Annotated in this window: 46 protein-coding genes, 3 pseudogenes and 1 other annotated feature; of the genes and pseudogenes, 26 read left to right on the top strand and 23 right to left on the bottom strand. The window is 40.2% G+C overall.

Features of this window, described 5'->3' with window-relative positions; genetic code table 11:
• From J2S07_RS13030 to rsiV, 3 genes and pseudogenes are all read left to right on the top strand, one after another.
• Window positions 1-139, top strand: a pseudogene (locus J2S07_RS13030) (IS200/IS605 family transposase); the annotation flags it as partial.
• A gap of 231 nt (window positions 140-370) precedes the next feature.
• Window positions 371-886 carry an RNA polymerase sigma factor SigV gene (sigV, locus tag J2S07_RS13025; RefSeq protein ID WP_307150845.1) on the top strand — a complete coding sequence of 172 codons (516 nt, stop codon included), beginning with the start codon at window positions 371-373 and terminating at the stop codon, window positions 884-886.
• A 1-nt stretch (window position 887) separates the two neighbouring features.
• Window positions 888-1,775: an anti-sigma-V factor RsiV gene (gene rsiV / locus J2S07_RS13020; protein ID WP_307150844.1), complete on the top strand. Its 888-nt coding sequence runs from the start codon at window positions 888-890 to the stop codon at window positions 1,773-1,775.
• A 254-nt stretch (window positions 1,776-2,029) separates the two neighbouring features.
• Here the strand turns inward: rsiV and J2S07_RS13015 are convergent, their stop codons facing one another.
• Window positions 2,030-2,737, bottom strand: a complete 708-nt coding sequence (locus J2S07_RS13015) for a DNA alkylation repair protein (RefSeq protein WP_307150843.1) — start codon at window positions 2,735-2,737, stop codon at window positions 2,030-2,032.
• 181 nt (window positions 2,738-2,918) lie between these two features.
• Between J2S07_RS13015 and J2S07_RS13010 the strand changes: the two genes are divergently transcribed.
• Window positions 2,919-3,905 carry a diaminopimelate dehydrogenase gene (locus J2S07_RS13010; RefSeq protein ID WP_307150842.1) on the top strand — a complete coding sequence of 329 codons (987 nt, stop codon included), beginning with the start codon at window positions 2,919-2,921 and terminating at the stop codon, window positions 3,903-3,905.
• A 280-nt stretch (window positions 3,906-4,185) separates the two neighbouring features.
• Here J2S07_RS13010 and J2S07_RS13005 read toward each other — a convergent pair whose 3' ends face one another.
• Both J2S07_RS13005 and queF read right to left on the bottom strand, forming a co-directional pair.
• Window positions 4,186-4,719, bottom strand: a complete 534-nt coding sequence (locus J2S07_RS13005; RefSeq protein WP_307150841.1) for a VUT family protein — start codon at window positions 4,717-4,719, stop codon at window positions 4,186-4,188.
• 13 nt (window positions 4,720-4,732) lie between these two features.
• Entirely contained in the window at window positions 4,733-5,230 is a 498-nt protein-coding gene (queF, locus tag J2S07_RS13000; RefSeq protein ID WP_307150840.1) for a preQ(1) synthase, read from the bottom strand.
• A 337-nt stretch (window positions 5,231-5,567) separates the two neighbouring features.
• On the opposite strand from queF, the pseudogene J2S07_RS12990 reads away from it, so the two are divergent.
• The 6 genes and pseudogenes from J2S07_RS12990 (at window position 5,568) to J2S07_RS12965 (ending at window position 10,408) form a co-directional block, all read left to right on the top strand.
• Window positions 5,568-6,415 (top strand): annotated as a pseudogene (locus J2S07_RS12990) (SDR family NAD(P)-dependent oxidoreductase).
• A 1-nt stretch (window position 6,416) separates the two neighbouring features.
• Window positions 6,417-7,529, top strand: coding sequence for an AMP-binding protein (locus J2S07_RS12985; RefSeq protein WP_307150837.1), 1,113 nt, complete (start codon window positions 6,417-6,419; stop codon window positions 7,527-7,529).
• 84 nt (window positions 7,530-7,613) lie between these two features.
• Window positions 7,614-8,468, top strand: a complete 855-nt coding sequence (locus J2S07_RS12980) for an MBL fold metallo-hydrolase (protein ID WP_307150836.1) — start codon at window positions 7,614-7,616, stop codon at window positions 8,466-8,468.
• Between the two features lie 8 nt (window positions 8,469-8,476).
• Window positions 8,477-8,779, top strand: a complete 303-nt coding sequence (locus J2S07_RS12975) for an HD domain-containing protein (RefSeq protein ID WP_307150835.1) — start codon at window positions 8,477-8,479, stop codon at window positions 8,777-8,779.
• Between the two features lie 155 nt (window positions 8,780-8,934).
• Entirely contained in the window at window positions 8,935-9,273 is a 339-nt protein-coding gene (locus J2S07_RS12970; RefSeq protein WP_307150834.1) for a YmaF family protein, read from the top strand.
• A gap of 286 nt (window positions 9,274-9,559) precedes the next feature.
• Window positions 9,560-10,408, top strand: coding sequence for a flagellin N-terminal helical domain-containing protein (locus J2S07_RS12965; protein WP_307150833.1), 849 nt, complete (start codon window positions 9,560-9,562; stop codon window positions 10,406-10,408).
• Between the two features lie 122 nt (window positions 10,409-10,530).
• On the opposite strand, the gene J2S07_RS12960 is transcribed toward J2S07_RS12965, so the two are convergent.
• From J2S07_RS12960 to J2S07_RS12930, 7 genes and pseudogenes are all read right to left on the bottom strand, one after another.
• Entirely contained in the window at window positions 10,531-10,737 is a 207-nt protein-coding gene (locus J2S07_RS12960; RefSeq protein WP_307150832.1) for a capping complex subunit for YIEGIA, read from the bottom strand.
• A 1-nt stretch (window position 10,738) separates the two neighbouring features.
• Entirely contained in the window at window positions 10,739-11,647 is a 909-nt protein-coding gene (locus J2S07_RS12955) for a YIEGIA family protein (RefSeq protein WP_307150831.1), read from the bottom strand.
• A 70-nt stretch (window positions 11,648-11,717) separates the two neighbouring features.
• Window positions 11,718-12,287: a Uma2 family endonuclease gene (locus J2S07_RS12950; protein WP_307150830.1), complete on the bottom strand. Its 570-nt coding sequence runs from the start codon at window positions 12,285-12,287 to the stop codon at window positions 11,718-11,720.
• Between the two features lie 103 nt (window positions 12,288-12,390).
• Entirely contained in the window at window positions 12,391-14,928 is a 2,538-nt protein-coding gene (gene mprF / locus J2S07_RS12945) for a bifunctional lysylphosphatidylglycerol flippase/synthetase MprF (RefSeq protein WP_370872821.1), read from the bottom strand.
• Window positions 14,929-15,381: 453 nt separating this feature from the next.
• On the bottom strand, window positions 15,382-17,214 hold the full coding sequence (locus J2S07_RS12940) for an ABC transporter ATP-binding protein (RefSeq protein ID WP_307150828.1): 1,833 nt from the start codon (window positions 17,212-17,214) through the stop codon (window positions 15,382-15,384).
• Window positions 17,207-18,717: pseudogene (locus tag J2S07_RS12935) on the bottom strand (ABC transporter ATP-binding protein). The gene J2S07_RS12940 and the pseudogene J2S07_RS12935 overlap by 8 nt, the downstream one beginning before the upstream one ends.
• A gap of 69 nt (window positions 18,718-18,786) precedes the next feature.
• Window positions 18,787-19,197, bottom strand: a complete 411-nt coding sequence (locus J2S07_RS12930; RefSeq protein ID WP_307150827.1) for a MarR family winged helix-turn-helix transcriptional regulator — start codon at window positions 19,195-19,197, stop codon at window positions 18,787-18,789.
• Window positions 19,198-19,359: 162 nt separating this feature from the next.
• On the opposite strand from J2S07_RS12930, the gene J2S07_RS12925 reads away from it, so the two are divergent.
• From J2S07_RS12925 to J2S07_RS12905, 5 genes are all read left to right on the top strand, one after another.
• Window positions 19,360-20,304, top strand: coding sequence for a Gfo/Idh/MocA family protein (locus J2S07_RS12925; protein WP_307150826.1), 945 nt, complete (start codon window positions 19,360-19,362; stop codon window positions 20,302-20,304).
• Window positions 20,305-20,357: 53 nt separating this feature from the next.
• Entirely contained in the window at window positions 20,358-20,612 is a 255-nt protein-coding gene (locus tag J2S07_RS12920; protein WP_307150825.1) for an alpha/beta-type small acid-soluble spore protein, read from the top strand.
• 314 nt (window positions 20,613-20,926) lie between these two features.
• Window positions 20,927-21,799: a DNA adenine methylase gene (locus J2S07_RS12915; RefSeq protein ID WP_307150824.1), complete on the top strand. Its 873-nt coding sequence runs from the start codon at window positions 20,927-20,929 to the stop codon at window positions 21,797-21,799.
• Window positions 21,777-23,063, top strand: coding sequence for a type II restriction enzyme (locus J2S07_RS12910; protein WP_307150823.1), 1,287 nt, complete (start codon window positions 21,777-21,779; stop codon window positions 23,061-23,063). The genes J2S07_RS12915 and J2S07_RS12910 overlap by 23 nt, the downstream gene beginning before the upstream one ends.
• A gap of 235 nt (window positions 23,064-23,298) precedes the next feature.
• On the top strand, window positions 23,299-25,002 hold the full coding sequence (locus J2S07_RS12905; RefSeq protein WP_307150822.1) for a methyl-accepting chemotaxis protein: 1,704 nt from the start codon (window positions 23,299-23,301) through the stop codon (window positions 25,000-25,002).
• A 475-nt stretch (window positions 25,003-25,477) separates the two neighbouring features.
• Here the strand turns inward: J2S07_RS12905 and J2S07_RS12900 are convergent, their stop codons facing one another.
• Both J2S07_RS12900 and J2S07_RS12895 read right to left on the bottom strand, forming a co-directional pair.
• On the bottom strand, window positions 25,478-25,666 hold the full coding sequence (locus tag J2S07_RS12900; RefSeq protein ID WP_307150821.1) for a DUF4177 domain-containing protein: 189 nt from the start codon (window positions 25,664-25,666) through the stop codon (window positions 25,478-25,480).
• Between the two features lie 114 nt (window positions 25,667-25,780).
• Complete coding sequence (locus J2S07_RS12895) at window positions 25,781-27,085, bottom strand: ATP-binding protein (RefSeq protein WP_307150820.1); 1,305 nt, start codon at window positions 27,083-27,085, stop codon at window positions 25,781-25,783.
• Window positions 27,086-27,283: 198 nt separating this feature from the next.
• On the opposite strand from J2S07_RS12895, the gene J2S07_RS12890 reads away from it, so the two are divergent.
• A complete protein-coding gene (locus J2S07_RS12890; RefSeq protein ID WP_307150819.1) occupies window positions 27,284-27,790 on the top strand; it encodes a YcxB family protein in 507 nt (168 codons plus the stop codon).
• 234 nt (window positions 27,791-28,024) lie between these two features.
• Here J2S07_RS12890 and J2S07_RS12885 read toward each other — a convergent pair whose 3' ends face one another.
• Window positions 28,025-29,245: an MFS transporter gene (locus J2S07_RS12885; protein ID WP_307150818.1), complete on the bottom strand. Its 1,221-nt coding sequence runs from the start codon at window positions 29,243-29,245 to the stop codon at window positions 28,025-28,027.
• A gap of 13 nt (window positions 29,246-29,258) precedes the next feature.
• Complete coding sequence (locus J2S07_RS12880) at window positions 29,259-30,140, bottom strand: LysR family transcriptional regulator (RefSeq protein ID WP_307150817.1); 882 nt, start codon at window positions 30,138-30,140, stop codon at window positions 29,259-29,261.
• A gap of 231 nt (window positions 30,141-30,371) precedes the next feature.
• Between J2S07_RS12880 and J2S07_RS12875 the strand changes: the two genes are divergently transcribed.
• The 3 genes from J2S07_RS12875 (at window position 30,372) to J2S07_RS12865 (ending at window position 32,820) form a co-directional block, all read left to right on the top strand.
• The gene (locus tag J2S07_RS12875) at window positions 30,372-30,830 is read left to right on the top strand and encodes a nucleoside deaminase (RefSeq protein WP_307150816.1); all 459 of its coding nucleotides are present in this window, start codon (window positions 30,372-30,374) and stop codon (window positions 30,828-30,830) included.
• Window positions 30,831-31,003: 173 nt separating this feature from the next.
• Complete coding sequence (locus J2S07_RS12870) at window positions 31,004-31,927, top strand: polysaccharide deacetylase family protein (RefSeq protein ID WP_307150815.1); 924 nt, start codon at window positions 31,004-31,006, stop codon at window positions 31,925-31,927.
• 14 nt (window positions 31,928-31,941) lie between these two features.
• A complete protein-coding gene (locus J2S07_RS12865; RefSeq protein WP_307150814.1) occupies window positions 31,942-32,820 on the top strand; it encodes an LCP family glycopolymer transferase in 879 nt (292 codons plus the stop codon).
• 75 nt (window positions 32,821-32,895) lie between these two features.
• Here J2S07_RS12865 and J2S07_RS12860 read toward each other — a convergent pair whose 3' ends face one another.
• The 4 genes from J2S07_RS12860 to J2S07_RS12845 are packed head-to-tail and all read right to left on the bottom strand — an operon-like array spanning window position 32,896 to window position 33,905.
• Window positions 32,896-33,132, bottom strand: coding sequence for a hypothetical protein (locus J2S07_RS12860; RefSeq protein WP_307150813.1), 237 nt, complete (start codon window positions 33,130-33,132; stop codon window positions 32,896-32,898).
• A gap of 27 nt (window positions 33,133-33,159) precedes the next feature.
• Window positions 33,160-33,390, bottom strand: coding sequence for a hypothetical protein (locus J2S07_RS12855; RefSeq protein WP_370872820.1), 231 nt, complete (start codon window positions 33,388-33,390; stop codon window positions 33,160-33,162).
• A complete protein-coding gene (locus J2S07_RS12850) occupies window positions 33,390-33,656 on the bottom strand; it encodes a hypothetical protein (protein ID WP_307150812.1) in 267 nt (88 codons plus the stop codon). Before J2S07_RS12850 ends, J2S07_RS12855 begins: the two co-directional genes overlap by 1 nt.
• An 18-nt stretch (window positions 33,657-33,674) precedes the next feature.
• Complete coding sequence (locus J2S07_RS12845; RefSeq protein WP_307150811.1) at window positions 33,675-33,905, bottom strand: hypothetical protein; 231 nt, start codon at window positions 33,903-33,905, stop codon at window positions 33,675-33,677.
• Window positions 33,906-34,061: 156 nt separating this feature from the next.
• On the opposite strand from J2S07_RS12845, the gene J2S07_RS12840 reads away from it, so the two are divergent.
• Window positions 34,062-34,535 carry an Hsp20/alpha crystallin family protein gene (locus tag J2S07_RS12840; RefSeq protein WP_307150810.1) on the top strand — a complete coding sequence of 158 codons (474 nt, stop codon included), beginning with the start codon at window positions 34,062-34,064 and terminating at the stop codon, window positions 34,533-34,535.
• Window positions 34,536-34,566: 31 nt separating this feature from the next.
• A complete protein-coding gene (locus J2S07_RS12835; RefSeq protein WP_307150809.1) occupies window positions 34,567-35,325 on the top strand; it encodes a hypothetical protein in 759 nt (252 codons plus the stop codon).
• Between the two features lie 181 nt (window positions 35,326-35,506).
• On the opposite strand, the gene J2S07_RS12830 is transcribed toward J2S07_RS12835, so the two are convergent.
• From J2S07_RS12830 to J2S07_RS12815, 4 genes are read right to left on the bottom strand one after another with little or no spacing between them, the layout of a single operon-like run.
• The gene (locus J2S07_RS12830) at window positions 35,507-36,370 is read right to left on the bottom strand and encodes a MurR/RpiR family transcriptional regulator (protein ID WP_307150808.1); all 864 of its coding nucleotides are present in this window, start codon (window positions 36,368-36,370) and stop codon (window positions 35,507-35,509) included.
• 15 nt (window positions 36,371-36,385) lie between these two features.
• Complete coding sequence (locus J2S07_RS12825; protein WP_307150807.1) at window positions 36,386-37,831, bottom strand: PTS transporter subunit EIIC; 1,446 nt, start codon at window positions 37,829-37,831, stop codon at window positions 36,386-36,388.
• 26 nt (window positions 37,832-37,857) lie between these two features.
• Entirely contained in the window at window positions 37,858-38,748 is an 891-nt protein-coding gene (gene murQ / locus J2S07_RS12820; RefSeq protein WP_307150806.1) for an N-acetylmuramic acid 6-phosphate etherase, read from the bottom strand.
• The gene (locus tag J2S07_RS12815) at window positions 38,735-39,817 is read right to left on the bottom strand and encodes a DUF871 domain-containing protein (RefSeq protein WP_307150805.1); all 1,083 of its coding nucleotides are present in this window, start codon (window positions 39,815-39,817) and stop codon (window positions 38,735-38,737) included. Before J2S07_RS12815 ends, murQ begins: the two co-directional genes overlap by 14 nt.
• A 243-nt stretch (window positions 39,818-40,060) precedes the next feature.
• Window positions 40,061-40,331, top strand: a binding site (T-box leader).
• Between the two features lie 113 nt (window positions 40,332-40,444).
• Between J2S07_RS12815 and J2S07_RS12810 the strand changes: the two genes are divergently transcribed.
• The 4 genes from J2S07_RS12810 to J2S07_RS12795 are packed head-to-tail and all read left to right on the top strand — an operon-like array spanning window position 40,445 to window position 44,443.
• Window positions 40,445-41,302 (top strand): SAM hydrolase/SAM-dependent halogenase family protein, encoded by an 858-nt coding sequence (locus J2S07_RS12810; RefSeq protein ID WP_307150804.1) that lies wholly within the window; start codon window positions 40,445-40,447, stop codon window positions 41,300-41,302.
• Window positions 41,303-41,337: 35 nt separating this feature from the next.
• Window positions 41,338-41,895 (top strand): ECF-type riboflavin transporter substrate-binding protein, encoded by a 558-nt coding sequence (locus tag J2S07_RS12805; RefSeq protein WP_307150803.1) that lies wholly within the window; start codon window positions 41,338-41,340, stop codon window positions 41,893-41,895.
• Window positions 41,896-41,909: 14 nt separating this feature from the next.
• Window positions 41,910-43,622 carry an ABC transporter ATP-binding protein gene (locus J2S07_RS12800; protein WP_307150802.1) on the top strand — a complete coding sequence of 571 codons (1,713 nt, stop codon included), beginning with the start codon at window positions 41,910-41,912 and terminating at the stop codon, window positions 43,620-43,622.
• Window positions 43,613-44,443 (top strand): energy-coupling factor transporter transmembrane component T family protein, encoded by an 831-nt coding sequence (locus J2S07_RS12795; RefSeq protein ID WP_307150801.1) that lies wholly within the window; start codon window positions 43,613-43,615, stop codon window positions 44,441-44,443. Before J2S07_RS12800 ends, J2S07_RS12795 begins: the two co-directional genes overlap by 10 nt.
• 58 nt (window positions 44,444-44,501) lie before the next feature.
• Here J2S07_RS12795 and J2S07_RS12790 read toward each other — a convergent pair whose 3' ends face one another.
• A complete protein-coding gene (locus tag J2S07_RS12790; RefSeq protein ID WP_307150800.1) occupies window positions 44,502-46,634 on the bottom strand; it encodes an MMPL family transporter in 2,133 nt (710 codons plus the stop codon).
• A gap of 175 nt (window positions 46,635-46,809) precedes the next feature.
• On the opposite strand from J2S07_RS12790, the gene J2S07_RS12785 reads away from it, so the two are divergent.
• Complete coding sequence (locus J2S07_RS12785) at window positions 46,810-48,282, top strand: protein adenylyltransferase SelO (RefSeq protein WP_370872824.1); 1,473 nt, start codon at window positions 46,810-46,812, stop codon at window positions 48,280-48,282.
• The last annotated feature ends 42 nt before the right edge of the window (window positions 48,283-48,324 follow it).

The following is a 48,324-nucleotide window of genomic DNA, read 5'->3' as shown; positions in this document are numbered from 1 at the left end:
AGGAAGAAATAAGAAAGTAATTGAAGAATACATTCGAAATCAAATACAAGATGATATTGTCGCAGATCAACTTAGTATGGAAGAATTTATTGATCCGTTCACTGGTCAAGAAGTAAAGAGAAAAAATAAAAAGAAATAGGAGAAACCCTTTAGGGTTAGCCGGAAAAGTAGTGCGGTTGGCGAACTTTCAGAGCCCTTTGAAGGGCTGGCCAGTAACGAAGGCTTTCAGCCGTAGAACAAACCACCCGTTTTCACGGGTGGTTATGATTATGAGCAAAAGAGAATAATAAAAAGCAAAAACTTTTTACTGCTGTTTATGCGTCTCTTATGTGTATATAAATTAATAGCATTAAAGGAGCCTTTTTGCGACATGGGAAAGAATGATAGATTTAATCATGATGAATTATTTACAAGCTTTATTAGGGAGAACAAAGAGAACTTTTATCGGCTAGCCTACAGCTATGTAAAAAATTCTGAAGATGCTTTAGATATCTTACAAGACGCGATCCATAAAGCGATCGTCTCAATTGATTCTCTTCAGGATATAAAGATGCTTAAAAGCTGGTTTTATAGAATAGTGGTCAATACTTCCTTAGATTTTCTTAGGAAACATAAACGAGTCAGTATTGTGGATGCGGAAACAATGGAATATATCAGTTCAGGCAGTGAAGACCATTATGAAAATATTGATTTAGAGAGGGCTTTGGATCAATTAACGCCTGAATACAAGAGCATTATTGTTTTACGCTTTTTTGAGGATTTGAAAATAGAAGAAGTAGCAGATGTTCTCAATGAAAATGTGAATACGATAAAAACACGATTGTATAAAGCCTTAAAGCTATTACGAGTTGAATTGAACGATGAAATTATTAAGGGGGCAAACTAGAATGGACAAAAAATTAGACCAGCTTAAAACGGAGTATAAAAATATTCAAATTCCAGATGAATTGGATCTCATTGTCGAGAGGGCATTATTAAAGGGAAAGAAGAAGAAAAAGAAAAACGGTTATAAGTGGGTGGCTGGAACGGCTGCAGCTGCTGTTCTTTTTATCGGAGGTTTGAATATTAGCCCAGCAATGGCCAGCACTTTAGCAGATATGCCTGTTGTTGGGAGTATAGTAAAAGTATTAACCTTTACAGAATATAAAGTGGATAAAGACAAATATCAAGCAGATATAAAAGTACCGGCAGTATCAGATTTAGAGAATGGAGATTTGGCTCAAAGTTTGAATGAAAAGTATTTAAAAGAAGGAAAAGAACTATATGACGAATTCATGGTTGATATGAAGGAGTTAGAGAATGATGGCGGCGGTCATCTTGGGGTTGACAGCGGCTATGAGGTGATAACAGATAATGATCAGCTCTTATCAATTGGTAGATATGTTGTAAATACAGTTGGTTCATCTTCAACAACCATGACATACGATACAATCGATAAGAAAAATCAAATCCTATTAAGCTTACCAATGTTATTTAAAGATGATAGCTATGTGAAAACAATTAGTGAGAATATTAAAGAACAAATGCGTGAACAAATGAAGGCGGATGAGAATAAAATCTATTGGGTATCTAATGCTGGTCTAGAAGACGAAGAGCTTACTGAGCTTTTCGAAACTATTAACAAAGAGCAAAACTTCTATATTAATAATGAAGGAAAATTAGTCCTATCCTTCGATAAATACGAGGTGGCTCCTGGATATATGGGAGTTGTTGAGTTTATCATTCCGACGGAAATAATTTCGGACATTTTAGTAAGCGATGAGTATATTCATTAATGGGAAAACCGAACGGTGTCATTCCGTTCGGTTTTTTACGCACTAATTCTTTTAACTGTCCATCCCAGAAAGACAAAACCTCCATTCTGTCCACGGGCGGTACCAGGTACCAAATTAGTCACAGAAGATGAATGGCTTTTTATATAAGTTAGGCTGGGGACAAGCCCCGGCCTGTTTCATTGATTTTGATATTGGAAATGAACAATAAATATACTGATAAGAATATAATGAGACCAAAATTCTCGATGGCAATATTAGCACCTTACATATTTGCGTTTGAAACCAAGTCTTCCCTTATCAATCTCTTTTTGAATACTCTCGTAGGCGTTGAGCATACTGCTTTTTTTCTTGTCCCGTTTGACTTCTACGATACCTACTTCTTTTGCGGTCTCGACTGCCTTTTCATGCCCTGGCAAATATGAAATCCCCACAGTGTAGAGGAAATTATTCATAGCGGATTTTGTTCGTTCTGGTGAATTATGAATCGTATTTTTGACCAAATCAAGCATATCAGAAATCTTGCTTTCGGAAAATTCGTGGTCTTTGCGATTTCCTAGAAGCCAGCAGTAGCAGCTCCAGCCTGCTGACATTCTCAGCTCGTCACCACTTGCAATCCATTTATCTGCAATGTCTTGAGCAATATCGGATTCTGACAGAGTGACCGCTACTACATAATCGGACAGCATATAAAAATACGCTCCATCTATCCAACGGTCAAAGTCCGATTCAGTCATCGCCTTTGGATCAGCAATAATTCCTGCAAAGTACATAGCATCGTAGTTCCCTGTGGCATAAAGCTCTTCAGCTAAAGGTTGATTTATTTTTATTTGCTTGGCAATGGGTTTCATCGCTCCTGTAGCCACTCCAAAAAGTGGCTCGTGGGCACCATTCGATATGTACATTTTTTTCGTTCGTTCCTTGCCTAATGCCTCAAGCTCCTGCATAACGGTTTCGAAATCCATAGTTTTGTCCATCCTTCCTTTTCAAGCTTTCTATACTTATCATTTTACCATTATTCTTAATCAAGTATTTATGAAGAAACTCAAGTACCGGACCCATCCTTGGAAAGACTAAAGAGTAGTATAATTGTTGAAGTGAATTTATAATAAAAAATATCTAATAGAAAGAGGTAGGGAAGAGTGTATGAGTGATCAAATTAAAGTAGGAATTGTAGGCTATGGCAACCTTGGTAGAGGGACGATTGAAGCGATTAAGAAATGTTCGGATATGAAGCTTGTGGCTATTTTTACAAGAAGGGCACCTGAGAGCCTTTCCATAAATGAACCAAATGTCGAGGTTTTACATATTTCAAGTGCAGAGGAATATAAGGACAAAATTGATGTAATGATTTTATGTGGAGGTTCAGCAACGGATTTACCAGAGCAGGGACCTTATTTTGCTAGAATGTTTAACACAATCGATAGCTATGATACCCATGCGAAAATCCCTGACTATTTTGGTATGGTTGATGAAGCGGCCAAAGCGGGAGGAAAGACAAGTATTATTTCTGTTGGCTGGGACCCAGGCTTATTCTCTGTGAACCGTCTAATGGCTGAAGCGATTTTACCGAGTGGTGAAACTTATACTTTCTGGGGCAAAGGACTGAGCCAAGGACACTCTGATGCGATTCGTAGAGTAGAGGGTGTAGCAGGTGGTGTACAGTATACAGTACCGATTGAGGAAGCAGTGGAAAGGGTCAAGAGTGGAGAAAATCCAGAATTAACTACCGGCGAAAAACACCGCCGAGTTTGTTATGTTGTTGCAAAAGAAGGTGCTGATCGAGCAAAGATTGAACAGGATATCAAAACCATGCCTAATTACTTTGCTGATTATGAAACGGAAGTCAACTTTATCACTACTGAAGAATTAAAAGAAAATCACTCAAAATTACCACATGGAGGCTTTGTCATTCGGAGCGGAAAATCAGGTGAGGAAAATAAACAAATAATTGAATACTCACTTAACCTAGACAGCAATCCGGAATTTACGGCTAGTGTGCTAGTAGCCTATGCAAGAGCAGCTTATCGTTTGAATAAAGAAGGACAAGCTGGTGCAAAAACTGTTTTTGATGTTGCTCCTGGTTATTTGTCTCCAAGATCGGCGGAAGATTTGAGAAGAGACCTATTATAAAGGCTCTTTTCTCAAACATTGTTGCTTATGAGCAATCAATAATTAGACAAAATGATGTTTGCTGCAGTCTATCTGCAGAAACAACGGAGAAAAGTGCTGCTCAATCTATGCGTATCGCATGCCTAGTAGAAAAAAGAATGGCCGGTTTTAAGGTCATTCCAGAACCACAATCCGTGCGAAGACAACCATTATAAAAGAGGTTCCTACTCCCTGTGCGTTTATGATTTACTGCACTGGGGGTAGGAACCTTTTGCTTCGGGTTAGCCATGATGACATTGACTCAAATATTAGATAATTCTTTTCTATTAAGTATCAGTTGCAGCACTAATACTCCAAGAATCTGCATGATCACTTTTACAAGTACTTGACCCAAAATCGCCATCCAAATTACGTTCCATGGCAATATATTGGCACCGATTGGAGACAACCCAACCACGACAAAAATCGCTGAATCTAAAAATCCACCAATAATTCCGCTGTACAATACGCGTAAGTTCATCGGTAAATTTAACCTTGTGTAAATCTCTGTATCGGTCGTTTCTGAAACAGCGAAGCTTAACGCACTCGCAAACACAATCCACAATGTATCCCCAAGAAGATAGCTAGAGATGGCGGAAAGAATTAAGGCGAGAAGAATAAAAAGATACGTCTTCGTTCTTCCATATTTATTTTGAACAAGATCTCGAAGAATAAATGTTGCTCCGATCAGAAAGGAACCCATCGGAATGATAAAAATACCAACTTCGAGTGGTGCGAATTTGGCAGTAACCACATTTGCCAATACAATAGCAAGTAAATAAATTACTATTCTCATAAACATTCACCTCTCATCGATTATCAATTTTTTCAGGATATAAATCATGATTCATCAATCGATATTCAGCCATTTTTTCATACTTTGTACCAGGTCGTCCGTAGTTTGTATAAGGGTCAATAGAAATTCCACCTCTAGGTGTGAACTTGCCCCACACCTCAATATATTTCGGATCCATAAGCTCGATTAAATCATTCATAATAATATTCATGCAATCCTCATGAAAATCGCCATGATTGCGGAAACTAAATAAATATAGCTTTAAAGATTTACTTTCAACCATCTTTTGATCAGGAATATAGCTAATATATATCGTTGCAAAATCCGGTTGACCCGTTTTTGGACAAAGACTAGTAAACTCTGGACAATTAAATTTCACGAAATAATCTCGATTTGGATGCTTGTTATCAAATGCCTCCAAAATTTCAGGGGAATACTCAAACAAATATTTTGTTCCTTGATTTCCTAGTAATGTAATATCCTCTAACTCATGGTCTTTTCGTCCTTGCATAAAAAAATCCTCCCTATTTGTCCCGATTGGAATAGAGAGGTTAGCAGAATGAAATCAATAAAAAAAGCCATATCGATTTGCGGATATGGTTTGCACCATAGTTTTTTATAGAGGGTTTCTGCTATGAACCTCTCCCGTTCAAACGGGTTTCTTATTTAATTGATAAAGATACTATATAGGAAAGACAAAGGGAGTGTCAATAGAAATTTCCTTCTTTCAATAAAAAGGAAAAATAGAAAACCTTAGATTATATGCATTTTTTTGCTTTCTAATACGTTATAGTTAGACATAGGAATTCGTCAATAATGATGGAATATGCATGAAAAGGGGCACTTGAATGAAACATACCTATAGCCTTTTAGAGAAGATTCTATTTTTGTCTACCGGGGTGAATAAGGAGAGGCTGAGAAATGAATTACGGGGAAAGACGATAATTATAACTGGTGCAAGCTCAGGAATTGGGGAAGAAATAGCTTATTTTCTGGCTGATTTTCCTGTACATTTGATTCTTGTCGCTAGAAGAGAGGCAAAGCTTTTATTCTTGAAGGAGGAAATCGAAAAAAAGCAGCCAAAGTCAGCATCTATCGTGCTGACCTTCGTAACGAGGCGGAAATGGAAGCCCTTCTCACCTTTATTCATCAGCTCCCTAAGGGGCTGGATGTAGTCGTTAGTAACGCAGGAAAATCCATTAGAAGACCAATAAAGGATTCATTAGACCGCTATCACGATTTCTCGCGAACGATGGCGATTAATTATTTTGCGCCTGTTCAATTGTTATTGTCTGTTATTCCGCTCCTACAAAAAAATCAAGGGCAGATTATCAATGTTTCTACTATCAATGCTATGCTTCATCCATTTCCCTATTGGGCTGCCTATCAGTCATCTAAATCTGCTTTTGATATTTGGTTTCGCTCTGCGGCTCCCGAATTAAATGCACTGGGTATAGCAACAACTTCTATCTATCTACCATTAGTGAAAACTCCAATGGTCCTTCCAACAGAAGCATATCGAAAAATGCCTGCCATGAGCCCGAGCCACGTTGCGAAAATTATCTGCAAATCCATGTATACAAAAAGGAAAAAATACAGGCCATGGTGGTTGCCACTGGGACAGTTCGGCTCCTTGGTTTTTGGAGGATTACTCGAACAGTTCATCCTATCTAATGTAAGAAAAAAGGGGAATTAAGATGAAGATATTAAAATTCATTTATGTCTTAGATAAGCTTCGATTATTCTCTCCTGTAGGATTATATCGATTAATAGCTGCCATTCATAATTATGGAATGAATACGATGGCTCTTCTCAAACTAGCAGAAAGGTTTGGAAATAAAGAGGCATTAGTGGATGATCATGAAACAATAAGCTTTCAAGAGCTATTTATTCAATCAGAAAGGCTCTCTCAGATTTTAGCGGAGAAATACGAGCTTGGAAGCGGACAGAAGGTAGGATTTTTGTGTAGAAACCATGCTTCCATGATCAAGTCCATTTTTGCCGTTTCACGGGTTGGAGCAGATATCTATTTTCTTAATACGGAGATGAGCGAAAGTCAGCTTCAATTATTAATAGAGGAACATAATTTTGACCTTCTTATCTATGATGAAGAATTTCATACATTTATTGAAAAAAGCATTGCTTCTGGAGGAGCGGAACTAAATCCAAAATTGACTAATGATGTTTTTGGAAAATCGGGGGATGTCCTCTACAATTTATATGGGACTTCAGAAACGGGTCTCAATATGATCGCAACACCAAAGGATTTAAAGCATTCACCTAAAACAGTGGGCAAAAAAATACACGGTATCCCACTTAAAATATTGGATTCTAATAAGAAAGAAGTAGAGGCTGGGACAGTCGGGCAATTTTGTGTTAAAAACCCTTGGTCTATGAGAAACAAAGAAGCTTCCTGGGTTGAAACAGGTGATTTAGGATACCAGGATCAACGAGGCTACTATTTTTTATGCGGGCGCTCGGACGATATGATTGTCTCTGCTGGTGAGAATGTGTTTCCACTGGAACTAGAGCACATCCTCATCAATCACCTTAGTGTCGAAGATGTTGCGGTCATTGGAATTAATGATGAGCAGTTTGGACAAAGATTGCGGGCCTTTGTTCAGCCTTATGCGACTGCGAAAGTTTCAGAGGATGAGCTTTTTGATTGGCTGCGTCCAAGGGCTGCTAGGTTTCAAGTGCCCAAAAACATCATTATTGTAGACAAAATCCCCTATACCCCTTTAGGCAAGCTTGATCGGAAACAGCTGGCAGCAGAAGGCTCTTGGAATAAAATACATAATATAAAATAACAAATAAGAAGATTATGAATAGTCATTCACTTTATGCTAAAATTTAGATATATAGGATTATTTGAAGAGTCGGGGGATATATGTATGCTTTTTAAGAAAAATTTCGAGCAAGGTAAGGTGAATGGGGTCGACTTTGGGAATGGCACGGTATCGTTTCGAGCGGTAAAATTAAATGTTTATTGCTTTTTTTTAGATGGGGTATTAATTGATACGGCGGCACAATCATTGGAAAAGGAGTTTAAGCCCTTTTTTGAGGGGTTAGATATAGAACAAGTTGTCATCACTCATTTTCATGAAGATCATACAGGATGTGCGGAATTTTTACAGAGCCAGCGGCAATTACCCATTTTCATGAATGATTTAATGATTGATTATTGCAGTAGAAAGGCGGATTATCCGTTATATCGTAAATTATTTTGGGGAAAGCGGAGACCCTTTCAGGCAACGCCCATCGAGACGACCTTTCAATCCAGAAATGCAACTTGGGATGTAATTAACACACCTGGACATGCTAAGGATCATTTGGCATTTCTGAATCGGGAAACCGGGCAGTTATTTTCCGGGGATTTGTATTGCCAAGAGAAGACAAAGGTTGTTTTGCGTGAGGAGAGTGTGCCAACGATCATCGAGTCATTGAAGAGGGTTTTGACCTATGAATTTGACGATGTCTTTTGCTGTCATGCTGGCTATTTGAAGGAAGGCAGATTAGCTCTACAGAGAAAATTAGATTATTTGTTGGAGCTGCAAGGCCGTATAATAGAACTTCATGAAAAAGGGATGGCGGAGAACGAGATTAAAGCCACCTTGTTTTCTAAAAAGTATCCCATTGTCTTTTTTTCATCAGGGGAGTGGGATTCCATACATATCATAAATTCTGTTCTTGAAGGGAAGCGTACGAGGGGGATGTTTCAGCAAAGGAACAGACCGATCCCGAAGTGAAGCTTAGAATGGAGAAAGAAGCTATCAAGAAATTAATCAAACCACTCTCACCAAAATTACAGCAGCAGTTGGAATCACTATGGTCAGAGTATAATAAAGGGGAAACACGGGAAGCTAAATTAGTAAAAGCTTTGGATAAAATAGAAACGATTATTCAACATAATCAAGGTGCAAATCCTCCTAATTTTGATTATCAATTCAATCTTAATTATGGAAGAGAGTATTCAACTTTTGATCCAACCATGCAGTCCATTAGGGAGCTTATCGATAAAGAAACATATAAAAAGATTATTGAAAATAAAGCCGATTAACTTTTTGCCAAAACACATACATGTTTATAGGGTGTACACTCTCCTAAGGTAATTTTTTTGTCTAAAAAAACCCATTCTTGTCCAAACATATTCGGTCCATTGTTCCAATATTATAGGTATTAAAAAGTAATTGTAAGAATGGAGAGGAATGACCTATGGTGAGAGTTGGAAAAGATGATTTTGTTAATGGTTTTGTTCCACATCATAATCATGGTTCTGTGGATTATACATCAATGGAATCGGGGCATGTTCATCAATGCTTAGATGTGACCTCACCACCGATTCCAACTCAGGATGGCGGCCATATACATTATACGGAAGGGTATGTGGTCTTTGAAAACGGGCACACCCATCGTTATCAAGCTTATTCAGGCCCCGCTATCCCAGTTGGCGATGGAATGCATGTCCACTATTATGATTTTTACACGACAGAGGATGACGGTCATAGACACCATGTTAAAGGTGTTGACCAGCCAGCCCCAGGCAATAAATAAAAGATCATCAATAAACCAATCTGCATTTTGTCAGATTGGTTATTTTAATGGGTTTTCCTCAAGCTATGTTAGTAATGTGGATAATATGTGAAAAAACTGTGGATAACTTATCTATTGAATAGATTAACTGATATTAAGAAGATAGGTGTAAATATTTCCAAATTTTTACCGATAAAAAGGATAAATAGAATTCTCTCGATCACAAGGAGAGGAGGGAATGTTGTTATAAAGGATAGATTTTCATACCTTTGTTTTACATCAACTATTATAACAATGTAGTGCTTATATGAAGATGAATCATAATATTTCGGCAATGACAGCTTATCGTCATTATCAAAAGGCCATATCAGCGCAAGCGAAAGCGATGGAGCGCTTGTCCACAGGGCTGAGGATCAATCGTGCAGCTGATGACCCGGCCGGGCTTGCCATTTCTGAAAAAATGAGAGCGCAAATTCGCGGACTTAAGCAAGCCTCACGAAATGCACAGGATGCGATTTCCCTCGTTCAAACTGGAGAAGGAGCACTCAATGAAATCCATGCGATTCTACAGCGGATGCGTGAGCTTGCTGTTCAAGCAGCCAATGATACCAATACCGAAGCAGAACGAGATGCTATTCAAAAAGAAATAGACCAGCTCACTGAAGCAATCACAGATATTGGAAATAATACGGAATTTAATACAATGAAGCTCCTAAATGGCTCGAAAACGAAGTTCTCGATTCAGGTCGGGGCGAACGCTGGGCAAACAATGACGATTGAGATGGCCGATATGCGGGCTGAGGCGATAGGGATTACAGGCTCAGGGAGTGGATTTACTAGTAAAGGCACACTCGATATGTCCACCCACGAATCAGCCAGCTCTGCCATTGATATTTTAGATGAAGCGGTTAATAAGGTTTCTTCTCAGCGCTCCCTCCTTGGGGCTTATCATAATCGCTTGGAGCATACGATTAGCAACCTCGATAATAGTGCGGAAAACTTAACAGCTGCTGAATCTCGCATTCGTGATGCTGATATTGCTCAAGAAATGATGGAATATACGAAGCAATCCATTCTTGCTCAGGTTGCATTGGCGATGATGGCGCAAGCTAACAAACAGCAGCAAATGATACTGCAGCTTTTGAAAATAGATTAATCGAGATAGACAGGTAGTGAGAATAAACAAAAATAGGGCAGCCATTGTGCTACCCTGTTTGCGTTTCTTGAAAAAAATCAGTAAATTAAATTCTATCTTTAAAGCCTTGTTTGCAGCTTTGTTTACACTCTTAGAATGAGATAATCTCCAGATTTCAGTTGAACGACATCTGCCTTAAGTGCTTTTGCAATATCTTCGGTTAACGATTCGGCCTCTTCTTCATTCTTTGCTAGAAGGGAAAGCTGTTTTCCGCCTAACAATCTTTCTTTATTTGTTGTAATGAACGCTAAAATATCATAGTTTGGCTTCTGTGTGGACTCCCTTCCCATCCTAATCCCTCCCCATTAAATTGGTATTCATCACCTTGTCGCTTTTCTTTACGCTTTCAAGCAATGGTGTATTTTGGATCGTGCTAAGAAGTTTGTTGATATCATGAATGATGGGGACTAGGGCAACGATGATTCGTCCCTGTTCAAAATCCTTTCTGGTAAAATGGTATCTTTTCACCCCAATGGACCTTGTAGATTCAAACAGTATTGCCTGCCGTTGTCCATAATTGTCTAATGTAATGCGAAAATGCTCCTCTTTTGGATGAATGACCACTGCCAGACCTTCATTTTCAAATAAATTTCGAGCATTTTCAGTTCCAAGCTGATTGGTTATATAGAGACCATCTACATAGAGCTCAGAACCTCTTATTTCTAACTTTCCTTCTCTGACATTGGCAATATCGCCTACTGTTTTTCCTTTAGAGAAGCGCATTAAGACATAGAGCACAATGAAACCAACAACGGCTCCGCTAATGATATTGATCCAGATCGATTTTGAATCAATTAATTGAATGGTTAATGCCGATGACAATGAGACAACTAGAGCAAAATAATTTCTCGCCTCAAATGTTTTAGCAATCCCATCAATATACGCATCCCCACGATAAGCAAATTCCGTGTTTTCAAGATCTTTAAGACTTTCACGCTCTGTTTTGCGAACATCCCGAAATTGCTGAATAGCAATAGTCAGGAAAGTAACTGCTATAAAATTTTTTGTCATTAATGCTGGAATAGCAACAGCTCCTAGTGCAGCAGCAACAAAACCAGCAATCAGATGTATTAAATATCCATTTGGATAGCTTGGATATTGGCGATAATCCTCTTTTAGAGTTAACAAACGACTAATTGTTCCAACTGTGATGGAGGTTACGATTAATACAATATGATCGGTTGAAATAACTCCATTCAAAAAAGCCTCACCCCTTTAGCAAGCATTATCTCCCTTTTGCTAAAAGGATAGACTTTATTAAGCATTTTTCTTAGAATCTAAAAATCCTCTTTATTTCAGCGCTAAGCCCTTCATAAATGAAGGATTGAGCGGCTTCATCAGCTTTATAAGTGGCATGTTTACTTATGTTATGGTCTTCAAAGAGATACACGGTCACCTCTTTATTGTCCGGGTTTACGATCCAGTACTCTTTCACTCCGCAGGACAAATAAAGATCAAGCTTCTTAATCATATCCTTTCGTTTTGTACTATTTGAAAGTACCTCTACCACAAGGGATGGAACTCCCTTATAGTAATCATCCTCATTCAGGTTCTCTTTTAAATCGCAAATAATCATGAGATCGGGCTGAACAACATTAATGTTTTCTTCTGATCTTCTTAGTTCAATGTCATAGGGAGCTACCATTGGTCTCCATTCTTTTCCTTGGAAGAAATTATAAAAAATCCCAAATAGCTCTGTTACTGCAATTTGATGAGCTGTTCGTGGAGAGGCAAGCAAATAGATTTCTCCATCAATATACTCATATCTTTCCTCAGATTCCTGCTGTAATTTGAGAAACTCTTCAAAGGTTGCCTTTTTGTCACCGTAGCCGTATCCCACTGAGTTTTCACAGATTTTATCTACTTCTGATGCTTCTTTAATTGCTGTCTATTGCTATTTAAAATTAAGCAGTAGAAAAGGGACAGGAAAACCTGTCCCAATCTTATATCCCCCTCTTTTTTCCGATTAAGAAAGTGACCTGTGCAACGGTGATGGGGAGGGAGGATTTTTTTCGATAGGCTAGATACTTTGGCTCCCATGTAACATCAAACTTTTCCTTGAATTTTCGTAAGCCCTGAAAGTGAAAGAAAACATGGCCGTGCAGAAAAATTTGTGCGGCAATTTTTTCACTAAAGAAGGAGTATTTTGAAACTCCGACATTTGAAAGGGGGGCCATCCCTAGATTAAACTGAGAATATCCTTGTTCCTTCGCCCACTCAAAGAGTGAAAGAAACATATAGTCCATCGTTCCCGAAGGGGCATCTGGTTTGAATCGCATTAAATCAACAGAGATGGTTCCCTTTTTATCATATACTGGCATGATGTTGGCAAAAGCAAAAATTTCGGAAGAAGGTCCCTTTAAAACTCCTATTTCCGTTCGGTTTAGATACCTCTCATCAAAAAAACCTAGAGAAAATCCTTTCTCACGTCTGCCTTCCAACCATTCATTGGACACTTTTCGCATCTCATCAAACTGTTCATTGCGATAGGGGGGCTGTAGAATTTCAAAATGATAATTTTCTCGTTCGAATTTATTCTTTACTGCCCGTAAGCTCTTCATCTTCTTTCCTGAAAGCGAAAAATGATTCAAATTCAAATACGCCTCCTCACCCAGCTTGAAAAAATCATAACCGTGTTCGTGAAGAGTGGAGAGCATAGGATCGTTAATTTCGTAAAATACTGGGGTAAATCCGTAAAGGTCAGCCGTATGCATTAATTCCTCAATTGCGGCTGGAAACAATGATTTTTCCCCAATTGGATTACCAAGAACGACCAGCTTGTCCGCATATATTTGGTATTGGAAAAGTACATTTTTTTCACCATTCCAAAAGATATATTTGTCATTAAGAAAGATTAAATGGGTCAGTACGTTTCCTTCATATTTGTGAATATGCTCCAGAATTTCCATCTCATGGTTTAAGGCTGATTCTAACGGGAGTTTTCTTGAACGGCTGAAAACGATTCCTATCAAGAAAATAAGAACAGTAATGAATAGTCCAATAAGCGCACTATAAAAGAGATCCTTATAATCTGTGATAATGTAGGGTATAAATTTCTTCGGGATGTTGATTTTGGATAACGGGAGATTTGCATAGCCAATCACCACAAACATGATCGTGATGAAAAGAATCAAACATATATCAAACAGCGTTCTCCCCCATGTGAGCACATAGCTTTCTCGATAAAAACGCGCTTTTGAGCTACGTAGTAACAACGCAATAATAAACAAGAAAATAGCCTCTTCATAATCAAGTCCTTTAAAAAGTGAAAAAAGGGCTGCTAACGCTAGCACCACCAGGGTAATATGGTAAATGGATTTCACTTTGTATTGAATTCCTCTTGATAATCCGAGGAGCATAAAGCCAGTTGCTACAGAGAATTGGTGAGATAAGCTCATAATGGGTAATGAGAATATTTCTGCAGCAATCTTGAATCGCTCAATCACCCCTGGTAAGGCAGCAGACAAAAGCATTATGAAGCCGGAAACAAAAATTAAAACGGTTAAGAGAATATGAGTAATATACTCAATAATAGCGTTTGGCAGATTGCCCCAGTTTCTATTCCACTTATCCCAGTAGCCTTTTATAAAAAGAAAGATACCAATCAAAAAAGGGATAAAGTAGTAGCCAAGTCGATAAAGTATAAGCAGAACAACCACTTTTTCATCCTGTAATCCTATGTATTGAGTTCCCCAAATGAAAACTAAATCAAATGAGCCTAGGCCACCCGGGATCATGCTGACGATTCCAGCGCAGGCTGAAATCACATAAATAGCATAAAGATCGCCAAAGTGAACAGGAATATGTAAAACTCTCGACAAAATCCAAATCGCAAGAAATACGGAAGTCCATTCGATAAGGGACACGAGAATAAGTGAATATTTTGTCCGTAAATCAATAAAAAAGCTATTTTCCTTATTCTTCCATTTAAATGAAAAAACAAGTAGAATAGGAAGATAAAGGGCAACTCCGATAACGGCTAAATAGAGCCACTTCGTCTCCGTCAGAAGTGGAATATCCCGATAACCAATCAGCACGATCCAAGTAAGTATGGAAATGCCCGCTAAGAAAAAGAGTGTAACATGAGCAATCGTTTTTAGAATGGTTCCTCTTTTGATTTCATTTGATTGGTAAAAATAAGTTCTTAAGGTTGCACCGATCAACCCACCAAAACCGAGCAGGTTGGAAAATGAATTGATAATTAATGTCTGCTTTGTAAACTTCTTAAACGAGAGACGAATTCCTAAATTTTTGACAATCAAATCATCATATAAAAACATGGGAGAAACAGCAAATACCGTCAGTATAACAGCCATAATAAGACTGCTAAGAGGAATCTCTGTAACTTCATGTTTGATGAGCCCTATATCAAGATCCATCGCAAACTTCCAAATTTCATGAGTCGCCAAAGCTAATAAAAAGAGCGGGAAAATAATTTTTAAGAGCTGAAGCGCTTTTTCCTTCATAACACGAATATCCAAAAGCATTGTTCCTTTCTAGAAAAATCATCTAAGCCTTATGGTTCATTGTAACCGATTGAAGGGACAGGGGGATAGGAAAAGTGTCCCTATGACGAAAAATAACGCTCTGCCACTAAGTGCCAGTCTTCCAAAAATAAGGACCACGGATTTGGACGTCGTCTTACAGCCAAAGGATGATAGGCTACAAACGCTTGGTATCCATTGACGGAATCTTCCGGCCATAATGCAGGGCAAAGATTAGACAGGGTTACCCCTCCTTAAAAATAATGTTCCATTTTATTATTTCCCGACAGAAGACTTTTATCTTCAATCATATGAAGGCCGAGCCCAACGATAAGTGGGAGATGAATCCCCGTTGGTGGTAGCCAAAAATTCCCACATATGATAAAAAAATTAAACAGATAATCCGTGTGCGAAAAAGAACCCAAAAAAGGAGTTGTCAATGACAACTCCTTAAGATACCTGTTCAAACTGGCTATTATAAAGGTCGGCATAGAATCCGACGTTCGCGAGCAATTCCTCATGATTCCCTGTTTCGATAATGTCCCCGTCCTTCATGACAAGAATTAGGTCCGCATTCTTAATCGTTGAAAGACGGTGTGCGATGACAAAGGATGTTTTTCCAACGGTAAGCTGATCCATGGCTTGCTGGATTAATAATTCCGTACGTGTATCAACTGAGCTTGTTGCTTCGTCAAGAATGAGAAGCGGTGCATTTTCAACCATGGCACGGGCGATCGTAATCAATTGCTTTTGCCCTGCTGAAAGACTCGCCTTATCATTCAACATGGTGTCATACCCTTGTGGGAGGGTTTGAATAAAATGGTGAAGCCCAACTGCCTTACACGCTTCCTCAACCTGCTCATCGGTGACATTTTCCTTTGAAAAAATAATATTCTCTTTAATGGTTCCTTCAAAAAGCCACGTATCCTGAAGTACCATACAGAAGAGATCATGAACATTCTTGCGGGTCAACTGATGAATAGGAATCCCGTCAATGGAGATTTCACCACTACCTAGCTCGTAGAAGCGCATCAGTAAATTGACAAGCGTTGTTTTTCCTGCTCCAGTTGGTCCGACAATGGCGACCTTTTGGCCGGCTTTCGCTTTAGCTGAGAAGTCTTTAATGACGATCTGATCTTCCTTATAGCCAAAGCGAACATTCTTGAATTCGACATCCCCTTTGACCTGTTCGAGTTTTGTTGTTTTGTATGATTCGTCCTCTAACTCCTCTTCTTTAAGGAACTCGAATACACGCTCACTTGCTGCAGCTGTTGCTTGTAAATTGGTTGCGGCTTGAGCAAGTTGAGTGAGTGGCTGAGTGAAGAGGCGAATATACACCATAAAGGCAACGATTGTCCCGATCGTAATGACATCATGGGTGACAAGCATGGCTCCAACAACACAGATCGCCACGTAGCCGAATTTCCCGATGAAGCCCATCACTGGCATCATTAGTCCTGATAAAAACTGTGATTTCCAGGCGTTATCATACAATCTGCTATTCATTTCGTGGAAGGCATTTTTTGCATCTTTTTCTCCATTATAGACCTTCACCACATTGTGGCCTGAGTAAATTTCTTCGATATGTCCATTAAGCTTTCCTAGCTCTTTTTGCTGTGCAATAAAATACTTTTGCGAATGCTTCATGATCACGCTCATTAAAGAAAAACCAATCAGGGTTGCAAGTATCCCCGTGATGGCCATAATCCAGTTTGTATAGAACATCATGACGATGGCGCCAATGAATGTGGCAATGGCGGTTACGAGCGTTCCAAGGCTATTATTTAATGTTTGACCAATCGTATCGACATCATTCGTCACACGGCTCAGCACATTTCCATAGCTTGTTGCATCATAATATTTCAAAGGGATGCGATTAATTTTCCCTGAAATATCTGTGCGCATTTTCTTAGTGATTCGCTGGGTAATCGTCGCCATAATAAAGCCCTGTACATAGTTAAAAATGAGTCCTAGTCCATAGAGGATGGCCAAGAAGATGCCAATGCTCTCTACCTTAGCCAGATCGACTTTGGTTGCGATTCCCTCTTGAATGACATCAGTAATCTCACTTAACTTATCAGGTCCATATACATTCAATGCGGCGCCAGCAAAGGCAAGTACTAGGGAAAGAATGATGACCGGGATATAGTTGCTGCAATAGGACATCAGCTCTTTAAGTGTTTTCCCGAAATTTTTTGGTTTTGCTCCAGGCATACCCATTGGGCCAGGGCCACGGTGCCCATTGGATTTCGCACTTTGTTCCTGTGTATCATTCTTATTCATGTGCGAGTTCCTCCTTTGAAAGCTGTGAATAAGCAATTTCTTGATAGGTTGTACAGCTTGTCATTAATTCCTCATGAGTTCCGTTCCCAACGACTTCTCCATTTTCAAGGACAATAATCCGATCGGCATCTTTAATGGTTCCGATTCGCTGTGCCACGATGAGAGTGGTTGCATCCTGCGTTTCCTTTTTGAGTGTGGAGCGCAGCACACGGTCAGTTTTGTAATCGAGAGCTGAGAAGGAATCATCGAAAATATAGATTTCTGGCTGTCGATAGATGGCACGTGCGATCGATAAGCGTTGCTTTTGACCACCGGAGACGTTCGTTCCTCCTTGGGAGATATGTCCTTCGTATTGGCCATCCATTTTTTCTACAAATTCCGTTCCTTGGGCAATTTCCACAGCCTTTTTAATCATTTCTTCTGGAGCCGTTTCTTTTCCATTACTTCCATAAGTAACGTTCGAGGCAACGGTCCCACTAAAGAGCACGGCACGCTGTGGTACATACCCAATTTTGTTATGGAGAGCTTCTTGGGTGTAGTCCTTGACATTCACACCGTCCACGAGAATTTCCCCTTCTGTTGCATCATAGAAACGGGGAATTAGATTAATCACACTTGTTTTTCCACTACCAGTTGCCCCAATAAATGCTACTGTTTCTCCTTTGCTCGCTTTGAAGCTAATGTTTCTTAAGATTGGCTCTTCTGCATCTGGATATTGGAAGCTGACATTACGGAATTCAATGTCACCGCTCACACCACTTTTTCCTTCTGTAAGATGTCCATCGATGATTTTTGCTTCGGTGTCGAGTACCTCCATAATCCGTTTGGCAGGTTGGCTTTTTCAAATTTATTTTCCTGGTAGGACTCAGCATTATAGGCTCTCACAACCCGGAGCCCTGTTAAGTTCTCGCGAGTCACTTGGTTAAGATTATCGGTCAGCTGCTGAATGATTTTGAATTTAGGAATAGCAAAAATAATGATGACGCTTAGCATGATGATAAGGGCTGCGACTGCACCGCCCGTTGCCGCTGTCCACTGCCAGCTTTTTCCGGCGATTTTCATAATCGCCCAAACAGCTAGGATCGGAGCCTTGATGATGACCTGTAACCCGATTGCGATAATAAACTGAATTTGGGTAATATCGTTGGTTGAACGAGTAATTAAGCTTGATGTGGAAAAATTATTGATTTCCTCCATCGAAAATGACATCGTTTTTTCAAAAACCATGGATCTTAGACGCATCGAGAGGCCCGCTGCGATTTTGGCTGCAAAAAAGCCAACAATGATCGCCGCAATCATGCTGCCGATGGCACATAGAAGCATATATAGGCCCGGCTCCACAAGCTCAGACATTTTGGTGCCGTCCATTTGAATTAACGTTGTAATTTCTGCCATATAGTCAGGTAGCTTTAAGTCAAGCCACACTTGGGTAACGATGAACACGATACTGAAAAGAACGAGCATCCATTCGTTCTTTTTTAAATGCTGAAAGATTTTTAGCATGTAGTTTCTCCTTTTTTTATCTTATAGTGTAAGGTATTTGGGCATTGAATAAGCAGTCCATTCATCGAACTACTTGTTAGTAAAAATAATTTTAATGAGACGCACAAATTCCTTTGCATCCTCCTCAGTAAGCCTTCGCAGCATTTTTTCCGTCATCGCAATTGCATGATGATGGGCTTCAACGACTACTTCTTTTCCGGAATCTGTAATAAAAACAAGGACCTTTCGCTTGTCGGATGAATCGGTGCGACGTACAATCAACCCTTTTTTTTCAAGGCTTTTGAGTGCAGAGGCCACTCTCCCAGTACTGATGGAAAAGGATTCGCTTAATTCCCCAGAGGTAACACCGTCTTTAGTAAAATGTAAGTAGTGTAGCATTCCCATTTCACCTCGAGAATATTTCATCGGCTCATCCATAGGTGGTCTACGGCTTTTTCTCATGATATGAAATAATTCCTTCGCCAATTCTTGATAATCCATGGGTGCCCACCTCTATTTGAATTTATCTTACACTATAAGATAATAATTCTCTCATAAGAGTTCTGTCAAGTGGTAGAATCTCCCCAGTTTTTCAGTGTACATATGGAATATAAATCGAGTATAGTTATGAAAAATAGATTGTTTTTGAAGGGGAGAGTTATCATGATACATATTGGAATAATTGGACTTGGAGCGATCGGGCAGCGCTTAATCGGACAGTTTGGAGAGCATCCAGAAGTGGTGATTGTCGCGGTTTGTGACAATCAAGAAGCTTTGGCTAAGAAAACAGCCTCTTCACTAGGCGAAGTGGAAGCCTACACCGATTATCAGCAATTAATAGAAGATGAAAGAGTAGACCTTGTCTATGTAGCAGTTCCGCCAAAATTCCATCATCAAATCGTGCTGGATGTATTGAAGGCAAACAAGCATGTTCTCTGTGAGAAGCCATTAGCGAATTCTCTAGAGGAAGCGCAGGAAATGCTTGAAGCTGCGAACACAGCAGGAGTAGTTCATGCGATGAATTTCCCGCTTAATTATGGCCAAGCCGCAACCAAATTAGCTGAATTACTTCGAGAAAATTATATTGGAAAGCTACGTCGTATTCAGCTCACGATGCATTTTCCAGCATGGCCACGCCACTGGCAGCAAAATGCTTGGATCGGTGGACGTGAGCAGGGGGGATTCGTGCTTGAGGTAGGGGTGCATTTTATTCAACAAATCATTAAGCTGTTTGGCAGCATCCACCAAATTCAAACACGATTAGAATTGCCAGATGATTTGGAAAAATGCGAGACAGGGATCCTTGCAACAGCTGAGCTTGAGGATGGTACTCCTATACTCATTGAAGGCTTATGCGATATTTCAGGAGAGGAATACATTGGCTTTACCCTATATGGTTCAGAAGGGGTCCTATCTCTTGAAAACTGGGGTAAATTACGAGGTGGCAAAAATGGGGAGGATATGCAGGAAATATCTATTGAAGGTCAGCCTACAAACAGCCTCATCGATGAGTTAGTGAAAGCAATGAATGGACAAGCTGCAGAAATCTATGACTTTGAGGTAGGTTTCAAGTCCCAAGAAGTGCTTGAACAGCTGAGAAAGATGTAATTTGGAATGATATTCTTTCCTTAAGGCAAATTATACTTAAGGAGGGATTTGTGATGGCAAGAAGAAAAAATAAAATTTTGGTCCCAGAGGCGCGTCCAGGGCTAGACCAATTAAAAGCGAAGGTAGTTGGAGCAAGTGACCCTGACCAAGCAAAATTTGAAGCGGCGAAAGAAGTAGGAGTACCCTTAAAGGAAGGTTATAATGGGAAACTTACCTCTGAGGAAGCCGGCAAGGTCGGTGGTCGACTGGGTGGTAGCATGGTCAAGGAACTCGTAAGGATGGCGCAGGAGAATATGGGGAAGAAATAGGTTGTTATCGCGAGGAATGAGACGGTAAGAGAGTTGATCTTCTTACGGTCTTTTTTTGTTTGATGCTGTGTTAAAGTTCAGTGTTGATATTGGCCATATGTGTATGGCGTGAACGGGTTTTGCTCGGCACGAGCAACGTAGTGAACCCATTCACATATGGCGATATCAAGATCAACATTAAAATTTAGCAGCGCCTTGTTTGAAGGATTTTTTTATGTTGAAGCTGAATGACGGTTGCAAAAATGGTATGATATGTGGAGAATGCTTGTTCGAATTGATCGTATGTTTTGCGTAGAAGTTAGGAGAGAAGTATAGTGGCCAATGGAGCTAGCAACAACTTGACTCAGCCTTTTTTGAAATGGGCGGGAGGAAAGCGTCAATTACTCCCAGAGATTAGAAAATATATTCCTGAAAAAATAGATATGTATTATGAGCCCTTTATCGGGGCAGGTGCCGTTCTATTAGATCTGAAGCCTCTAAAGGCAGTTATCAATGATATTAATATTGAGTTGGTGAATGTCTATGAAGTGGTGAAGCATCACCATGAAGAGTTAATTGAGCAACTAAGAAAGCATGAGAACGGCAATAACAGTGAATATTTTTACGAAGTTCGTGGACTGGACAGGGACAAAGAAAAGTATGAACAGCTTTCACCAGTAGAAAAAGCAGCGAGAATGATTTACTTAAATAAAACTTGTTTTAATGGACTCTATCGGGTCAATAGTAAAGGCCAATTTAATGTACCTTTCGGGAAATACAAGAATCCTCAGATCGTTAATGAGAGTGTACTGCGAGCCGTTCATGATTATTTAAGCGCTTATGATGTGACGATTTGGAATAAGGATTTTGCAGAGGTTGTTGCCAACGCGAAGGAGGGGGATTTTGTGTATTTTGATCCACCCTATGATCCGGTTTCTGATACGTCTTCCTTCACGAGCTACAGCTTGGATGGATTTAATCGAGAGGATCAAATTCGACTGAGTGATGTTTGTGTTGAGTTGGATAAACGGGGCTGCAAGTTTTTATTAAGCAATTCAGCCACTGATTTTATTAAAGAAATATATGAGGAAAAAGGTTTCCATATTGAAATTGTCTCAGCCACTAGAAATATTAACTCAGTAGCCTCCAAACGTGGAAAAATTGACGAAGTGCTGGTGATGAACTTTGAGCCAAACGCAGACAGATAAAGCCTGGGAGATCCTATTTGAGCGCCATCATATTTTGCAGCAGATTCAGCATCATGGTTTCTTTGAAATCAAAGCGAAGGAAATTAAGATGGTAAGAGAACCAAGATTGATGGCGAAATTTGATCATTACAGCCATCTACCAAAGCTATTTAAGGAAAATGGGTTATCCATTTTACCAATTTCGCGCTCGAGCTATGTAATTGGTGAGTTTGATGTTTATGAAAAGGTGAGCTATAACAAAAGGCTAAAGCCTGTTCGTGTTGATTTTCCTGCGGATATCACTACCATTGATCCGACCAATCTTTATTCGGAAAGCTCAGCCCTTCATTGTGCCCATATTACTGGCATGATGGAAAAGGTATTAGGAGAACCATGCTTCCAAACGATTTCCGGGAGAATGTCATCGAAGGAATTTGATTTCCATATCCAGACAAGAAAAGGTACCGACCGCCTCATTAATATAAAGAATTCACAGATTGAAATTGATGGAGGTTATGAGAGCAGATATCAATTCATGATTGTTGAAGCAAAAAATGAGACAGTAGATGATTTTCTTGTACGCCAGCTTTACTATCCTTATCGTCTATGGCAGGAAAAGACGAACAAGGTGGTACGGCCAGTCTTTTTCACTTATTCCAATGATATTTTTAGCTTTTTTGTGTATGAGTTCACAGACCCAGGAAGGTATAATTCGCTAAAGCTTGTCGAGCAAAAGGATTTTATTATCGCTCATGAGGAGCTGAATTTTGAGGATATTGTTGGGGGATTTCGAGCTGTTCAGATGGTTCAGGAGCCAGAGGTGCCATTTCCCCAGGCTGATTCGTTTCCAAGGATTGTGGATTTATTGGGACTGCTTGTGGATAACGATTTGAGCAAGGATGATATCACAAGGAATTATGATTTTGATGTAAGACAAACCGGTTATTATACCTCGGCAGGAATGTACCTAGGCTTAATCGAGAAATATACTGACGACAACAAACAGGTCATGTTCAAGCTTACGAAATTAGGAAGAGAAATCATGAGGATGAGAACGAAGGACAAATACTTGGAATTGGTGAAATGTATCTTGTCCCATAAGCCCTTCTGGATGGTGTTTGCCGAGTATTTGGAAAAAGGTTCTGTCCCGGAAAAAGGAAGGGTGATAGAGATTATGAAGAAATGCAATCTTTATCATGTCAGCTCTGAGAGTACGTTCATTAGAAGATCCTCCACCGTGATCGGATGGATGAATTGGATCATTGATTTGCCAAACACCTATTAAGAAAAGGAGCTCGTAGTTTGAGCTCCTTTTCTTAATAGGGAGTTTTATTTACTAGAAGAATGCCTTTAGCCCCAATTCCCTCTTTATTAACTCTTATATAGTTCTATATTACTATATTTACTACAAAATTATACAATTAATTTCCTGTTTTCAACGTTTTTATAGTATTATATTAATAAATAACCAATATTTACAATTTTCCGCATTCAAACAATTCTATTAAGGGAGAGCTAATATGAAAAAGAGCATTACAACTCAATTAGGCGTCATCATTATTATTGTTCTTTTCGTTTCCATGATGATAACGTCTGCTTCAAATTTCTGGGTAAGCTATCAAAAAACATATGAAGCAGCTGGAATTGAAGCAGTAGGCTGCGCCAATATTACCACTGGTTTAATTAATCCAAGCGATATTGAGGAAATCGCAAGAGGGAATCAAGAAAAACTGAAGGAATTGCAGCAAAATCTAAATTGGACGACTGATCATAAACAGATCTTTGAAACTCAATACATATTGTCCCTCGATGGAACGATTATAGCTGCGGATCGTCATTTACAAGAACAAGGATTTAAAGCAGGCGATTCATTTTACATTGATCGGAAGGCTATCGCACTCCTTCAGGAAACAAAGCACGCCCAATTCTCTGAGATTTATGAATTTGGAGGCATGAAGCGTTTGTCAGGATATGCGCCAATATATAAGGATCATGATCCGAATAAGGAAATCATTGCGATCAATGTCATTGATTTCAATGCCAAAATAGTCATTGAAAGAACATGGGCTTCTGTGATGGATAGTTTTGTTCTTGGACTTTTACCAATGATTATTGCTGGTTTTATTACCATTTGGTTGATTCGTAGAAAAACAAGACCGATCACAACTCTCATCGAGTATTCCAAACAAATTGCCGAAGGAGACCTAGCAGTTGAAAATGTAAGCGTTCCAAATAAGGATGAAATTGGTGATTTAGCGACTACGCTAAATACGATGAAGGGAAATTTACGAAAGCTGATTGAACAAGTAAGTGATAATGCGGTGCACCTTGCCGCTTCCTCTAAACAATTAACGGCTGGTGCAGAACAAACCAATGAGGCAACAGAGCAAATCGTTAACACGATGCATCAAATGGCAATAAGTGTCGAGGGGCATGTTCAAAGTGTAGACGATACCACGGGAATCATCCACGAGATGTCACATGGTATCCAGCAAATAGCGAGCAATGCTAAGGAAGTCTCAACCAGTGCTAACCATGCTTCTGATAGGGCATCACAAGGAGGAAAATCAATTGAGACGGCCATCCAACAAATGCAATTGATAAATAAAACGGTTAGTGAATTGGAGGAAGTCATTCACCGATTGGATACACGTTCTAAGGAAGTCGGTCAAATTGTTGATGTGATTACGGGCATCTCTAAGCAGACGAATCTCTTAGCATTAAATGCGGCAATAGAGGCAGCAAGAGCTGGGGAAAGTGGAAAGGGTTTTTCAATAGTTGCTGACGAGGTCCGCAAGCTAGCAGAACAGTCTGCACAATCCGCGAAGGAAATTTCCCAATTAATAGCGGAGACTCAGGAAGAAACAAATCTTGCGGTTCGCTCTATGGCGTTTGTTGCCGAAGAAGTTGACACTGGGATTGGAATAGTTAGTTTGGCTGGAAGCTCTTTTGAAGAAATTAAGGACTCTGTTAATGCGGTTACCAATCAAATACAGGGTGTATCCGCTGCTGTGCAGCAAATGGCGGTGGGGGCGAGCCAGATCGTTCATTCTATGGAAAATATTTCAGCAGTGGCTGATACAGCTGCTGCTAGTACACAAAAGGTTTCCACATCTACTGAGGAACAATTGGCTTTTATGGAAGAAATCACTTCATCTTCGAGCTATTTATCAACATTGGCCGAGGAGCTACAATTACTGATTGGTAGGTTTAAAATTTCATAGGTTAGAAAAGTGGGGATTCTATTTTGGATCCCTTTTTATATTTACTACTAAAAAGAATACTTAGTGAATTGTTATAAAACTAGCAGCTAAGATGAGAACAGAAACAGCAAATTGGCAGGTTTGCTTCCCGTTTAAGTGATAAAGCAGATGGCACGGTCATCAAAGAAGGAGAATGATTCCCTCCAAAGTGAAAAAACAGGTAGAGCGGTCATCAAAGAGGTAGTATGGTTCCCGTTAAAGTAAGAAAACAGGTAGAGCGGTCATCAAAGGAGGAGTATGATTCCCTCCAAAGTGAAAAAACAGGTAGAGCGGTCATCAAAGAAGGAGTATGGTTCCCGTCAAAGTGAGAAAGTAGATAGACCGGTCATTAAAGGATAGTAGGGCTGCCCGATCGATGCAAGAATGAAACAAAAAAGCTGATGAAGAATGGAGTTCATCAGCTTTTTTACGCCTCTTTATATGAGGCTATCATCTACTAATCTATTTTCCTTTTAAAGATCAGTTCAAAAAATTTGGCAGACCCATAACTCCCAATTCCAGGTGCAAAGATTTGGACTAGTTCCCAACCTTGCTTTTCGTGTTCGTAAACGACGGTATGATAATCTTCTTCAGGTGTCAGCTTGAAGGTGGATAAGGGGATTTTGACAAATTTATGCTCGTACAAGAGATAACCTCCTTCTCTATCTTTAACATATTTACGAATGCTGTCTCAGGAGGTTTCAAAATTTTTCATACTCGATTGTGACTCCGTTCAAAGCACCAAGGTTTGAAAAAGGTATTATACTATAACCTTAACTTCGCTAAGATTCTCTTCATCAGCTATCACGTCCGGATGAACACAAAGCGGAAGCTTAATTATAAACGTTGTTCCGATCCCAATCTCACTTTTGACTTCAATACTACCTTTTAACTGCGATATAATCTGAAAGCAAATGGTCAGTCCGACCCCTGTCCCCATGTCCTTTGTTGAATAGAAAGGGGTTCCTACCTTCGAAAGCTGTTCCTTTGTCATCCCTTCTCCATTATCTGCTATGTGGATTATGGCCCGCTGGTTTTCCGAGTATGCCTTAATTTCTAGCCGTCCATGATTTTTCATTGCTTCGATTCCGTTCTTGATGATATTAATTAGGACTTGCTTGATCTCATCCTTATTTCCTTTGACATGGAGAGACTTTTCTATGGATGCAATGACTTCGATATTTTGTATATTGGTGTACGAGGTCATCAATTCAACGGTCTTGGTAATTTCTTCACTAATATTGACGGGCTGAGTGGTCCTTTTATTTGGCTTTGCCAAGGAAAGATAATCATTAATGATTTCCTGGGCTCTTGATAATTCTCTTAATGAAATTTCAATATAAGTCCGTTGTTTTTCCGTAATGTTCGGCTCTTTCCCGATTAATTGTAAAAAACCATTAATGGTAGTCATCGGATTCCGTACCTCATGGGCCACAGAAGCAGCAAGCTGACTGATGAGATTCAGCTTCTCGGAACGTCTTAATTCACTCTGTAAAAACATTTGTTGGATAAGATTTTCGATGAGAAGGATGACGAGCAACAAGGTTATCCAGATAACAAGCGAAAAGACTAGCATGATGAAAAGATGCTGAAACTGTTCCTCTGCAAATAAGGTAATGCATCTAGTGCCAGTTGTTACCCAAAAAAGAACACTTATCGCAATGAGTTTGTTCTTTAATAAAGTTCCTTGAAAGATATTTCGTAGAAAAAATAGAATGCAAGTTAGGATTGAATAGTTGATAAGTAATAAGGGAATTTTGGGATCCTTCAACACAAATAGGTATAGCAGCATAATCACAGTGGTGGCAATTCCTTGAAGAAAGCCAACATACATGAATGAAATGAATATAGGGATCATGCGGAAATCAAAAATAAAACCATTTGCGTACGATACTGGATATGACATTGTGAGCAGGAGAATCACGATCATGATGAGCATTAAAATACTTCTATGAAATTTACTTGAACAATAATAATTAAAGCGCATTGCAAAAAAGTAGTATAAGAGAAATGGAAAAATAACGATTAAGACATGGTATAGAATGTGGCTCATATTCTCTAGCAATGACACCCCCCTAGCGGCAATTACTCTTTTATCTTTCAATTTCATTTCTACAAATAGGTCTATAATCCTGCATGATTTTTGTCAGTTCAACAAATTTTTCAGAAAATTAACGAAGTATTGGGGAGGATTTACTGAAAGAGGGAGAGAAGGTATAATAGTGTGAAATGTTTTAGCAAAAATAAGACAAGAGGAGCTCCAATGGAAATAACATATACGATTACCGAACAAGATTACTTACAATTCAACCTTTTTCATATGAAAAATTCACAGACGGCGATGAATGCTTTGAAGGTACAGCGTTTTTTGATTCCAATTGTTTATATGGTTGTCGCATATTTTTTCGCAAAGCTCATGGGTGATTCATATATTCTATCCTTTGTTATTTTTGGTATTGCTGCTGTGTTGTGGATTGTTTATTACCCAAAGTATTTCTATAACTCGGTTATTCGTCGGGTTAGGAAAATGATTCAAGAGGGGAAGAATGAAGGAATCCTAGGAGAGCATTTGATGATTTTGACAGAGGAAGGGATTGTCGACAGGAATTCAACGGGAGAAACAAGGGTGAATTGGTCAGGGATTCAGGATTTGAAGGAGGATGACCAATACCTTTACCTCTATAACAGCTCCGTCAGTGCCTATATCCTTCCAAAAAGGGAAATCGAGAATGTTGAGGGATTGAAGGCGTATATTCATTCTCATAAATGAAGGCTGTTTTCGCACGGATTGTGGTTCTGGAATGTCCTTAATACCGGCCATTCCGTTTCATAGTACGCGTGCGATACGCATAGATTGAGTAGCTCTTTTCTCCGTTGTTTCTAGAGATAGTCTGCATAAACAAGAGTTTTGTCTAATTATTTTTTGTTCAAAAGCAACAATGTTTGAGAAAAGAGCCTAAATGAAAAACAGCTCAGTTCAAGTTGAACTGAGCTATTTTTCACTTTAAGTGCTTGCGCGCCATTCTTTTTTCATAGACATCTTCCTAGAAGCAATCATCCCTAAGCGAATGGAAATGGCAATCGAAAGGGCAGCAAGTACAATAATCATGGAGACGACACCGGGCCAGCCAAAGTGGCTGTAAAAGGTTCCACTCACCGTCCCGCCGACACTAGAGCCTGTATAATAGAAAAATAGGTAGAGCGAGGATGCTTGCGCTTTGTCATGGGTAGCCATGTTCCCCACCCAACCACTTGCGATGGAATGTGCTCCAAAGAATCCGTACGTAAAGACGGCAATGCCTAGAATCATCAACCATAGATTCGGACTTAGTGTAATGGTGACTCCTAGTAACAAGATGAATAGGGATAGCTGGAGTATTCTTTTTTTTCCATATTGATCGGCGAGCATCCCCATCCATGTCGAGCTAAATGTCCCCATAATATAGACAATGAAGATGAAGCCAACCAAGGTTTGACTCAAGGAGTAGGGGGGCTTCATTAACTCAAAGCCGATATAGTTGTAGAGGGACACTAGGCTTCCCATTAACAAAAAAGCGAGACTGAAAAGACAAATAAGACCGGATTCCTTAAATTGACTAAATAAGGAAGTGGCTAGCCCTTTTAAAGCAAAAGCTTGTGGCCGGAAATGAGAAGATTTTGGCAAAAATACAATAAAAACAATACTGGCCAGTAGGCTCAAGAATCCAATGGCGATGTAGGCGGCATGCCAGCTGAAATAATCTGTTAATATCCCGCCGATAATCCGTCCAGTCATCCCACCGAGAGAGTTTCCACTTATATGTAGTCCCATCGCCATTCCTAAGCTTCTCGGTTCTATTTCCTCACCAATGTAGGCCATGGCAACGGCAGGGAGGCCCGCAAGCGTAATTCCTTGTAAAATTCGACATAGGATTAAGAGCTGAAAGCTCGGTGAAAAAGCTGTGATAATCGAAAGAATCGAAGAGGCAACTAATGATATCGCCATGATGGGTTTACGTCCAAACACCTCTGACAGAGAGCCAGCAATCAAAAGGCTGATGGATAGAGTGATCGTTGCAGATGACATGCTCAGGCTTGACATTGTTGGTGAAACACCAAAATCACTCGCAATATCTGGCAATAAAGCCTGTGGTCCCCATAGAATGGCAAAGGTGCTGAAGCCCCCGGCGAAGATAGCAAAATTGACTCTCTTAAATGAACGTGTTCCACGCTGGATGTAATTCATGTTTGGGACTCCTTTAGTTGATTTCGAATAAGTGATGGACAAATTGAATAAAGCCCTTGACCGCAGGAGAGGAGTAAGAGTTCTTCAACCAAGCCATCCCTATATCCCTTTGGCAGATAGGATTTTTTACACGAATGGGCTTTATTTTTTGCTTATCTAAGACCTGTATGTCGGGCACGAGGGAAATACCTAATTTGGCCCCAACGAGACCAGAAACCGTCCCAATATCCTCACCTTCAAATACGATATTTGGTTCAAAACCTGCCTGATAACAAAAATGGTTAATGATTGCACGCAGCTCATTGACCTGCTTGAAGGAGATAAAAGGCTCATGTCTAACCATACTTAAATCGATTTCATCATATTCACTAAGCCAATGGTCGATTGAAGCGATCAAAAAAAGCTCTTCCGTTAAAAGAGGCTGATAAATAATCTCCTGGTCCTCGTGAAGCAGGGTGATGAGAGCGAGATCAACCTTCCTGTCCTTTAATAGGTCGACTATTTGCCGGTTAGAGGCTTGGTTTAACTGGAAGTGAACATGTGGGTTCACCCTTTGATAGGAGCTTAGAAGTTCAGGAACGACACTCATCCCAAGAGAAGGAATGAATGAAAGATGAATCATGCCATGATCAGGATGAATTTCATTCCATATTTCTTGTTTCCCTAGCTCCATTTGTTTGATGGCCTGCTCGACATATTCCAAGAATATTCTCCCATAGCGGTTCAGATAAATATTTCTGCCCCTTCGATCAAATAGCTGCACCCCAAGTTCTTCCTCAAGCTTTGCGATGGAGCGACTAAGTGCGGGCTGGGAAACCGCTAGTTGTTCGGCAGCGCGTGTAAAATGCTCTGCTTTGGCAACCGCTTGGAAATACTGTATTTGAACCCATTCCATTTGCATCCCTCAAATTTCTTTTATTATACTTCGCTTTCTACATAACTTCTAATTGTTAATATGCATAAAATTCATACAATTTTGTTATGAATAAAATGTAGCATACGTCCATTTATTTTCCAATATGTTAAAGATAGAAACTGGTCCAGCATACGTAAATTTGGTAGATTAGGGTTAGAGAGGATACAAAATTAGTATTCGGTTGCAAAAGATAGATCTGGAGGGATGAGCATGAATCCTTTTATGAAAAAGGCAGTTCAGCTAGCGATTGAGAATGTGGAACAAGGAGGCCAGCCATTTGGAGCCGTTCTTGTGAGGAAAGATGAGATCATATCCGAGGGTGTGAATGAGCTGCACCAGAATTATGATGTAAGTGGTCATGCCGAGCTGTTAGCCATTAGACGAGCGCAGGCAAGCTTAAAAACCCATGATTTAAGTGATTGCGTTATGTACGCAAGCGGGGAGCCCTGTCCAATGTGTTTGACAGCCATGTACTTTGCAGGAATTAAGACCGTTTACTACAGTGCGTCTATAGATGATGCGGAAAAAGTGGGCCTCGGAAAATCGAAGATGATTTATCATGATTTGAAGAAAAATAGGGAAGACAGAGAGATTAAGATGATCTATATGCCAAATGAAGGCGCACTACCCGATCCAATGGAAAAGTGGGCACGAAAAGGGAATGAATAATCCATGCGAATAGAAAAAAGGTCAGCCTTGAAGTTTTAGAGGCTGGCCTTTTTTTCTTAAAGGTTACAAAAAAGTTACATAGGATAAGCTTAATTCTTAACCAGTTCATAACCCTTTTTCCCTCAGAGCTAGCTATCATGGATAGTGGAGCATGTGAGGAGAAAGGTGAGAACATGGAAAGAGAAAAGAGAAAAAGAAGATGGCAGTTGGAATATAAACTTGCTTCCGTGTGTATAGCGATTCTATTCTTGGTTACTTTGGCAGCTACATCGTTAATCCGGGGGAACGAGGTCAAGAGCATGGAAGTAAATAATAATAGGGAAAGGCCAGTTTCCCTCATCGAGAAAGAAGAGATCAAGGGAAATATAGACGACGAGAATTCACCGAAGCAAGAAGTGAAGAGGGAAATAAAGACTCAGGATGATTCTGTGGAAAGTTCTTCGGTTTCAGATACAGCTATCCAAACTGAAAAGAAACAGGATGAAACGATAAAGCAATCAAACAATCATATTATTTATCTAACATTTGATGATGGTCCGAACCAATATACGGACGCCATTCTAGATTTATTGGGACGCTACAATGCGAAGGCGACCTTTTTTATGCTGGAACCAAACATGGAAAGGTATGCAGATTCCATCCGGAGAATGGTCAATGAAGGGCATTCGATTGGCATGCATGGGGTGACCCATAATGCAAAAATAATCTATCAATCTAGTGAAGCAGTGGTGAATGAAATGAAGAGGGGGCAAGCGACGTTAGCCTCTATTTCAGGGCTGAACAGTTATCTCATCCGCGTTCCATATGGTTCTGTTCCTCATATGAAGCCAGCCTATTTTGAAGCAGTGAATAGGGAAGGCTTTAAGCTTTGGGATTGGACCATCGACAGCAAAGATTGGAAGTTTCTTAGTAGAAAGTATGTCTCCTATATTTTAGAACAGCTAGAGTCCTACTCTAACCCCGATGAACCAAAGGTAGTTCTTATGCATGACAAAGCTTCCACAGTAGAGCATCTAGAGAGCTTATTACAAAAATTGACGGAGCTTGGCTATGAAATGAAGCTGTTGACGGAGCAGCTTGAGCCAGTCACATTATGATTAGGAGAAGAAAAATGAAAAGATATATGAAAATTGCAGTAGGAGTTCTTGCTACATTAACGGTATTATTAGGGGTTTGTTTCTATTTTATCTTTGCAAAAGTGGGGGCTTTCTTTGATGAAACCTATAAACCGATTGCATCGACTCCTCCTGTCAAGCAAATTGAAGTGCAAAAAGAGGAGGAAGCCAAAGCCCTTCATGTGTTGCTGATGGGAATTGATGAACGTGAGGGTGATCGTGGGCGGCCAGATGTCATCATCGTCGCCAAGCTCGACCCAAAGCAACAAACAACGAAGATGGTCAGCATTTCGAGAGATACAAAGGTGATGATTCCAGGAAAAGACAGCTATACCAAATTGAATCATACTTATTCCATTGGCGGCACAGACTTAACGGTTCAAACCGTTGAAGAGCTACTCGGGATATCGATCGATTACTATGTTAAGGTGAATATGGAAGGCTTTGAAAAAATTATCCAAGAGTTTGGCAGTGTGACTGTCCAAAACAATAGGGCCTTTTCATTTGAAGGGTACTCTTTTTCAAAGGGCAAGATTTCCTTAGAATCCGATGAAGCGCTTGCTTATGTGAGAATGCGAAAAGGGGATCCGCTAGGGGACAAAGGGCGCAATTTTCGTCAACGTCAGGTAATAGAGGCTGTCATTCATAGACTAATTCAAGATCGAGATTATTTAGGTACGATTAAACTGCTGGAGACATTAGCCCCATATTTGGAATGGAATATTGGGCAAAAGGATTTGAAACCTTTATATACGCACTACCTTCCAGCCCTAAAAGAGATTCAAACAGATGACATGCCAGGTGCTGGAAAGATTGAAGAGGATGGATATTGGTATTTTACCCCGGAAAATCCTGAGAAGATGTTTAACGAATAGAGAATGTATATCTACAATAAGGAATCAGAGGGAGCGCTCTCTCTGATTCCTTGTCATTTGAGGCCGGAATAAGTATCAAATCACACTGTTCTTAATCGAATTGCTGTCACTTGCATCCGGGTCTAAAACAACGGAGGCTGGAAGATTAATAGGGGAGAGGTCACCGTTTTGTTCTCCGAATGCCTGATTTCTTTTGTACGTCACAAACTGATCAATTAATTGAAAGGAACCCATATTCGATACGGAGCCATTATCAAGGGCATTAATCTTAATTCCAAGGACATTTATAACAGTTGGTGAAATAAATACCATTTTTCTCATCCTCCCTTTCTAACACGATTAGAAAAAGCTAGACTTAACCGCTGGATTGTCTAGCAGATCCATATCCGACACCCATGATCGAGAATAGACAGCGGGGGAAAGATCTCCGTTCTGCTCGCCAAGCCCCTGATTCCTCTTATAAGAAACAAATTGGTCGATATGCTGACTTGGACCTAGATTGATTACTGCCCCGTTATCGATCGCATTGACTTTAATCCCCATAACATTGATAACCACCTGCCCAAACATTATCCATTCACTCCTAATGGGTTAGGAAGGTTTGCTGTTTCAAAGGAGGAATTTGCATCAATCTGATCGCGATCGTCGACAAAGCTTCTCGTACCAAAGAAATTTGTGCCATCCCCCATATTTTGCCCAAGCCCCATATTTTTCTTGTCAGAATTATGCCATTCAGCCAAGAGGTTTTGGCCAACGTTAATGGCAGATGCATTTTCAAAAGAATTGACCTTGATAATATTGATATTAATATTGATATAAGGTACTGGACCAGGCATGTGAATCCCTCCCATTCATCAAATATTCCTCTTTATCGAAATAGAGTCCTCCCGATCTTCATCGAAGACAGCAGACACCGTGTACATCCTTAGGCAACCATCTGCAAACTGCTGGCCTATGCCTTGATTTTTCTTCGCACATACGTTTCTGTTTATTTTTCTTGTGGAGCTAATGGAGATGGAGCTTAGGTGATCCTCATTATTCACTTTTATCCCTGTGATACTAATTTTTTGAGGTAAAAAATACATTCTATGCTTTCCTCCAAACTTTGCTGAATAGTTAAGAATATGCGATTGATGCAAAAAATATGTATCTATCAATTAGGGGGCTTATTTCAAGATTGTCTGAATAAATATAGGATGATGAATTTTTTCGTCAAGGGAGCAAGGCAGGGAGGGGCCACCATGGATATGGATAAAATAAAGCAGTGGATGGAGCTGGCAAAGAAATATCAAACAAATAACTTTTGGAGCGACATTTTTGAACAGCCCGCCTTTGACGACTTTATGAGAAACCAAATGGATTTTGGAGAGACAGGTGAATCTCCTCTAGATTTTAAGAAGGAGAATAAATTTCCTCCAACAGATATTTACATGACAGAGGATGAGATCTTCGTTGTATGTGATTTGGCAGGTTTCACAAAAGAAGATATTCGGCTATCCGTATCTGGTGCGAAGCTACTCATTAAAGGAGATACGAATCGGATGATGGCTGGAAAAATGGTTCAAAAGGAGCGGCAGCATGGTCCCTTTGAACGTGTAATTCAGCTTCCTGAACCAACACTACCAAATCAAATTCGGGCGAGATTTAGCAATGGCGTTCTCTTTGTTTCCTATCAGCGACATTTTAAGCAGGAGGAGTATGTCCCTATTGATTAAGGGAAATCCGTTCATATGAAGGGGATTAAAGATGCTAAGAGGGATATTTAGCCAGCATGGTCCAAAGGAAAATAAAAGCATGAAAATGGACGAGCTGGAAAAACAAATTTTGAGAATCAATGCTCTTGAGGTTCATGTTAAGAAACTATTGGTGTTGGAAAAAGAGCTCCAGGCTTCTGGGCATCAGGCATCTAATAAAGAAAAATGGAAGCAGTCCAAGAGAGGTGAGGCTCTAGACACCCAAATTGACCAGATTCTTGCAAAAAAGTTCTCGGAGTGTGTTCAAATAGAAAAACAACTGACTGAAAAAATACAGGCTCTTGAGGCAATAAATTCACATATGAATAGACGGCTCGAGGAATTAGAGAGGGAGAACGTATCCCTAAAGGAAGTTCAAGCCAAGCTTGAAAACACCGTAGAGGAGCTTATGCAGAAATGCCATGATGACGAGGATGAAGAAGCCATACAGCAAGTTAAGAACATATATATTGACAAGTTTTATTTGGATAAATATGAGCAAAATAATAACTTTGCTCAACTTGGGATTAAGACATTAAGCGGTACGCTAAATATTGGAGCAACCTATGGAATCGATGCCATTCCTAAGGAAATCAATGAACAAGCAAAAAATGAATGGAGTAAGCTGAAGGCCATTATGGAAAAGGAAAGAGAAAGGGATGTCTCGGAAGGAGAAGAATCTACCTACGAAGAGCCACAGGAGAATGATTTGGAATCAGACGAAGAAGATTCAGCTTTTACAGATATTAATATTGAAGAAGAGGATTTTTAAATAAGGCTCTGTTAATCTTCAGTGTTGATATTAGCCATATGTGCATGGTGTGAACGGGTTTTACTCGGGACGAGCAACGTAGTGAACCTACGCTCTTATGGCGGTATCAAGATCAACATAAAAATTTAACAGCGCCTTAAATAAAAAAACGGAGAGCTTTTTTGCTCTCCGCTTTGACATTCTATCCATTTTCCTTTCGAAATAGAGATTGAATGTTGATTTTTGAGTCTTTTAACATGTTTAGAATTTCCTTAGAGTTCCTATTAACATAAGCATAGTATAAGACGTCTACGACAAATAACTGTGAAATCAGGGATGTGGTGGCTGCGCTTCTTAACATAACAGCTTCCCCACCATGGTGAATGACAGGATAGTCCACAAGTTTTACCAATGTACTATTTTCATTTTGTGAAATACCAACCGTGTGGATTCCCCGTTGCTTAGCCACCTGTGTTAATTTAATGACTTCATTGGTTTCCCCTGAATTCGATATCGCTACAAACAGACTTTGTTCATGGGCATTTATCAGGGAAGAGACCAATAAATGATGGTCCAGCGTATTTACAACCGGTTTACCAATTCTAGAAAATTTTTGTGTGAAATCTTCAGCAACAACATGGGATGCACCTAACCCGTAGACATAAATCACACTACAATGATCTAGCAATTTAGCTATTTCCTCAATCCTATTTGTATCGAGATGATTCGCTGTTTGGGAAATCGATTGATTAAATCGGAGAGCTAGTTTTTCAGCGATGAGCGTCACTTCTTCATTGGGTGTGATATCCGTATATAGGTTTTCAGCCACACCCGAGGAATCGGCATACAATTGAATTTTTAATTGGGAAAAACCAGATAATCCAATCGAACGGCAAAAACGAACGATTGTGGCCGGACTTACGCCAGCTTTTTCTGCCAGTTCACTTGTATTGTAATTAACCGTTTCTACGGAATGTTGAAGAATATATTCACCGATTTTCTTTTCCGCTTTTGACAAATCATCCAATTTAGATTTTATTCGCAGTATGATATTTTCTTCCACCATGGATCACAGCCTAGCCTATTTAGTTTCCTTTTGGATTTCTTTAGGCACACCGAATAGGTATGTCACAATGAATCCTCCAATATAACCTGATACTAATCCGATAATATATCCCATCCAATGTCCATTAGCGATAAGAGGGATAAGTGGAATACCACTTGGGCCGATAGCAATGGCACCAATATTTCCGATTCCAGCAATCACGGCACCACCAATACCACCACCGATACAAGCAGTAATGAATGGACGTCCTAATGGTAATGTTACACCATAAATTAACGGTTCACCAATTCCAAGAATTCCAACTGGTAAAGCCCCTTTGATTAATCGAGTTAATTCTTTATTTTTTCTACATTTAACCCATAAAGCGAAGGCTGCTCCAACTTGACCAGCACCTGCCATTGCTAAGATTGGCAATAGAAGGGTGAAGCCAGATGCATTAATCATTTCAATATGAATTGGTGTTAGGATTTGGTGTAAGCCAAACATAACCATTGGTAAGAAGAAGAGTCCTAAGATAAATCCAGAGAAAGCACCACCAACATTTAATACCCAAGTAATCGAACCGACAAGAGCATTTGAAATGACACCAGCAATCGGCATAACGATAAAGATTGTAAAGAGACCAACAACTAATAATGCGATAGTAGGAGTGATGATGATATCAACAGAGTTTGGAATAATTTTGTGCAATCTTTTTTCAACTAATGATAGAATCCATACGGCAAAAATAACACCGATAATACCACCTTGTCCAGCTGCTAAAGCGTGCCCGTTAAATATATTTGTCAATGGGGCTTCAGGATTCATTCCAGTTAACATCGTAGCAGCACCGATGACGCCGCCCAAACCTGGAGTAGCACCAAATTCATTGGCACTATTAATACCAACGTAAATGACTAAATAAGCAAAAAGACCATTTTTAATAATATTTAATGTTGTAATGATGTTTGCCCAGTCCTGGCTTATGCTGCCAGCAGTCATAAGGTTGGAGAAAACGGCTGCGATTCCGCCGATAATACCGGCACCAACGAAGGCAGGAATTAATGGAACAAAAATATTCGCAATGGATTTTAATACGCGCTTAAAGGATGAGTTATTATTATGCTTTGCTTTTTCTCTTGCTTTCACTTCAGCTGCTTTTGCTTCTACCTTTTCACGATCCGTTAAACCAGAACCACCTTGTTTTGGAAAGGGCTCGCCAAGCTTAACGCCCGCTTCAGCAACCATAATATTCGCCACCTTGTTGACAATTCCAGGGCCAACAATGATTTGAAGCGTATCGTCTTCAACGATACCGAGTACTCCATCGATGGCTTTTAGTCCAGCCATATCAATTTTGCTATAATCTCTAACAGTGATTCGAACCCTTGTCATACAATGAATCAGTTTCTCGACATTCTCCATGCCACCAACTTTTTCATAGATCTCCCTAGCTAATCTTTGTTCTTTTGATTCAGCCATTTTTTTCTTACCTCCTTAATTTTGAGCTATTCAATGATGTTTCGAATAAATCCATTCGCCTGATCTAATTTCTCAGAAGCCTCTTCTTTGGAGAGTTTTGTTAAGATCATGACAATCGCTAATTTCACGTTTTTGTCAGCTGCAAAGAATGCTTTTTCCGCTTCTTCATAGCTGCATTCTGTGGCCTGCATGATAATCGACTTTGAACGTTCGACTAATTTGTCATTCGTTGGCTTCACATCGACCATTAGGTTTTTATAAACCTTCCCAATTCCGATCATCGAAGCAGTGGAAATCATATTTAATACTAATTTTTGCGCTGTACCTGACTTCAATCTTGTTGACCCCGTTAATACTTCAGGACCAACCTCCACTTCAATATTGATGTCGGCATACTTACTGATTTCAGCGTCTTTGTTACAAGCAAGACTTGCTGTTGTTGCCCCGACTTTTTTGGCATATTCTAATGCACCAATTACATATGGTGTTCTCCCACTTGCTGCAATCCCGAGAACGGTATCTTTTTCTGTTAGTTGAATATTGCGCAAGTCTTCTTCACCGAGAGTGATGGAATCCTCTGCCCCTTCAACAGCGACAGTCATGGCAGACATGCCACCAGCGATTAATCCCTGTACCATTGTTGGATCGGCACTAAATGTTGGGACACATTCCGCTGCATCGAGTATTCCTAAGCGGCCGCTCGTTCCTGCACCAACATAGACTAAATGGCCGCCTTTTTGAAAGGATTCTTTAACAGCTTCAACAACCTTTTCGATTTGTGGTAGTTCTTTTTTGACGCTTTCAGGAACGGTTTGGTCTTCCTTATTCATCAATTGTAAAATCTCAATGGTGGATAGCGTGTCTAAATTCATTGTGCTTTGGTTTCGTTGTTCAGTAGCTAGTTTATTTAGATTCATGATGTGCCTCCTTGATAGCAGCTATTATGAACTTTGTCCCATCCTCGATAAAGTCAAGTAATGGCAGATCCTTATCAATGACTTGTCCGATCACATTTACTTTAGCATCAGCAGGTAGTTCACGTTTTACAATTTGTAGTTCGCCCTTGTATCTGAGATACAAATGATTGTCGATTGTGATGCTTCCTTTTCTTCTTGCTATGTTGTTCTCTGGCTGAATATCATTCTGCTTATGAATAATTCTTGATTGTTCGCTGCGGATGACATCTCTTGAGACATCTAAGCGGTTTTGATGATCCTTGAAAATGTAAGAATCCCATTTCTTATTAATGGAAGATGCATGCAGAAGCAGAATCTTCCGTTGAAGGAATTCATTGAATTGCTGACAAGTCGCATCCGAAATACCAGGGTCGCCAACATATACATCATCCACTAGATAATCGCGAGTAAGCGATAATGCTGAGGAAAGTGGATGCCCAGAACGATGAATTTCCAAGGTAGGAAGTGTCTCATATAACGGCAAGCGTAAATTGTCATCTCCTGGTACGAAGGCGCATACTTTAAAGCGCTTACTTTTCAGCCAGTCATTTTTTCGGTAAAACCACTTTTCATCCAATCCGGTATTGGGTCTTGGATAATAATTATGCCAAACCTCAAGATTACTAAAGTTAGCATTGTGATAAATTAACTGCTCGTAATCGCTTTCTGTTAGTGTGCTGGCATTCAAACCAACAGTAAGGTACTGTGAAAGATTGGCTATTGTCTTAAAATCAATTCCATCATCTGCTCGCAGTCCTGAGATTCCGCTTTCAAAAATAGCCTGAGGTTCATCTAATGACAGCCCGATATTTTTGAGTGCATCACCTGAAATGTCAATCATTAGTCTTAAGTTTCTTGCTCGTACGATCTCTAACAAGGAAGTTAGGCGCTCATTGTACTTTGAAACATCATCCTCGGGGATATGCAATGAAGTAAAAACACCCTCAAATCCGATATCCGCCATTTGATTGACATAGCTTTCTTTCTCTTGCGACCAATCCTCATTAAGAAAAATTGAAAATCCCAGCAATTGATCACCACCCTGTTCAATTAATAGTGGACCTATAGCATTCCTATTGAATCGATTAATTATTACAATTACATTTTATACCTTATGAAATGAAATTTCAATATAAAACAAAAAATACCATAAAATTTGAAATGACATTTCATTAAATGATGTATATCACTAAAATGGAGTCTGAAAAATTTAAAACTTACACTTGCGTTTTATTTGAGCATCCACTATAATCATCCTTAACTTACAATTCTGAAAAAGACGATGAAGAGAAAAAGTAGGATTTAGCTATTTTTCACAGAGAGCTTCGGTAGCTGAAAAGAAGCAAAAATACGAATCTGAACAATGGCCTCTGAGTTTCGTGCTGAAAGTACCTCTGGTATGAGTAGGTTCCGACGAGATTTGGTACTCGTTATCCATACCACAGTATAAAAGGGGATCTTTCCTTCGAGTACTTGCAGAGACTGTTTTGCGTGAGCAATCAGTGAAATAAGGTGGTACCGCGTGTTCAAACCACGTCCTTATCCGATGGGATAATGACGTGGTTTTTTTGTTTTTAAAAACGGAATGTCTGGTATTAAGGACATTCCGGAACCATATCCGTGCGAATAAATTAAGCTGAAAGTGGAGGAAAAGAAGATGACAAATTATGTAGTATTGCAGACAGACTTTGGCACAAGCGATGGAGCTGTGTGTGCGATGTATGGTGTTGCGTTATCTGTCGACCCAGGGATTCGAATTTTTGACCTAACCCATGATATTCCTCAATACAATATATGGGAAGGGGCTTACCGTTTATATCAAACGATTTCCTACTGGCCAGAGGGAACCGTCTTTGTGTCGGTCGTGGATCCTGGAGTCGGATCTGAAAGAAGAAGCGTTGTTGTCAAAACAGCTTCCAACCAATATATCGTGACCCCAGATAATGGCACACTGACCCAGATAAAAAAGCATATTGGGATTGTTGCAGCGAGAATCATTGATGAAAATGTCAACCGCTTGCCCTATTCTGGGGAGTCTTATACCTTCCATGGGCGAGATGTCTATGCTTTTACGGCAGCAAGACTAGCGTCAGGTGTGATTTCGTTTGACGAGGTCGGACCTGAGGTATCGGTTGATTCCATTATTGAATTGCCTGTGACTGAAGCCAGCATTGAAAAGGGAGCGGTTATCGGAAATATTGATATCCTTGATGTTCGCTTTGGGAACCTCTGGACGAATATTGAGCGAGAGAAATTCAAGCAATTAAATATTGAATATGGGGATTCTTTCGAGGTGGTGATTGAAAATGAACAGCGCCAGATTTACAAGAACATTATGACCTACGGTCGATCCTTTGCGGACAGCCATTTAGGAGAGCCCCTTCTTTATGTGAATTCACTCGATAAGATTGGGGTTGCCCTCAACCAAGGCTCCTTTGCCAAGGCTTATCATGTGAAATCAGGGGCGAATTGGAAAATCTCTATACGTAAAGTTCCGAAAGTAATCTATAATTAAAACTATTAGAATTTTTAAAAAGGGAGAGAGACATTTTGTTTAAAAAATTATTTTCTATAAAGACGATTGTTGCGATTGGGATAGGGGCAGCAGTATTCATTATCTTGGCAAAATTTGCATCAATTCCATCACCAATTCCAAATACATCCATTCAAACATCCTATGCATTTTTAGCATTAATGGCGATTGTGTTTGGACCTATTGCAGGGGGATTGATTGGTTTAATTGGGCATGCACTGAATGATGCGATTTCATACGGCTCGGTTTGGTGGAGCTGGGTCGTTGTCTCGATGATTGTCGGATTTTTGATTGGGCTTGTGGCAAAGAAAATCGATATTGAATCCGGGGATTTTAGCAAGAAAAAGATCATTACTTTTAATATCACACAGGTACTTGCACAAGCAATTGGCTGGCTCTTAATTGCTCCTCTATTAGATATTTTGATTTATGCAGAACCTGCCAACAAAGTATTTGCACAGGGATTCTTTGCAGTGGTATCGAACATAGTAACCGTTGGTGTTATCGGAACAATTTTATTGATTGCCTACGCGAAAACACGCAGTAAGAGCAACAGCTTACACAGGGAATTATAGTCTAGGAGAGTAAGATGAAGAAACCAGTCATTGAATTTCACAACTACAGCTTTAAATATAATAGTCAGGTGGAGCCAACCCTTCGAGATTTGAATTTCACCATTTATGAAGGAGAGAAGGTATTAATTGTCGGGCCCTCTGGTTCTGGGAAAAGCACGATTGGTCATTGTATCAACGGGCTTGTTCCCTTTTCTTTTAAAGGAGAAGTGACTGGAAGCCTTAAGATATTGGGGAAAGAGGCAAAGAGCTTAGATATTTTTTCCTTGTCGAAAATGGTCGGTACCGTCCTGCAGGATCCAGATGGACAATTCATTGGGTTAACGGTGGGAGAGGATATTGCCTTTGCCCTTGAAAATGATTGTACCGAGCAGCAGGCCATGCATGGCATTGTTGATGAAGTGGCCAAAATGGTGGAGATGGATGGGTATCTTACCTCTTCTATCCATCATTTGTCGGGTGGGCAAAAACAGAGAGTCTCACTTGCAGGTGTACTTGTAGATAAGGTAGGGATTCTCCTGTTTGATGAACCCCTTGCCAATCTTGACCCAGCAACCGGAAAATATGCAATTGAATTGATTGATCGCATCCAAAAGGAAACAAATACAACCGTCGTGATCATTGAACACCGCCTGGAGGATGTTCTACATTGTCCAGTGGATCGAATTATTGTGATCGATGATGGACGTGTTGTTGCAGATATGAGTCCAGACCGGCTACTTGCAAGCAAGTATTTGGAAAAAAGCTATATTCGTGAGCCTCTTTACGTGAAAGCAGCCAAATATGCAGGCTGCGAAATAATGGAGGAGATGAAGCCAGCTCATCCGAGTACTTTTGCTTTGGACGGATGTAGAGACCAGCTTTTGACATGGGTTGAAGCAGTGGACATCGTTCCCTCAAGCGAAAAGAGAGAACCAATTTTGGAGCTCAAGGATATTTCTTTTAGCTATGAACCAGGCCGCGAGACGATCCATGATGTTTCTTTTTCCATTGAGAAGGGTGAGATGGTTAGTATTGTTGGCAAGAATGGTGCCGGGAAGTCGACACTTTCTAAGATTATTTGTGGGTTTGAAAAACTGAGCAGTGGTCAAATCCTTTTTGACGGTCACGATATTACTCACGATACAATTAAGGAACGATCTCTCAGAATTGGCATGGTGATGCAAAATCCTAATCATATGATTTCTAAAAATATGATCTTTGATGAGGTTGCTTTAGGTCTTGTGATACGTGGAGTTCCCGAGGAAGAAGTGAAGGAGCGAGTTGAAACAACGCTGAAAATTTGTGGTTTGTATCCGTTTCGGAATTGGCCGATTTCAGCTCTAAGCTTCGGTCAGAAAAAGCGCGTTACGATTGCCTCTATTTTAGTGTTGGAGCCTGAAGTAATTATTCTTGATGAACCTACTGCTGGTCAGGATCTACGCCACTATACGGAAATTATGGAATTCTTAGTGGAACTCAATCGTCAGGGCAAGACCATTGTGATGATCACCCATGATATGCACCTGATGCTTGAATATACGCCTCGTGCGATTGTGATAAAGGGTGGCAGGAAGATCGCAGATGACTCGGCTGCAGCTATTTTAACAGACTCAAGGATTATCCAGCAGGCAAATCTAAAGGAAACCTCCCTATTCGAGTTGGCGAAACGCCTAGAAATTGGAGAGCCAAGAAGGTTTGTGGAACGATTTATTGCCTATGATCGGGAGGTGCGAAACATATGGCAGTAGAGATGCTCTCGTATATTGACCGAAAATCTCCCATTCATGAGCTGACCGGAGTGACGAAGCTGATTTGTTTTATTATCTGGTCCTCAGCAGCAATGTTAACCTATGATACTCGTATTCTTGCTTTTTTGTTTATTTTTAGCATTGTTATTTTTCTTATTTCTAAAATCAAACTGAAGGAAATTTCCTTTATTCTTATTTTTATTTTGGTTTTTTTATTGCTTAATAATATCGCTATTTATGTCTTCTCTCCCCAAGAGGGTGTGAAAATCTATGGGACAAGCCATGTGCTATTCGAGATTTTTGGAAGACACAATGTCACGATCGAACAGATTTTTTATCAAATCAATATTACACTGAAATATTTTACCGTGATTCCTGTTGCCCTGCTTTTCATTGCGACGACTCATCCAAGTGAATTTGCCGCATCGATGAATAGAATTGGCGTGAGCTACCGAATCTCTTATGCGGTTGCTTTAGCTTTACGCTACATTCCCGATGTTCAGCGTGACTTTCGCAATATTGCCTTGTCACAACAGGCGAGAGGGATTGATATGTCCAGTAAGGAAAAATTGCCGAAGCGGATTAAGAACGCTACATCAATCATTATTCCGCTGATTTTATCAAGCCTTGAGAAAATTGATACGATCAGCAATGCGATGGAATTGCGTGGCTTCGGAAAAAATAAGAAGCGAACCTGGTACAGTGCCCGTCCCTTTCAGAAAAGAGACTATCTTACCTTGATTGCTTTTGCCCTTCTTTTTGTCATTTCAATGGTTGTTACCTATTATGATGGAGATCGATTTTATAATCCTTTTGTGTAGGGGTTTAAGATAGCCAATCTCATTGATTGGCTATCATAGACCCTCAGTTATCCCTCTACTAATGCCAGCCCCCCGCTCTATACCGTCCTTTCCGAAATGGAAGCCACCAGTTCCAGTTGCCAAATAGCTTCATCAAGCTCGGAACGAGCAAGAGCCGAATAATGGTTGCATCAATGGCAACGGCAATCGCAATTCCTACCCCAATTTGCTTTACTGGCATCACATCGGTGAAGGCGAATGCTCCAGTTAAGACGATCATAATAAGCGCCGCTGAAGTAATGATCTTACTCGTTGTTGCCAGTCCTTCAACTGTTGCCCGGTCATTATCTAGTGAATGGGCATATTCCTCCTGCATCCTCGAAATTAGAAATACCTCATAGTCCATGCTTAATCCGAAAACTAAGCTAAATACCAAGACAGGAATGATAAGGGCAATTGTTCCAGCTGGAAGTCCGAAATGACCATACTGAAAGACATAGACAAGGATACCAAAAGTGGCGGACAAGCCAAAAATATTCATGAGAATTGCTTTAATTGGAATGAGAAGGGAGCGAAATGCTATTAACAGGATAAAAAAGGTTGAAACAATGATGACGGAAAGAACTGCTCCAATCTTATTTTCAATCTCATCAAAAATTTCCTGGTTAAATTTAGGCATCCCACCGACCTTTAGTTCGTACCCAGAATATCGCTCCGCAACGGTTCGAACCCAATCTTGAGCTTCTTTGGAATCAGGCTCAGCAGCAATCGTAATCGGGATAAAGAGCTGGTGCTCCTTGATAAATTGCTCTTGCAAAGGTCTGAGCTTCGCTTCCATTTCAGGAACCTGCATGGACATTTCCCATTCCCTTGCGGACTTGACTCCACTTAAAGAGAAGAGTGTTGTCACCTCATCGACCAAAGGATCAGCCAGAAGTTTATCTTCCAATTCTTTTATCTCGGAAAGACCTTCTTCATTCTCCCATCCATTTTCCCTTGTTGCAATCGCATAAACCATTGATGTATCTTCAAGTCCAAAGGCCTCTTGCATCGCCTCATATGCGGACCGAGAGTCATATGATTTTGGCAAGGACTCAATGCTAGGAATCGTTAATTTCATATTTTTTATCGGAATCACTGCGATGCCAAGGATTAGAATGGAAAAAATCATGAGGAGCATCGGACGCTTAATGACTTTGTTGGCAAATTTTCTCCAGCCATCATCCCCATTTTCCTTCACCTTTAGCAATTGCCATTTATTAATTCTCTCTCCCAACATTATTAAAATGGAAGGTAAAAGGGTAATTGAGCTTAGCACCGCCAGGGCAACGACGATCATGCCACCTACGGCAATATTTTGGAAGATGTCCACTTCGACAAGCATCATCGCCCCAAGGCCGATAAGCACACAAAATGCTGAAAAAAGAACAGAGCGCCCAGCGGTGCGAATCGTTGTAGAAACAGCCTCGAGCAAGCCAGATTTTTTCCTTTCTTCACGGTACCTACTAATAAAAAGCAGGGCAAAATCAATGCTCAACGCAAGACCGAGCATCGGGATGATGTTAAGAACGAAAATCGATAAATCAATTCGGTTCCCTAACATGGTGAGCAGTCCAAATGAAACTAGAATCGTACTAATGCCGATGATCAGTGGAATGAAAGAAGCAACAACGGAGCCAAACGCGAATAAGAGAACAATAATCGCTATTGGCAAACCAATGGCTTCTGCCGTCATCAAATCTCGTTGACTCGCTGTGTTAATGTCCTTTGAAATGGCGGGAGCTCCCGTTAGAACGACTCCTTTGTCCTTATCAATTGCTTCCCGGATACTCGTAACGATTTCGGGCATGTCGTCTTCTTTATCTTCAAATTGAAGCAAAGCATAGGAAAGATCCTTTGAATAGAGGGAGTTATCCTCGAGGGGTGACACAATGGACGAGACCACATCGAGATCGGCGACTTTTTCCATCGTCTTGGCTATTTGTTTATCACTCATCTTATCAAACACAAGGAACATGGTCTCGGCGGGCATATCAAAGGCTTCAGAAGCAATATCCATCACTTCTGCATGCTCGCCCTCCATCCAAAACCCATCGCCGTGAAGCTTACTCGGCAATTGAATAGCAAAAAAGGCCATCACGACAATAAGTATGGCCCAAAGAGTGATAATGACTTTATAACTTTTTGTGACAAGACGTGCTAAAGTGAACATTTCTTTTTCTCCCTACTCATTTTTTTTACTTTCAGTTTAGCTAATAGTTTAAGGCTTGTCTGTAGCTGTATTTAAAAGACTTTCTCAAGAATTGACATGATTGGATGGAAAGAGTATAGAATATAAATAACTATAATATAGTAGAAAAACCGTTGAAAGAAAAGGTGGCGCTGTTATTTTGAATAACGAGCATATAGAAGCTGGATGGAATTTTGAACAGAGCTATTCTCGACTACCAAAAGACTTTTTTACCAAAACGAACCCGACACCTGTTGATTCTCCTAAGCTGATTATATTAAATGAAAAGCTTGCGGAATCGCTTGGACTTCAAGTACAAGCTCTTGCAGAGGAAAAGGGAGTGGAGGTGTTCGCTGGAAATCGTATCCCAGAGGGAGCGGAGCCACTTGCCCAAGCCTACGCTGGACACCAGTTTGGCCATTTTACGATGCTTGGAGATGGAAGGGCGGTGCTCTTAGGGGAGCAAATCACACCTAATGGGGAAAAATTTGATATTCAGCTGAAAGGCTCGGGACGGACTCCCTATTCTCGGGGTGGAGATGGTCGTGCAGCCCTTGGGCCGATGCTCCGTGAATATATCATTAGTGAAGCGATGCATGCACTAGGCATTCCAACTTCTCGGAGTTTAGCGGTTGTGACAACGGGTGAACAGATTATGAGGGAAACCGCACTCCCCGGTGCGATTTTAACACGTGTGGCCGCGAGTCATATACGAGTCGGTACCTTCCAATATGCAGCAGGGCGAGGGAACAAAGAGGGATTGAAGGCCTTGGCTGATTACACAATCGCACGACATTATCCCGAGATTAGCGGGAGCCAAACTCCTTACTTGTCCTTGTTGCAGGAAGTGATAAAGCGCCAGGCAAACCTCATTGCCAAATGGATGCATGTTGGTTTTATCCATGGGGTGATGAATACCGATAACATGACGATTAGTGGAGAAACGATTGATTATGGTCCGTGTGCCTTTATGGACACATACGATCCTAACACGGTCTTCAGCTCCATTGACACTGGCGGACGCTATGCATACGGGAATCAGCCATATATTGCAGCTTGGAATCTTGCTCGTTTTGCGGAAACACTTTTACCATTGCTGCATGAAGATCAGGATGAGGCTGTAAAAATGGCACAGGATGAAATCTCGGGCTTTTCTAAGCAGTACGAGGAAATCTGGCTTGATGGAATGAGGGCAAAACTAGGGATTTTTAATGAGGAAAAAGAGGATGCTGCCCTCGTCGATGAATGGCTCGGGCTTATGCAGAAGCACGAAGCTGATTATACGAACACCTTCAAAGCCTTAACTGAAGGTAGGGTTGATGAAATCTCGTTTTCTGGTCACGAGGAATTTGTAAAGTGGTTTGAACGATGGCAAGAAAGGCTTGGAAGACAGACGGAATCACAGGATGAAGTGAGTGAACAGATGCGACGTCATAATCCCGCTGTTATTCCTCGCAATCATCGTGTGGAAGAAGCGCTTGAAGCGGCAGTGGAGCATGGTGATCTAAGCGTGATGAGGAAGCTGCTTGATGTGCTTGCGAAACCCTATGCTTATACATCTGAGCAAGAATCTTACTGTACATTACCGACACCATCGGGAGTACCCTATCGAACTTTTTGTGGAACTTGAAGTCTTTGCACAGGCTCAACGAGGACATGAATCGGAGCACCA

Source organism: Anoxybacillus andreesenii, assembly GCF_030813005.1.
Lineage (GTDB): Bacteria > Bacillota > Bacilli > Bacillales > Cytobacillaceae > Robertmurraya > Robertmurraya andreesenii.
This window is presented reverse-complemented; position numbering and strand designations above follow the sequence as displayed.

Excerpts from the sequence above, each read along its gene's own strand:
- J2S07_RS12850 (WP_307150812.1), bottom strand. The coding sequence starts at position 33,656 with ATGCCTGGTCCAGTACCTTATATCAATATTAATATCAATATTATCAAG.
- J2S07_RS12800 (WP_307150802.1), top strand. The coding sequence starts at position 41,910 with ATGAAGAAACCAGTCATTGAATTTCACAACTACAGCTTTAAATATAAT.
- J2S07_RS12980 (WP_307150836.1), top strand. The coding sequence starts at position 7,614 with ATGCTTTTTAAGAAAAATTTCGAGCAAGGTAAGGTGAATGGGGTCGAC.
- J2S07_RS12875 (WP_307150816.1), top strand. The coding sequence starts at position 30,372 with ATGAATCCTTTTATGAAAAAGGCAGTTCAGCTAGCGATTGAGAATGTG.
- J2S07_RS12840 (WP_307150810.1), top strand. The coding sequence starts at position 34,062 with ATGGATATGGATAAAATAAAGCAGTGGATGGAGCTGGCAAAGAAATAT.
- J2S07_RS12890 (WP_307150819.1), top strand. The coding sequence starts at position 27,284 with ATGGAAATAACATATACGATTACCGAACAAGATTACTTACAATTCAAC.
- J2S07_RS12930 (WP_307150827.1), bottom strand. The coding sequence starts at position 19,197 with ATGGATTATCAAGAATTGGCGAAGGAATTATTTCATATCATGAGAAAA.
- J2S07_RS12830 (WP_307150808.1), bottom strand. The coding sequence starts at position 36,370 with ATGGTGGAAGAAAATATCATACTGCGAATAAAATCTAAATTGGATGAT.
- J2S07_RS12985 (WP_307150837.1), top strand. The coding sequence starts at position 6,417 with ATGAAGATATTAAAATTCATTTATGTCTTAGATAAGCTTCGATTATTC.
- J2S07_RS12905 (WP_307150822.1), top strand. The coding sequence starts at position 23,299 with ATGAAAAAGAGCATTACAACTCAATTAGGCGTCATCATTATTATTGTT.
- J2S07_RS12865 (WP_307150814.1), top strand. The coding sequence starts at position 31,942 with ATGAAAAGATATATGAAAATTGCAGTAGGAGTTCTTGCTACATTAACG.
- J2S07_RS13015 (WP_307150843.1), bottom strand. The coding sequence starts at position 2,737 with ATGGATTTCGAAACCGTTATGCAGGAGCTTGAGGCATTAGGCAAGGAA.
- J2S07_RS12845 (WP_307150811.1), bottom strand. The coding sequence starts at position 33,905 with ATGTATTTTTTACCTCAAAAAATTAGTATCACAGGGATAAAAGTGAAT.
- J2S07_RS12855 (WP_370872820.1), bottom strand. The coding sequence starts at position 33,390 with ATGTTTGGGCAGGTGGTTATCAATGTTATGGGGATTAAAGTCAATGCG.
- sigV (WP_307150845.1), top strand. The coding sequence starts at position 371 with ATGGGAAAGAATGATAGATTTAATCATGATGAATTATTTACAAGCTTT.
- rsiV (WP_307150844.1), top strand. The coding sequence starts at position 888 with ATGGACAAAAAATTAGACCAGCTTAAAACGGAGTATAAAAATATTCAA.
- murQ (WP_307150806.1), bottom strand. The coding sequence starts at position 38,748 with ATGAATCTAAATAAACTAGCTACTGAACAACGAAACCAAAGCACAATG.
- J2S07_RS12795 (WP_307150801.1), top strand. The coding sequence starts at position 43,613 with ATGGCAGTAGAGATGCTCTCGTATATTGACCGAAAATCTCCCATTCAT.
- J2S07_RS13005 (WP_307150841.1), bottom strand. The coding sequence starts at position 4,719 with ATGAGAATAGTAATTTATTTACTTGCTATTGTATTGGCAAATGTGGTT.
- J2S07_RS12940 (WP_307150828.1), bottom strand. The coding sequence starts at position 17,214 with ATGAATAAGAATGATACACAGGAACAAAGTGCGAAATCCAATGGGCAC.
- J2S07_RS12835 (WP_307150809.1), top strand. The coding sequence starts at position 34,567 with ATGCTAAGAGGGATATTTAGCCAGCATGGTCCAAAGGAAAATAAAAGC.
- J2S07_RS12920 (WP_307150825.1), top strand. The coding sequence starts at position 20,358 with ATGGCAAGAAGAAAAAATAAAATTTTGGTCCCAGAGGCGCGTCCAGGG.
- J2S07_RS12965 (WP_307150833.1), top strand. The coding sequence starts at position 9,560 with ATGAAGATGAATCATAATATTTCGGCAATGACAGCTTATCGTCATTAT.
- J2S07_RS12810 (WP_307150804.1), top strand. The coding sequence starts at position 40,445 with ATGACAAATTATGTAGTATTGCAGACAGACTTTGGCACAAGCGATGGA.
- J2S07_RS12790 (WP_307150800.1), bottom strand. The coding sequence starts at position 46,634 with ATGTTCACTTTAGCACGTCTTGTCACAAAAAGTTATAAAGTCATTATC.
- J2S07_RS12860 (WP_307150813.1), bottom strand. The coding sequence starts at position 33,132 with ATGGTATTTATTTCACCAACTGTTATAAATGTCCTTGGAATTAAGATT.
- J2S07_RS12825 (WP_307150807.1), bottom strand. The coding sequence starts at position 37,831 with ATGGCTGAATCAAAAGAACAAAGATTAGCTAGGGAGATCTATGAAAAA.
- J2S07_RS12880 (WP_307150817.1), bottom strand. The coding sequence starts at position 30,140 with ATGGAATGGGTTCAAATACAGTATTTCCAAGCGGTTGCCAAAGCAGAG.
- J2S07_RS12870 (WP_307150815.1), top strand. The coding sequence starts at position 31,004 with ATGGAAAGAGAAAAGAGAAAAAGAAGATGGCAGTTGGAATATAAACTT.
- J2S07_RS12925 (WP_307150826.1), top strand. The coding sequence starts at position 19,360 with ATGATACATATTGGAATAATTGGACTTGGAGCGATCGGGCAGCGCTTA.
- J2S07_RS12885 (WP_307150818.1), bottom strand. The coding sequence starts at position 29,245 with ATGAATTACATCCAGCGTGGAACACGTTCATTTAAGAGAGTCAATTTT.
- J2S07_RS12970 (WP_307150834.1), top strand. The coding sequence starts at position 8,935 with ATGGTGAGAGTTGGAAAAGATGATTTTGTTAATGGTTTTGTTCCACAT.
- J2S07_RS12960 (WP_307150832.1), bottom strand. The coding sequence starts at position 10,737 with ATGGGAAGGGAGTCCACACAGAAGCCAAACTATGATATTTTAGCGTTC.
- J2S07_RS13010 (WP_307150842.1), top strand. The coding sequence starts at position 2,919 with ATGAGTGATCAAATTAAAGTAGGAATTGTAGGCTATGGCAACCTTGGT.
- J2S07_RS12975 (WP_307150835.1), top strand. The coding sequence starts at position 8,477 with ATGGAGAAAGAAGCTATCAAGAAATTAATCAAACCACTCTCACCAAAA.
- queF (WP_307150840.1), bottom strand. The coding sequence starts at position 5,230 with ATGCAAGGACGAAAAGACCATGAGTTAGAGGATATTACATTACTAGGA.